This is a genomic window from Actinacidiphila acidipaludis (assembly GCF_019890725.1).
GTDB lineage: Bacteria > Actinomycetota > Actinomycetes > Streptomycetales > Streptomycetaceae > Actinacidiphila > Actinacidiphila acidipaludis.
Genome location: NZ_JAINZZ010000029.1, coordinates 1 through 56383 on the forward strand (window position 1 = coordinate 1; position 56383 = coordinate 56383).

Genomic DNA, 56383 nt, shown 5'->3' on the forward strand with positions numbered 1-56383 from the left:
GGTGAACGCGAGAGCGCGCCGGGCATCGAATACTGGATTGACTATTCCAGAAACCGCGCTACCTTTGAGGGCATGGCACGCACCAGGGAGTTCGACATCGACCAGGCGGTGGATCGCGCCATGGACCTGTTCTGGCGCCGTGGCTACGCGGACACCTCCCTGCCCGACCTGCTGAAAGAGCTGTCGATAGGCAGTGGCAGCTTCTACGCCGCCTTCGGGTCGAAGGAGCAGCTCTACGTCCGCTCCCTCGACCGGTACGTCTCCCTGCAGCGGCGCGACCTGGAGAACGCCCTCGACGCGGAGGACGAGATCCGCCCCGCGGTGCGGAGACTGCTCGCTTCGCTGATCGAGGCGGACCTCGCCGATCCGGCGCGTGGCTGTCTGGTGGTCAACACCGCCACCCAGTGCGGCGACCGGGCTCTGGTGGAGGATCGCGTCGCCGCGGCGATCCGGCAGGTGGAGTCCCTCCTCGCGGGTGCGCTGGAGCGCGCGCGGGCGCGCGGGGAACTGTCCGAGGACAAGGACCCGCGGGGGCTGGCCAGGTTCCTCACCACCTTCGTCCAGGGTGTCCGGGTCGTCGGCCAGGCGCGCGTGGGGCGGGATTTCGTGGACGACGCACTGTCCACGGCGATGCGCGTCCTGGACTGAACTCCTGCGGGCCTCGTGGCGTCGCCTCGCATGAAGTCCGTTTTGTCGTACCGTAATTATGTATTGATCAATCCAGAAAGTAGGCCGTCATGGAGCTGCACCTCAAGGACAAGGTCGCCGTCGTCACCGGGGCGAGCAAGGGCATCGGTCTGGCCGTGGTCGAGAGGCTGGCCGCAGAGGGCGTGAAGGTGGTGGCCGGCAGCCGCACGTCGACGCCCGAACTGGACGCCCTGGCAGCCGCCCACGACGTCACGATCGTGTCCGTGGACCTGTCCACGGCCCAGGGTGCCGAGGACCTCGTCCGGCGGGCCGTCGAGCGTCACCGGCACCTGGACATCCTCGTCAACAACGTCGGCGCCGCCGAGCCCCGCGACAGCTTTCTCCATGTCAGCGACGCCGAGTGGCAGCGGATCTTCGACCTGACCTTCTTCAGTGCCGTACGGGCGAGTCGCGCGGCGCTGCCGCACATGGTCGCCGCCGGCGGAGCGGCCATCGTCAACATCAGCTCGATCAACGCCCGGCTGCCGTTCCCCATGGTGGTCGACTACTCGGCGGCCAAGGCCGCGCTGACGAACCTGAACAAGTCCCTGTCGGAGGAGTTCGCGCCCCAGGGCGTCCGGGTCAACGCGATCGCTCCCGGACCGGTCCGCACCCCCTTCTGGACCGCGCCGGGCGGCTTCGCCGACGCCACCGCCGCGGCCGCCGGCACCACCGCGCAGGAAGCGCTCGACGTTGTCGTGCCGCAGAACATGGGCATCAGCTCGGGCCGGGTCAGCGAGCCGCACGAGATCGCCGACCTCGCCGTGTTCCTCGCCTCGCCCGTCGCCGCCAACATCACGGGAACGGAGACCCTCGTCGACGGCGGCCAGACCAAGACGCTCTGACACCTCGAGGACGGCGTCCCGCCTCGGCCCTGCGGCGCGAGGCGGGGCGCCGTCCTTCGGTGGGGACGGGCACCGCGGCCGGTCCCTCGCCCGGCCGTGCACCCAAATACTTGGCTAGCCACATAATGAGTGCTACGTTTATGTGGTCGGCCACATAATGCGGTCGCCGGTTGAAACCCACCGAAGGAGACAGCAGTCATGAAGGCCATCGTTTTCGACGCGTTCGGCGGCACCGAGGTCCTGCACGAGGCGGAGACCGAGATCCCCGAGCCCGGCCCCGGTCAGGTCCGCGTCCGGGTGCGGGCGATCGGGGTCAACCCCGTGGACGGGAAGATCCGCTCCGGGATCATGGAGGCGATCTTCCCGACGACCCTGCCCGCCGTTCCCGGCGGGGAGATCGCCGGGGTCGTCGACGCCCTCGGTGACGGTGTCGATGCGCTGAAGGTGGGTGACGAGGTGCTCGGCTGGTCCGACACCGGTGCCTACGCCGAGTACGCCCTGGCCCCCGCGGCCGTCCTCGCCCCCAAGCCCGCGGGCCTGGACTGGACGCACGCGGCCGCACTGCCGGTGGCCGGTGACGGTGCCGACCGGGTCCTGGACCTGCTGGACGTCAGGGCCGGCGAGACCCTGCTGATCCACGGCGCGTCCGGCGCGCTCGGCACCATCGCGGTCCAGCTCGCGGTCGCTCGCGGCGCCCACGTCATCGGCACCGCCGGTCGCGCCAACCAGGACTACGTCGCCTCGCTCGGCGCGACGCCGCTGATCTACGGGGAGGGCCTGGTCGAGCGGGTCCGGGCGGTCGCCCCCGACGGTGTGGACGCGGTGTTCGACGCCGCGGGCAAGGGGGCGCTGGAGGACTCCATCACCCTGCGGGGCGGCACCGAACGGATCGTCACCACCGCCGACTTCAGGGCTCGCGAACTCGGCGTCGTGTTCGCCGAGGGCCCGCAGCGCCGTTCGGCGGCCCGGCTGGCCGAACTCGCCCAACAGGCGGCGGACGGCACGCTGGTGACCACGGTCGGCGCGACCTATCCGCTCGCGGAGGCCGCGAAGGCCCAGCAGGCCAGCGACGCCGGTCACAACCGCGGAAAGCTCGTCCTCACCGTCGGCTGATGTCCCCGCGCAAGGGCGGGGCCCCGCCTGGTGCGGGGCCGGCCCTGCCCTGCTCACCAGCAGCCGACTCGCACGGACCCGCCTCCGCACGCACCGGTCGCTCCCCCCGGACCGGCCCTTCCCGCTTCCGTACCGAATCACGCACCTACATAAGGACGTTGCCATGCCCACCGACGATCTGACCCCTCTGTGGCAGCCCATCCAGGCGGGGGACATCCGCCTGCCGCACCGGCTCGTCATGGCCCCCATGACGCGCAACCGCAGCACCACCGAAGGCGTTCCGACGGAACTCAACGCCGAGTACTACGCCCAGCGCGCCTCGAACGCCCTGATCATCACCGAGGGCACCCAGCCGTCGGCGGACGGCCAGGGCTACCTGCTGACCCCCGGTATCCACACCGCGGAGCAGGTCGCCGGGTGGCGCAAGGTCACCGACGCCGTGCACGCCGCGGGCGGACGGGTCGTCGTGCAGCTGATGCACGTCGGGCGCATCGCCCACCCCGGCAACACCCCGCACGGACGGCAGCCGGTCGCGCCGTCCGCGGTGCGGCCCGCGGGCGTGATGTTCACCGCGTCCGGGCCGCAGGAGATGCCGCGGCCCCGGGCACTGTCCGCCCTGGAGATCACCGCGACGGTTGCGGACTTCCGGCGCGCGGCCGCCGGCGCGGTCGCGGCGGGCGCGGACGGCGTGGAGATCCACGGCGCCAACGGTTATCTCGTCCACCAGTTCCTGTCCTCCAACGCCAACCGGCGCACCGACGGCTACGGCGGACCGGTCGAGAACCGCATCCGCTTCGCCGTCGAGGTCGCGGCGGCCGTCGCCGACGAGATCGGCCCGGGGCGCACCGGCCTGCGCCTGTCGCCCGGCAACCCTTACAACGACATCCGCGAGGACGACACACACCAGCTGTACCCGGCGTTGCTGCGCGCCCTCGCACCGCTGGACCTCGCCTATCTCCACCTGGTCCACACCGGCGACGAGGCACTGCTGGACACGCTGCGGTCGCTGTGGCCCACGGCGCTCGTGCTCAACCGCGCGGGCGCCGGCCTGCCGGCGCGCGCCAAGGACGTCTCCGACGGCCGGGCCGACATCGTCTCCGTGGGCGCGCTCGCACTGGCCAACCCCGACCTGGTCGAACGGGTACGCTCTGGGGCGCCGCTGAACGCGCCCGACCCGGCCACCTTCTACGGCGGCGGTGAAACCGGGTACACCGACTACCCGACCCGCGGCCGTGCCTGAGGAGATGCGATGACCGACCCTGCCTCCAGGCCCCCCGGCACGGCGCGCGACGGACGCCTCAGCTACGCCGTCTTCCAGCTCGCCCGCGCCCACCGCGGTCACGCGGCGGCCATGCTCCGCGCCATGAACCTGCACCCCGGGCAGGAACTGCTCCTCATGCAGCTCTACGACCGCGACGGCCAGACCCAGTCCGAACTCCTCGACAGCGTCGGCCTCGACCACTCCACCGTCTCCAAGTCCCTGCGCCGCATGCAGGAGGCCGGACTCCTCACTCGCGAACCGGCCGACCACGACCGGCGGGTCATGGTCGTCCGCCTCACCGACGCCGGACGCGCCCTGCGTGAGCCGATCGCCGCCATGTGGCGCACCCTGGAGGACATCTCCGTCCACGACCTGACGGCCGAGCAGATCGAGACGTTCACGGCGACCGCCCACGCGATCGAGCAGTCGATCAAGAAGCACGGCCGTCCGACGCCACCGGCGGCCGACTGAGGGCGCCGTCGTCGTGGGCGGCGAGCGGGGGAGGAGGGTGACGCCGGCGTTCAGGGCGCGCCGACCGAGTACAGCATCAAGTACGTTCCGTAGCAGGCGGAGAGCGTGCCGATGCCGGCCAGGACCGCGAACCGTGTCAGGTGGTCGCGGGCCCGGGACAACGCCTTGGCGACCGGGATCAGCAGAGGGAAGGCCGGGAGCAGGAAGCGTCCCCGGGACGACCAGTGCGCCGTGTCGCCCAGCGCGACGACGGTGACGATCAGGCTGTAGACCACCAGGGCCAGTGGCTGTCGCTGGCCGATCGTCACCACCAGCAGCGCGATGGCCGCGACGAGCAGCACGGCGGTGACCGGGAAGAAGAGGTTGACCGGCGTGCCGTGGGTGAACAGCTTGCGAAACCCCTCGGCGGTCCGGAGCCCGAAGTCGAAGCGCGAGTTCCACATGCGCTGGATGCGGAAGTACGCCCGCCAGTCGTGCATCCTCCAGCCCGTCCACGCGATGAAGCCCAGCCAGCCCAGGGGAGCGGCGATGAACGCGGCGACCGGCCTCCACAGCCGCGCCGGTGCGGGCTCGGCCGTCGGCCCGGCGGGGGAGGGCGCGCCGGGTACCGCTGCCGAGGGTCGGCCACGGCAGCGCCGTACGACCTCGCGGCAGGCCTCCGCCATGACCGCGGCCGCCACCGCGGCCCCGACCGGGCGGGTCAGCCCGGCCGCCACCGACAGCGCCGCGGCCGGCAACCAGTGGCGTTTCAGGACCGCCAGCAGCGCCCAGGCGGCCAGTGCCGTGAACGCGGACTCGCTGTACCCGGCGGTCTCCACCACGGCCACCGGCGCGATGCCCCACAGCACCGTCGTCAGCACGGCCACCCGACGGCCGTAACACAGCGCCGTCACCGCGTGGATGCCCCAGGCCGCGACCAGGGCGCAGGCGCAGGCCACCAGCAGCGCGGCCCCGCCCCAGCCCACCCCGGGCAGCACGGTGTGAGCGCCCCGGAGCAGGAGGGGATACACCGGGAAGAACGCCAGGTTGCTGCGTGGGGAGGGGTGCCCGACCCCCATGTGCGGGTGGAAGGAGTGGTCGTAGCCGTGCCGGGCGATCCCGATGTACCAGACGGCGTCCCAGCGCACGGCGAGGCGGTGGACGGTGTGGCCGGGGGACCCGGGGCTGAGCAGCAGCAGTCCCATCAGGCTGACGGTCCGCGCGGCGATGAACAGCAGGATGCCGGGCATCGCGGACCGCAGGGACGCGCGCACGTCGTCCAGGACGGATCCGGCTGCCAGGTCCGTGCCCGGCGACCCCCGTACGGAGACCCGCTCGCGGACAGCCGCGACGCGGCTTGCCCGCCGTCCGGCGCTGCCTTGTCCCGTATCGCCTCGTCCCGTACCGCCGGCTCCCGCGCCGCCTCGTCTCGCGCCGGACGGTTCGGGGACCACGCGGAAGACCCACGTCCGGTAGGACCAGAAGCGGAACAGCGTCGCGAGGGCGATCCCGGAGAACTTGAAGACGTTGCTCTGCAGCGGGGAGTCCCAGCCGAAGCCGTATGTCGCGAGGGCGAGCACGCCGTTCTCGATCAGCAGCCCGATGGCGCTGAACACCAGGAAGAGCCCCATCTCGCGCGGGCAGCAGCTCTTGTCCCGGTCCTTGTAGGCGAAGTAGCGGAAGCCCACGTAGTTGAAGACGATCGACACGACGGTGGCGATGACGCTCGCCGGCACGACGGCGATCGACGTGGCGTGCCGGACGAGATTGAAGGTCAGCAGGTTCACCGCCACGCCGGCGCCGCCCACGACCGCGAACTTCGTCACTTCCCGCGCGAGGGGGCTCGAAGCCGCTGTGCTCAGCTCGGCACGCCTGTCTCGTACAGACATGGAGACGTTCCCGTGGCTAGCCGGCCGGCGTCAGGACGCCGCGGTTCGCGGGGATGCCGCGGATCCGGTTTCGGGTCAGCGTCATGTCCTCTCCTCCTTTTCCACTGCGGGAAGAGCATGCGCGGTCGCGCAGGATGTGTGTCGGGGAGATGAGGGGGGCCGGCCGGACGGCACCGGAGGGGGCAGTGCCGCGCTACTGCCGGTGCGGCTCAGGCCATCAGTTCGAGGGTGGCAGTGCCCGGCCGTTCGCGCATGTCCTGGCACCGCAACCGCGCCGTCCATGCCTGGCAAGGCTGGGAAACCGGCTGGTCACCGTGGGGGCGAGGACGCGGCAGCACACGGTTCAGCCGGCCCCGGCGTGGACGACGGTGGCAACGAAGAACGTCAGCACGAAGAGGGCGATCACCGCGATCACGGTGAGAGGCGGCCGCTGGAGCTCCGATTCACCGTCGACGGGGAGTATCGGCTCCTGACCCGGCAGGGTGCCGGGGGCCAGCGGGGCCCGCCGGCCGTGGCAGGCGGGGCAGGGCCGGGCGGGGAAGGAGACCCGGACGTTGCGGCTGCTCAGGCCGGAGGTGGGGAAGGCCGCGCGGACGGCGGGTGAGGTGGGGGTCAGGCCGTGGAGGTAGACGGCGTTGGTCTGCGGGTCGAGGCTCACCGACCCCTCGTCGTCGGGATGCGCCAGCGCGCGGACGATCTGGGCCGTCGCCAGAACGACCAGCTGGATGTCCACCCGGGCGCCGCGCGCGGCCTGGGCGTCCGACGCCGACTCACGGAACGCCGCCGCGCACTCGTAGCAGGGCGTGCGCCCGCCCGGCAGCACCCACAGGATCTCGCCGACCTCGGCGTCGCGGATGCGCCGGTCGACCCAGACCGCCGGATACACCGCGGGGACGCCGGCGGCGAGCGCCACACGGTTGACGTGGCGCTGGCAGGCGATGGAGTCCGTCGCGGCCACCACCACGTCGAACGCCGCGACCAGCGCCCGCTGCTCGCCCTCGGGGATCGCCAGGAAGTCACGGTCCAGACCGGTGATGGCGCAGGGCGGGAAGTCGCGGCCGATACTCTCCGCGAGTGCCGTGGCCTTCGGCCGCCCGACGGCCCGGGCGCCGAGCGGATGGCGGACCAGGTTCTCCACCGCGAGGGTGTCGGGGTCGACCAGGCACAGGGGGCTGAACCCGATCCGGGCCAGTTCCTCGGCCAGGAAGCCGCCCACGGCACCGGCGCCGACGATGAGGGCCGAACCGCTGCGCCGAGGGTGCCGCGCCCAGACGCGGTTCTCGGTCCATCGGCCGTCGGCCCGTTGCCCGGTCAATCAAAGATCCAGCGCGCCACGCGCACCGATGCCGGCTGGTCCTCCTGATCCGGATCGTCGTGCCCGTCCGGCTTCAGCTCCCCGGTGTCGGCGTCGAGGTACCACGGGCGTTCGACGTCCCGTGTCTCCTCCTGGGACAGTTCCGCCCTCTGCACGGTCTGCGGTGCAGCACCCATCGGGACACCTCTTTTCCGGGCTCCGCGCCTGCGGCGCGCAAGCCCCCAAAGGTCGCCGCGTACGGCCCGCTCACACCGGGACAGCCACTGCGTGACCGCCCCGCGGCCGGACCGTTCTCCTCTTCCACGTTACGCATCGGTAGCCGCCTCGCATCCGGGGAGCGGATCGGCGTATCACGCGGCGCCGCACCCCCGCCGGGCGGGCTATCCGAGCACGGACAGCGCCGTCTTCAACTCGCCGAACACCTCTCGCGTGTACGCGTCGAGAGTCCGCGGATCCGCCGCCGACGTCCACCGGTCGAACGCGCCGTAGAACGCACGCACCCCCAGTTCGGCCGCGAGATCGGCGACGAGTTCCGAGACGCCGCGCGTGCGAAGCGCCTGCGCCATCGACTCGGAGAGCGCCGCCCGCTTGAAGGCGGAGCGCTCCTGCAGCTCCGCGCTGTTCGCGATGACCGCCCGAAGCCGCCGCCCGATCTCCCGCCGGTCCTCCGTGAACGACGACGCGAGACCGTCCAGCGCCAGGCCGACCATCTCCAGAGTCGTGGCCGATTCGGGCGCCTCGGCGATCGCCTCGGCCATGATCCGGCTGTGGATCTCCTGCCCGGCGAACAGTACTTCGCGCTTGTCGGTGAAGTGCCGGAAAAACGTGGTCTTGGTCAGGCCGCCGGCCCGCTCGGCGATCTCGTTGACCGTCGTCGCCTCGTATCCCTGCTCCGCGAACAGCTCGACCGCGGCGCGGATCAGCCGTTCGCGTGTGTTCGGTTCCCATCGCGCCATGGGGGCAATCCTAGGTGACGTGACTTGGTAACGTCACCCATGCTACGGTGACGTTACCAAGTCACATCACTTCCCGGGGAGATCCTCATGCGTGTCTTCGTCACCGGCGCCAGCGGTCACATCGGCTCCGCTGTTGTTCCTGAGCTCATCCACGCGGGTCACGATGTGGTCGGCCTCGCTCGTTCCGACGAGGCGGCGGCGACCGTCAGGGCGATGGGCGCCGAGGTCAGCCGCGGGAACCTGACCGATCTCGACGGTCTGCGTGAGGCTGCCCGCAATGCCGATGCGGTCGTCCACCTCGGCTTCCAGCACGAGGGCATCGCGTCCGGCCGATTCGCCGAGGTCGCCGCGCAGGACGAAGAAGTCGTCCACGCGATCTGCGGCGAACTCGTCGACACCGGCAAGGCTTTCCTCGGCATCGGCCTGGGCCGCGTCGAGGACCTCGTGAACCACCGGAATCCCCGCGCCAAGGTCGCGCTCGCCCTCCACGGATACACCGAGCGCGGCGTGCGCACCGTCCTGGTCGCGGTCCCGAACGTCACGCACGGCGAGCGCGACCGCAACGGATTCATCCCGCAGTACCTCCGGATCGCCCGCCGGTCCGGCGTCGCCGGCTACCTCGGTGACGGCGCCAACACCTGGGCCGCGGGCCACACCCTCGACGTGGCCCGCGTCTGGGCGCTCGCGGTGGAGAAGGCCCCGGCCGGCTCGCAGGTCACCGGCGCCACCGAGGCCGGCGTCCCGGTCCGTACCATCGCCGAGTCCGTCGCCCGCCACCTGGGCATCGAGGCGGTCAGCATGTCGGCGCAGCGGGCGGCGGAGCACTTCAGGGCCTTCCCCTTCATCGGCATCGACGTCAAGATGTCGAACCAGGCGACGCGCGAACTGCTCGGCTGGGAGCCGACCCACCCCACCCTGCTCGCGGACCTCGACGCAGGCTTCTACTTCAATCGCTGAGCCGCCAGAAGGCCAGGACCGCGCTGAAAATCCCGGAAATGCACCGGACTCACGCCGGACTGTCCCGATCGATATTCATCAGTGGACATTCGAGCAGCGTTCGCCCCGGCCACGACTTCGCGTAGGAGTTCGGATCAGCATGGCACAGCGGGCCCGGTCCGAACCCCCCGGTGGAGCCGGAAAAATTCCGGATTAATTCAACTCGGTCGAGGCGGACGGAAATCGACTCGACGCCCTTGAATTCATGGTGAGTTGCGATACCGTCAGCCTCCGCTGATCGATGACCGGACGAACCGGAAGGGCGGGCGGGGCACATGTGGGAAAAGGGAACGGAATCCGGCGACGGACCGCAGAGCGGACTGATGTCGCGGCGCCGGTTGCTCGGGCTGTCCACCGGCACCGCGCTCGCCGTCGCCGGACTCGGGGTCGGCCGCGCGATCGGCACACGCGGTGAGGGCGGGGCCGCCGGTGCGGGCCACTCCCTCGACGCCGCGCCGGCCGCCGCCTCGGTGGTCCAGGTGACCGCACCTCCCGCCTCGGGCGTCCTGGCCGCCAACGTCAACGAGTCCCTGGACGCGATCGACTACGCCGAGCTGGCGGCCGTGTCCGCCACCTGGATCCGGGGCTTCTACCTGATGTCCGACGCCGACCAGGGGGACCCGGCCACGCAGACCGGGATGGCGAAGCTGCTGCAGGCCGCCGCCGACGGCTACGGCACCGTGCTGTCGACGAAGTTCCAGTACCACGACACGGCGATCCCGGTTCCCGGCACGACGGCCATGGACACGGCTCTGGCCCGGTTCGACAAGGTGCTCGGCGCGGTGCTCGGCACGGTCGACATCCTCACCGTCGGGAACGAGCCGTTCTACGAGACGCGACCGGTGGACCGCACCACCTCCCTCATCAACGACTTCTACGAGGCGATCGCCCAGCACGCCGTCCAGTACCGGAAGGATCACTTCGGGACCGACTGCAAGACCGCCCTGTACATGGGTGCGCTCAACGGCCTGGAGGACCCCGCGAACCAGAACGCGCAGACGAAGCGCTGGATGACCTTCGCGGCCGGTAACGCCGACATCGCCGGCGTGGACATCCATCCGCACGTGGCGGGCATCGACGCGGCGCAGGCGTACACCGACTTCGTGCTGCCCTACCTCCGCCCGGACCAGAAGTTCCTCGCCACCGAGTTCTCCCTGATCCAGCTCTGGAAGCAGCACATGGCCGACCCGGTGGACCCGTCGTTCACGGCGGCCTACGGCACCCCGGCGGGCACTCCGGTGTGGCAGGTCATCCACAACGCCGCCAACAACCCCTTCACGGAGCAGAAGTGGAACGATTTCCTGCTCTCCAACACGTGGTTCGCCAACCACAAGACGTTCATCACCAACGAGATCGCGGATCTGCGGGCCACGGGCAAGCTCGCCGTGGCCGGCTACGGCATCACCCAGGGCGCGCCGATCCCCGACTTCGGCCCGGACAGCTCCCCTTGGGTGCTCAACAGCATCTTCTGCCCCTACGTCTGCCAGATCGGGACCGGAGGCCTCCCGGGCCGCGACCGCACCTGGGCCGCCTCGTTCCGGACGGCGCAGTAGAGCGACGCCGGGCCGACCTGAATTCGGCGGGCAGAGCAGGGCAACTCCGGCGTTCCCTCAGATGTCTTGTGACTGACAGCCGTTGCGGGCTCGTCCGCCCGCAGGAGGGGGAAGGTCATGGGAGAACCGAGAGGTAACAGACCGGCGCGGCGCGGGGCCGTCGTGGGACTGGCGCTGGCGTGCGCGGCCCTGGGGATGACCGCGGCGGGCGTGGGCGCGGCACCGTCCGCGCAGGCCGCGACACCGGCGCTCACCCTGGACGTGACGCCCACGCTCTACGTGGAGGCCGGGGCCGGCAACAACGGCGCGTTCAACTCGACGCTGACCATCGGGATCGGCACGACGGGCGACCTGACCAGCGGGCCCCGGCACCTCGTCGTCGACGCGTCGGCCCTGGCGGGCCGGGTGGTCATGACGGACCTGGACACCCAGGACGGCTGTACGGCGCAGGAACTGGTGGTCACCTGCGACCTCGCGCCGAACGTCAAACGGCTCAGCCCCTTCCACCTGCTGGCGGCCGACGGGGCCCAGGCGCAGTCCGAAGCCGACATCTCGGTGACCGCGTCCAGCGCCGGCGCGGCGGACGCGACCGCCCACGTGCGGACGGTCATCGGGACGCCCTCGCTCCTGACCGCCGTCCTGCCCGAACGCACCGCCGTACCGCCCGGCACCGCCCTGCCGTTCTCACCCGTCATCGCCAACACCGGTGACGCCAGCCCCCGGCAGGGCTTCACCCTCCACTTCCACACCTCCGACACCACCACGACCCCGGCCGACGCCCAGGCGTTCGCCGTGGCCGGCGAACGGCCGTCCAACTGCCACTACCCGCCCGCGCCGCGCAACGACTTCTGGTGTTCCTTCCCCGACGAGATCGCCCCCGGCCAGGTGTGGACCATCGGCCGGCCGCTGAGCTACCGGACCCGAGCGCCGCTGATGGACGGCTTCATCACCTACGACATCAGACCGGCCGGCAGCATCCCGCCGTCTCAGGACTTCGACCCCGCCGCCTACGTGACCGGCGACGGCCCCGCGCTGACACTCCACCGAGTCGCCGACCAGAAAACCGGGCTGACCTCGGGCTGGTTCCACGTCGTGGCGGAGCAGCACGCCGACTACCAGGCGATCGGGGGGACCCTGCACGGCAAAAAGGGCGACGTCGTCCGGCTGAACCTGGGCGTGCGCAACGCAGGCCCGGGAAGCCTCACCCAGAGCGGCGCCGACGGGGCGTTCGTCGTCACTCTGCCCGCAGGCGTCAGCCTGCTGAAGACCGAGCGGGTCGCCCCCCTGCCGCCGGGCACCTCACCCGGCCCCGGCCCGCTGTGCGAACTGCGGACACCAGGCGTCTACCGCTGCGCGATGCGCGAACCGCTGGTCCTGCACGGGCAGTTCGTGCTGCGGTTCTCCCTGCGGATCGACCGGCTGGTGCCTGCCGCCACCCAGGGCGCGGCCGGTTCCGTGCGGGTCGTGCCCTCCACCGAGGCCCCCACGCACGACACGAACCTGGCCAACGACGTCGCCTCCCTCACCGTCGCCCGGCCCGGCTCGGCGACGACCGGCGGCGGCGGTTCGTCCGGCGGTTCCGCTTCGGGCGGTACCACCTCGGGCAGCGGGGGCGGCTCTGGCGCCAGCGGCGGCGGGTCATCGTCCACGGGCGGTCTCACCCCGGACGGTTCCCTGGCCGCGACCGGCGCGGGCGCCACACTGCCGGTGGCCGGTGCGGCCGTGATCCTGCTGCTGACCGGCACCGGCACGCTGCTGGCCCGGCGCCGCAGGACCACCCACTGACCGTACGGGCTCAGGGCGTGCCCCCGGCCGGCGTGCCCAGCAGGGCCAGCTCCTCGCCGGTCAGGCGCAGACTCCCCGCGGCGATGTTCTCCGCCAGGTGCGCGGGGTTACTGGTGCCGGGAATGGCCAGCACATGCGGGCCGCGGTGGAGGGTCCAGGCGAGCCGTACCTGGGCCGGCGTCGCATCGTGGGCGCGGGCGACGGACCGTACGCGCGCATCCTGCTCACGGCCTGCGGCGGCCTCACGCCGCAGGCCGGAGACGGAGAAGAACGGGACGAAGGCGATGCCCCGCTCACCGCACAGGTCCACCAGTCCGGTCTCGTCGGACCGGCGCCAGTCCAGGCCGTAGGAGTTCTGCACGCAGACCACGGGCGCGATCGTCTGCGCCTCGGTCACGTGCCGGGGCAGCACGGCGGAGAGCCCGAGATGCCGGATCAAGCCGGCCTCACGCAGCTCGGCGAGCGCGCCGAAGTGCTCGGCGATCGAGACGGTGCGGGGACCGGCGGCGCGCAGGTTCACCACGTCCAGGCAGTCCCGGCCGAGCTGGCGCAGGTTCTCCTCGACCTGGCCGCGCAGCCGGTCGGGACGGTCCCTGGGCAGCCACTCGCCGGAGGGATCGCGTGCCGGGCCGACCTTGGTCACCACGACCACGTCGCCGCGCCAGGACGCGAGGGCGCGATTGATCAGCTCGTTCGCCGAGCGCAGGGGCGAGAAGTAGAAAGCGGCCGTGTCGATGTGGTTGACGCCGAGCTCGAACGCGCGGTGCAGCAGCCCGACGGCGGCATCGCGGTCGATCGGCGTGCCGTCGGAGTTCCCCGCCATGCCGTTGCCCGTCAGCCGCATCGCGCCGTACCCGATGCGGTTCACCTCCAGATCCCCGAGCCTCCAGGTCCCTGCTGCTGCCGCTGCGCTCACCGTGCTCCTTCACCCGTCGTGCCGTCCGGTCCCGGAGTATGAAGCGGTTCCGGCCTGTTCTGACAGGCCCAGGAGCTGGGCGAAACGTCACGTCCCGCAGCGGAACCAATCCTCCGCGCCGCGCCGTTGAACATGACGAGCCGCCGCCCGTCACCGCGGGTTCCCGCCCCCGGGGTGCCCCCGATCCGCCGTTGCCGTCGTCCACCCGGTGGCCGCTTGCTCGCGCCGTTCCTCGCGCCCCCGTCGGGGCTCGTCCTGCCCCTTGCGGTGCCTTCCCGGCTTTCCGCCGGTGGTGGGTTGCTCGCGCAGTTCCCCGCGCCCCTGTTTCACGTGCCGTTTGTCCGCACGTTGGGGGCAGTCCGGAAGCGTCTCCTCGGACTTGTGCGTGACCGTTTTTACGAAGGGGCTGGGCGGGTGTGTGCACAAGTCCTTGCGGGGAGCGCTTCCTCCCCACCCCCTTGGTGGTCCATGGAGCCGCCTGGGCAGGACCGGGGTACCCCGGTAACACCCCATGCGGCCACTTTCACTGCCAGGGGGTGGGGAGGAAGCGCTCCCCGCAGGAATGTGCATCCGCCCGACCAGCCAATTCGTAAGTAGCCGCCATGCACAGTCCGAGGAGACGCTTCCGGACTGCCCCCGATACGTGAACGAACGGCAAGCGATAACAGGGGCGCGAGGAACTGCGCGACAAGCCACGACGGCGCAGCAGTCGGCAACGCACCGAAAGGGGCACCCCGGAAACGGAGGCGGCCCGGGGGGCACCCCGGAAGTCGAGGACCGGGCAGCCCAGCGGCAGGCGGCACCGCACGGACGGCGGACAGCTTCACGGTCCCGCAGCCGAGTCAGGAGACATTCCGCCGCAATAGGTATCTAATATGTCTGAGGTGGGTCGGAACGGGCAGCCCATTCGGTACCTCCCGTGCCCGTCGCCCCCGGGTCCTGCCGGATCGCGGTCCTGGCGCACCGACGTCGGCCGGCGACAGGGACGCGGGGGATGTATGGCGGAGGAGGGCATGGTCTTCAGAGGGGCGGCCGCGGCCGCCGTCTACGTGCCGGACGAGCAGTCCGGGCGGCTGCGTCTGAGCGAGGCGGTGGAGGAGGAGCCGGGGGACGGCGCCGCTTTCCCGGTGAGCTACCCGACGTCGGGCCGTTCCGCGGTGGCCGAGGCCTTCCGCACCGGCGAGCTCGTGTGGTCCGCCGTCGCGGAAGCCGACGACCTCGCGGTGATCGGGTCCAGGACGGCCAGGGAGGCCCTCCCGGCGGACGGCGCCCCGCGGACCGCGGGCGAGTGGCTGGGGGCCGCCCCGCTGGCGGCCGGCGAGACGCTCATGGGATGCCTGGCCGTCAGAGCTCCCGGCGGGAACGGATCCGGCGCCGAGCAGCGCAGCTTCCTCGAGCTGTACGCCGACCAGGTGTCCATGCGGATGGAGACAGAAGGCACCCGGGGCGGTACGGGCACGGTCGCCGACCCCGGCGTGCGGGAGCCGGGAACCCGGCCGGAGAGCCCCTGGGTGGACCTCGGGCGCATGGGTTCGTTCACTCTGGCGCCGGTCACCGGCCGGATCGAGGCGGACCGGCAGGCGCTGGACCTCCTGGGCCTGCCGGAGGACCGTTTCGACGGGCGTGTGGAGACGGTGCTGGCGCAGACCGTCCTGGAGGATCTTCCCGCACTGATGTCCGTCCTGGAGCCGCATGCGGGCCGGCCCTGTGGCGAGGACCTCGACTTCCGGGTGCGCCGCCCTGACGGCGGGCTGCGCAGGGTTCGGCTGCGTTTCCGCGTGCTGACGGACGACGGGGGGCGGCCGCGCCGGCTGCTGGGCGTGATCGCGGAGGCGTCGCACCTGCGGCCGACGGGGGCCGGGGTGCCCCGGGCCCAGCGCCTCTCGGTCGCCCTCGCCGCGGCGGCCACGGTCAGCGACGTGAGCCATGCCGTGGTCACCGCCCTGCGGGACCCGCTGGGGGCCGACACCGTGGTGCTCGCCGAGCTGCACGCGGGCCGGCTGGTGGTGACCGGCATGGAGCCGCACGGGCCCGCGGTGTGGGGCACCTGGCGCTCGCAGTGGCACTCGGAATGGCCGGACACCTCGCCGGGCGACCTGCCCACGCTGGAGGGCGTGCTGAGCGAGGGCCGCACCCGCCTGTGGGCCTCCAGCAGCGGCCTGGAGCCGGGTCTCGCCGAGGCCGGCCCGGGAGGACTCGCGGTCCTGCCGCTCCCGGCGGACGGACGCATGGCGGGCGTGTGCCTGCTGGGCTGGGACGAGCCGCACGAGTTCGGCGCCGGGGAGCGCGCGCTCCTGACCTCGGCCGCGGGGCTGGTCGGGCACGCGCTGGCCCGCGCCCGTTCCCACGACGCCGAGAACGAGTTCACCTCGATACTGCAGCGCAGCCTGCTGCCCCGCGCCCTGCCGGTCCTGCCCGGCGGCACGGCGGTCGCCCGGTACCTGCCCGCGACGACGGGGCTCGCCGTGGGCGGTGACTGGTACGACGTGATCCCGGTGTCCGACCGGTCCGTTGCGCTGGTCATCGGCGACGTGCAGGGCCACAGTGCCGAGGCGGCGACGATCATGGGTCAGATCCGTACCGGGATCCGCGCCTACGCCGTCGAGGGGCACCCGCCCGACGTGGTGATGTCCCACGCCAACCGCCTGCTCATCGGCCTGGACACCGAGGCGTTCGCGACCTGCTGCTACGTCGCGCTCGACGTCGAGGACGGCGAGGCCTGGGTGGTCCGGGCCGGCCACCCGCAGCCGGTGCTGCGAGCACCGGACGGCGCGACGCGCGAGGTCGAGGCCGAGGGCGGACCGCCGCTCGGCGTGATCGCGAGCGCCGACTTCCCGATGACCGCCCTCGGTATGGCCCCCGGGAGCGTCCTGGCCCTGTTCACGGACGGTCTGGTCGAGTCCTCGAAGCTCCATCTGGAGGACGGTGTACAGCGGGTCCGCAGGGTGCTGGCCTCGGCCGATCCGGGTGAGGCGGACCGCACGGCCGACGCACTGATCGGGACGACCGAGCGGCGCGAGGACGACGTGGCCCTCCTGCTGCTGCGCTACGACGGGCTGCCGGTCCGGCCGCGGCGGGCGAGCTGGTCGGTGTGGCGGCTGCCGGACGCCGTGATGCACGCCCGGCGTTTCACCGCGCGGGTGCTGCGCTCCTGGCACGAGACACGGGAGACGGACGCGATCCTGCTGGTCGTCTCCGAACTCGTCACCAACGCCATGACGCACACCAGCGGCGAGGTGCACCTGAACCTCACCCTGGCCGGGGAACGCATGCGTGTCGCGGTGAGCGACTCCTCGCCCCGCGCACCCGTCAAGCCCACGGGCATCGACTGGGAGGCCACCGGAGGCCGCGGCATCCTCCTCGTGGAGGCCGTCTGCGCCGCGTGGGGATCGGTGCCGCTCAGCGGTGGCAAGCAGGTGTGGGGCGAGATCGATCTGCCGCCTCAGCACGCCGAGGCCGACGCCGAGGCCGGGGCAGGCCGGGAGGCGTCATGGCGATGAGGCGCGGTTGGAGCCGCGGACGGACGCGCGGGCTGGTCGCCGCCCTGACGGCGGGCCTGGTCCTGGTGCTGGCCCCGCACGGCACGGCCCAAGTGGCCCACCGGGGGACCGCCGCCGAGGGGGGCTTCACCGTCGGCGTGCTGCTGCCCGACACGCACACCCCGCGCTGGACCAAGTTCGACAAGCCGCTGATCGAGAAACGCGTCAAGCAGCTCTGCGGAACCTGCACCGTGCGGTACGCCAACGCCTCGGCCGACGTCGCCACCCAGCAGTCGCAGGTGAACTCGATGATCGCCAACGGTGTGCGGGTGCTGATCCTGTCCCCGGTCGAGAGCAAGGCGCTGGCCACCTCGGTCAGGCGGGCGCACGCGAGCCACGTACCGGTGGTCTCCTACGACCGTCTCGCCGACGGCCCGCTGTCGGCCTACTCGGGCTACGACTCCGAGATGATCGGACGGCTGCAGGCCCAGGGACTGCTGGCCGCCCTCGGAAAGGGCGCGGGCCGGCCCCGGATCGTCATGATGAACGGCGAACCCACCGACCCGAACGCCAAGGCCCTGCGGAAGGGCGCCCTGTCGGTGTTCCAGGGCAAGGCGGACGTCGTCGCCGAGTACAACACCACCGGATGGATCCCGCAGAACGCGTTCACCAACACCCTCGCGGCGGTCGCCAAGCTGGGCCCGCACGGTTTCGACGGCGTCTACTCGGCCAACGACGGACTGGCGACGGGCGTCGTCACCGCCCTGAAGGCCGAGAACGTCACGCCGCAGCCTCCCGTCACCGGTGAGGACGCCGACCTCGCCGCGGTACGGCGCGTCGTGACCGGCGAGCAGGCCGTCACGGTCTACAAGTCCTTCGCGGCCGAGGCCGACGCGGCCGCCGAGATGGCGGTGGCCCTGGCCCGCGGCATGCCGATCGACGCGATCGCCAAGCAGCGGATCAGCAACGACACCACCAAGGACATACCGGCGTACCTGGGCACTCCGGTCGCGGTGAACCGGGGCAACGTCAAGCAGACGATCGTCGACGCGGGTGTCTACACGGTCCAGCAGATATGCACACCGAAGGTCCAGTCCGCCTGCCGTGACGCCGGACTCACCGGCTGAACCCGGCGGGTGCGCCGCGCCGCGTGCGGACGATGGCACCAGGCGGCGACGCGAGGCGAGTCGGTGACCGGCGGGAGGTGATTGATGTGTCGAGCACACCGGTGCTCGCTCTGCACGGAATCTGCAAGCGGTTCGGTGCCGTCCAGGCGCTCACCGACATCGAGCTGGAGATCCACGCGGGTGAGGTCGTCGCGCTCGTCGGCGACAACGGCGCCGGCAAGTCCACGCTCCTCAAGGCGATCACCGGAGTCGGGCCGGCCGACGCGGGGGTCATCGAGTGGTGTGGCCGGCCGGTACGGATCCAGCGCCCCCGCGACGCCCAGGAGCTGGGCATCGCCGGCGTGTACCAGGACCTCGCGCTGTGCGAGAACCTCGACGTGGTCGGAAACCTCTTCCTGGGCCACGAGATCACGCGGGCGGGCGTGCTGGACGAGGTCGCCATGGAACGCCAGGCCCTGGAACTGGAACCGCTGGCGATCCTGACCAAGCACCGGCCGAACGTGCGGGTCCCCGTCGCCACCCTCTCCGCGGGGCAGCGTCAGTCGGTGGCCATCGGCCGCGCCATCCTCAGCCGCCCCCGGCTGCTCGTCCTCGACGAGCCCACCGCCGCCCTGGGGATCGAGCAGACCGCGCAGTTCCTCGACCTGATCGACCGCCTGCGGGACCAGGGCACCGCGATCATGCTCATCAGCCACAACCTCGGTGACGTCAAGGCCGTCGCCGACCAGGCCGCGGTGCTGCGGCACGGCCGCAACAACGGCTTCTTCGACGTGCCCTCCACGACGCACGAGCAGATCGTGTCCTCCATCACCGGTGCCACCGACAACGCCGTGACGCAGCGCGCGACCAAGCCCTGGGAGGACATGCTGTGAACGGCGCGGACGCCCCCGGTGACGCCGGAGGCGCCAAGGCGGCCGGCCGCACGGCCGGAGAGCGCCGGGCCACCGTCCGACCGGGCGGTGGCCCCGGCGAACCCGGCCGGCAGGGGCTGAAGGGCTACCTCCGCTCGCTCGGCGACCGGCTGCGCAGCGGCAGACTCGGCGCGTTCCCCGTCGTCGTCTCCCTGCTGGTGACGTGGATCGTCTTCCAGAGCCTGAACCACAACTTCCTGTCCCCCCGCAACCTGTCGGACATCTGCGTGGACATCGTCGGCCCCGGCCTGGTCGCCGTGGGCATCGTCTTCGTCCTGCTGCTGGGGGAGGTGGACCTGTCGGTCGGTTCCGTCAGCGGACTCACGGCGTCGATCTTCGCGGTGATGTACGTCAACAGCGGCGAGCCCGAATGGCTCGCCATCGTCTCGGCCCTGCTCTCGGGGGCCGCCATCGGGACCATCCAGGGGTTCTTCTTCGCCCGCGTCGGCGTCCCGGCGTTCGTCGTCACCCTGGCGGGGCTGCTGGTGTGGAACGGCCTGATGCTCTACGTGCTGGGAGCCAGCGGGACCATCGACCTGGGCGACCGCGGGCTGGTCGCGGAACTCAGCACCCGCTACTTCCACAGCGCGGCGCTCGCCTACGGCCTGGCGGCGCTGGGCACCGGCGCGTTCTTCGTGATGACATACCGGGACAACCGCGCGCGAAGCCGTGCCGGGATGTCCGCCCTGCCGGTGTGGGAGATCGCCGAGCGCACCCTGGGCGTCGCCGCTCCCTCGTTCGCGGCCGCCTGGGTCCTGGAGGACTTCCGGGGCGTGCCGCTCGCCCTCCTGGTCTTCCTGGTGTTCGTCGTCGGCCTCGACTTCGTCCTGCGGCGCACCACCTACGGAAGACGGATCTTCGCGATCGGGGGAGAGGCCGAGGCCGCCCGCCGTTCGGGTATCAACGTGGTCTGGACACGCGTATCCGCCTTCGCGATGTCCGGCACCCTGGCCGCGGTCGGCGGCCTGTTCCTGACGTCACGGGTGGCGTCGGTGGGACAGACATCCGGCTCCACCACCCTGCTGATCAACGCGATCGCCGCCGCCGTCATCGGCGGGGTCAGCCTCTTCGGCGGACGCGGCACGACCTGGTCCGCGCTGCTGGGCATCCTGGTCATCCAGTCCATCGCGTCCGGGATGGTCCTGATCGGCCTGGAGACGGCCGTGCAGTACATGGTCACCGGCGGCGTCCTGCTCGGCGCCGTCATCCTGGACTCCCTCTCGCGCCGGTCCCAGAAGCTCCACGGCCGCGCCTGAGGCCCGGCGCCCACGGCACCGGGCGGCCCGCCCCGCACATCCCGGCCGCGAATGCGCATAAAATGCTCCATACGAGGTAATTCGTGGCGGAGCCGGATGACTCCACCCGGGGGGAATCCGAACCGCGGAGGTGACCCATGGGCGAATGGACGGCCTGGACGACGCAGGGCATCCTCAGCGGATCCGGGGGCGTCGACACCGTGGAGATCGGCCCCGTCCACGGTGACATCACCCTCCACACCACCTGGGTCGACGGCCAGGCGGAACTGGCGGTTCAGTACAGCGGTGCGACCGATTGGTTCACGATCGTCGGCAGCCCCGTACCGGCGGCGACCGAGCACGACGCCCGTGACCTCCACCAGCGCATGGTGGAAGCCGCCAAGGCCGGCCGGGGCGCGACCGCTCCCCGTGCGGGACAAGCGGCGTGACGCTGTCCGCGGACGCCGGCGGCATCACCGCAGGCGTCCGCGGAGCCGATCCACGGTGCTCAGAGCACGGCGTTGGCGGCCGCGCCCGGAAAGTCCGTGCTGAGGGCCAGTTCCCTGCCCGCCTCGAACTCGGCCCGGAGCTGGTCCGGCTTGACGCCGATGCGGCGCTGCGCGTCGCTGCCCAGGACCACCCAGTGACGCGGCTCGGGCGCCTTCACCGCGTCGTGGATGGCCTCGGCGAAGCCCTCCCGTGAAGCACCGCGCGGGTGAGGCCGACCGGAGGAGGTGGAGCGTGCGTCGTGCCTACGCCGGGAAGTCCGCGGCGGCGCTGGCCTCCGCCCACTTCCTCGTCTCGGCGGCGCGGGCGTCTCCGGCTTCGAGGGCCATGGTCACGGCCTGGGCGCCGAGCGGCAGCCGGCGCGGTGGCTCGGCGTGCCCGGCCACGTCGATGAGGACCCGGGCGGCGCGGACCGGGTCACCGGGCTGCGTCCCGTTGTTCCGCGCCCGGTACTCGTTCATGGCGCCGACGGTCTGCTCGTAGTCGGCACCCACGGCGTGGAGTTCCATGGACGAGCCCTGCCAGTCCGTCCGGAACGCGCCCGGCTCGACGATGACGACCCGCACCCCGAACGGCGCGACCTCGTTGGCCAGCACCTCCGAGAAGCCCTCCACCGCGAACTTCGCGCTCTGGTAGGCGCCCATGCCCGGCGTGCCGCCCACCCTGCCGCCCAGCGAGGAGAACTGCAGGAACGTGCCGGAGCGCTGAGCGCGCAGCACCGGAAGAGCCGCGCGGGTGACGTTGACGACCCCGAAGAAGTTCGCCTCGAACTGACCCCGGAAGTCGTCCTCCGTCATCTCCTCGATGGGCGCGCTGTTGGCGTACCCGGCGTTGTTCACGACGACGTCCAGACGGCCGAAGGAGTCCACGGCGGCCCGCACCGCGTTCCTGGCCGCGGCGGTGTCGGTGACGTCCAGGGCGACCGAACGCACCTGCCCGCCGTAGCGGGAGACCAGGTCGTCGAGCTGCTCCGGACGGCGCGCGGTCGCCACCAGCCGGTCACCGTTCTCCAGAACCGCTTCCGCCAGGGCGCGCCCGAAACCGCGGGACGCGCCGGTTATCAACCATTTGGTGGTCATTTTCATCCTTGTGCGAAGTAGGGATCGGAATGAGCTGACATCACTGATCCTGTCGCGGCGTCCCGCGGACGACGTCCGTCGTTTGACTGCCGGATCCGGCGGCGGCGGGGTGGCGGTGGCGCCGCGTGTACGTAAGTCATCGCGGTTCTGTCGCCCACCCGGCCCGCTGAGGGCGGACGCGGCCTGTCCGGCGGCGGTCACGCAGGGGGAACACGGCGGTCCGGGTCTGGGCGCGTTCCTCCGGCGGAAGGCGCCACGACGGCCCTGCGGGGGAGTGCCGGACGCGGTCGGGCGGAGGTCCCGGCGTCATGCGACGGACACGGATGCCCGGCCCTCGGCACTGGCGGAAACCCGTGCTCACCAGGCCGAACGCCCCCGCCGGCCGGGCGTGACGGCCACGTTCTCCAGGGTACGGAACCCCTGACGAGCACGCCACGCGATGGGTGCGGGCCCGCTCAAGGCACCGCGCGGGTTCCGCCTCCTCACCGGTGACGTGCGTCGGCCACATCCGGATGTCGCCGGCGCCGCTCATCGGCGTCAAGCCGCCCTGCAGCAGCTCACGGCCCATGTGCCAGACGCACCGGGGCCCCGCTCGGTGAAGAACTCCACTGTGATCAGGGCCGGTTCCGCCGGGTCGGAGGTGAACTCCGCCTGTGGGGGGGTGCCGGGTGAACTCGACGAGCATCTGGGCGAGTTGTATGACCTGGGGAGCACGAGTCCGGGGCGCGAAGGTGCAGGGCACGGACGCCCCCGGCGGGGGACGGGGGCGTCCGGCGTCCGCGCGGGTGTCGGACCGGGCCGCGGGTCCGGGTCCGGGTCCGAGCGGGCACACCCCGGCGCCCGTCCGGTGGCCTCATGCGATCTCGATCGACTCGCCCGGGACCAGGCGGCGATGGGGTGCCGCGGCGCCGGGGCCGATCCCGTTCAGCAGGCCCGCGATCATCGTGCTGCCGACATCGTTGAGGGCGCCGTCGTGGACGGCGTACGTCTGCTTCGGGGAGACCTCGCGCACGTAGTCGATGAGCTGACCGGTCGTGGACCAGGGGCCGTGCACGGGCAGCAGCAGGGTGTCGACGGTGGTGTCCGGGACGGTGAGGGCGTCGCCGGGGTGGAACAGGGTGTCGTCGATGAGGAAGCCGATGTTCGCGACCCGCGGGAAGTCGGCGTGGACGGGCGCGTGCCACGTCCCGTGGACCTTCACGTCGAAGCCGGCCGCGGTGAAGGCCTCGCCCTCGCCGACGGCGGTGACGCGCGACCCGAGGCCGTCCAGTTGCCCGGCCACAGAGGTGTTGGTCCAGATCCTCAGGCCGGGGTTGTTCCGCGCGGCCGCGCGGAGGGCATCCTCGGAGAAGTGGTCGAAGTGCTCGTGGGTGACCAGAACGGCGTCGGCGCCGTCCAGCGCGTGCGGTTCCGTCAGCCCGCCCGGATCGACGACAAGGCGGCGGCCGTCCCTCTCGATGCGAACACAGGCATGGCCGAACTTCGTGAGCTGCATGGTGTCGTCCCTGATCGTTTCGTCATGTGAGCACTGAAGGTGAGGTGGTGAGATGTACAACAAGGTTGTACATCTAGATTACATACTTCGGATAGGGTGAAGCCATGAACGACGACGCCCTGGCCGAAGACCTCCGGCAGGTGATCGGGGAACTGGTCCGTGCGGTGCGAGTGGTGGACACGATGCCCTCCGGGGAGGCCGCCGTCCTCGGCCACCTGGACCGCGGCGGCCCGCAGACGACGGCCGATCTCGCCCACCTGCGCGGCGTGACCCACCAGGCGGCGGCCAGATCCGTGAAGGAACTCCTCCGGTCCGGCCTGGTCCGCGCGGAACCGCATGCCAGCGACGGCCGCAAACTCGTGCTGCACATCACCGACGCCGGCCGCGCCCGCCTGACGCGGGAACGCGCTCAGCGCGCCGGCTGGCTCAACAGCGCCATCCGGGACGAGCTCAGCGCCGACGAGCAGGACCAACTCCGCGAGTGCGTACCCCTGCTGGGACGCCTGACCGACCGCCTCACCGGGCGCTGACGCGACGCACGCCGGGCGCACCGTTCTCCGGGCGCCCGGGAGAGCCGGTTGCGCGCCCCTGCCGGTGCCCGCGAACCCCCGGACGAGGCCGCTATGTTGGCAGCATGGGAGCTGTGGGGCGGCCGGGACGAGACGACGGCATACCGGCCGACCTGACCGCCCTGGTCGGCCGGCGCGGCGAGGTCACCCGGATCCGGCGCATGCTCGCCACGGCACGCCTGGTGACGCTCACCGGAGTGGGCGGCGTCGGCAAGACGCGGCTGGGCTTCCAGGTGGCGGCCGCGGTGACCCGGGGGTCCTCCGACGACGTGCACCTGGTGGAGCTGGCCGCTCTGCGCGACGAGGAGTTCCTGGCCCAGGAGGTGGCCACCGCGCTCGGCCTCGTCGACCGGTCCGGGCGGCCGACGCTGCAGGTGGTCGTGGATCACCTCCAAGGCCGGCGGTCGCTGCTGCTGCTCGACAACTGCGAGCATCTGGTGGGTGGTTGCGCCCGTCTCGTCGACACGCTGCTGCGGGCCCTGCCGGGTCTGCGCGTGCTGGCGACGAGCCGGCAGGCGCTCCGGCTGACGGGTGAACAGATCTTCCAGGTACCGCCGTTGTGTGTTCCGCCATCTCCTGGTCCGGCGGCCGGCAAGGCGCCGGGCCGCTATCCGGCCGTCACCCTCTTCGAACAGCGCGCGGCCGCCGTGCGGCCCGGCTTCCGCGTCACCGCCGAGAACGCCGACGCGGTGGTGCGGCTGGTCGGCCGGCTCGACGGTGTGCCGCTGGCCATCGAGTTGGCCGCCGCCCGCATGCGCACCCTGTCCCCCCAGGAACTCCTCGATCGTCTCGCCGGCCGGTTCGACCTGCTGACCCTCGGAAGCCGCGCCGCCCCGCCCCGGCAGCGCACGCTTCGCGGGGTGATCGACTGGAGCCACGCGCTGTGCACGGAGCAGGAACGTGCCGTGTGGGCACGCTCGTCGGTGTTCGCGGGCGGCTTCGACCTGGCAGGACTCGAAGCCGTCTGCGTCACGCCGGACCTGCCCGCACAGGCCGTCACCGAGGCGGTGGACGGGCTGGTGGACAAGTCCCTTCTTCTGCGTCAGGAAGTAGAGGGCCGTTCGCGGTTCGCCATGCTGGGGACCGTCCGTGAGTACGGCCAGGAACAGTTGGCCGCGAGCGGGGAACTCGCGGTGTACCGCGCACGGCACCGCGACCACTGGCTCGCCATGTCCGCGCGCGCTCAGGCCGCGTCGTTCGGACCCGCCCAGGTCGGCTGGTTCGCTCGGTTACGAGCCGACCACGCCGACGTCCGCACGGCGCTGGGCTTCTGTCGGGAGACCCCCGGCGAAGCCGCGGCCGGCCTGGCGCTCGCCATGGCCCCCCGGCACTACTGGATCACCCGGGGCTCCCTGAGCGAGGGCCGGCAATGGCTGTCCCGCCTGCTGGACGCCGAAGCGCGCGACGGCACCGCGAGCCCGCTGCGCGCCCGGGCGCTGTCCGCCCTGGCCTATCTGACCATCCTGCACGGCGCTCCGGAAGAGGCGCTGCCCCTGATCGCGGAGGCCCGCGCGGCCGCCGAACGCCTGGGGGACGCGGCCACGCTCGCCTGGACCGAGCACCATCTCGGCGTGGTGGCCTCTTTCGCCGGGGACCTGGACCGCTCCTCGGTCCACTTCGAGACCGCGCTGGAGGGCCACCGCGCCCTCGATGATCTGGGTGCGGCCTGCGAATGCCTGTTCAAACTCGCCCTGGTGGCCGTTCTCAGCGGCGATCACCCGCGCGCCGAAGCGCTCTGCCGGGAGTGCGAGACCGCCACCACCGAGCACGGTGAGTCGTGGGTGCGCGGGCTCAGCCTGTTCACGCGCGGTCTGCTCCGCTGGAAGCAGGGCGACGGGAAGGCCGCGGACGCGCTCGCCAGGGAAGCCGTCCGGCTGCTGCGGCCGTTCGGCGACTGGTGGGACATCGCCATGTGCGTGGAGATCTCCGCCTGGAGCGCCGCGGCCGGCGGAGCTCACGACCGCGCCGCCCGGCTCCTGGGCGTTCTCGACGCGTTGTGGACGACGGTCGGCGGCAGGCTTTCCACGGCGCCCTTCATGGCCGGCGATCGGCGCGTGTGCGAGACGGCGGTCCGCGACGCCATCGGCGATGCCGCGTTCGAGCACGCGGTGCGCCAGGGAGCGGACCTGCCGGTCTCCCAGGCGCTGGACTACGTCCTGCGGGACACGGCGGACCACGTCCCGCGGGACACGGCCGGGCGGTCCGGGACCGCGGGCCTCACCCGGCGAGAACGTCAGGTCGCCGATCTGGTGGCCCGCGGTATGACCAACAAGGAGATCGCCGACCATCTGGTTCTCGCCCGCCGCACCGCTGAGAATCACGTGGAGCGCGCTCTGGCCAAGCTCGGTCTGACCTCCCGCACGCAGTTGGCGGTCTGGGTCCACGAGCGCGGCGTGTCCGTGCCCGGTCACGGCTGAACCGGCGGCGCGTCACTTTCCCGCGGCGATGACGTCCGCCAGGAGCTGGAAGCCGTGGTCCCGGTCGCTCGTCAGCGTCGCCTTCGGGGCGGTGCTGCGGTTGACCCCGTCGATAGTGATGGTGATCGACAGCTCACCCACGCTGCCGTAGACCGACAGGCGGCCGCCTTCGAGCGCGGCGTCAGGAGGTGCCGCGGTGTAGGTGGCGCACGACACGCCGGGGCCCGGCCCCTTCACGACCTGGTATCCGCGGTTCTGCAGCGGATCGCACGACAGCTTCGCGTAGTTGCCGGGGCCGCCTTGCCTGCTCCTGTCGTACGCCTCCAGCCTCAGGTACGGCTCACTCGTGGCGGTGGAGGCGCCCGAGCCGGCGGCCTTGATGTTCACCGTGCACCAACCCGTGGCGTGCCGGGCCGTGTCGAAGTGGCCGTCGACGCTCGCGTAGGGCAGCGGGTTCAGGGCGGTGGCGACCGTCTCCGGTCTCAGATAGCGCCCGCACCCGTCGAGAACCGCCTTCCGCATCGCCGCCGACGGCCCCGAGCCGCCGCCACCGCACCCGGCCGCCGCCCCCACGACGACGAGTCCGGCCAGTCCCAGCACGGCAGACCTGCGTCGGCGCACACGCACTCCCCTCAACGACCTGCGGTCCTCGCATTCTCACGGGTGGTGAGCGCGTGGCACACGGGACAACTACTCAATTCCGTGACGAGGTGCCGGCGGATGCCGTTGCGCAAGCCGCTGTTCGTGCCCTGGCACGACGTGGTCGCGGTCCACTGGTCGAGTCCGCGGCACCACCACCGTCGCTCGCGACCGATCCTGAGCCGCGTCGATCCGGTCGGCGGCCCGTGAACTCACGTCGTAACGCGGCGACCGCACGGACCGCCCCCGGCTCGCTGCCGGCTCGGCTCATCGGCGGCGCCGCCGCCGGCCGGCTCGCGCTCGACCGCACCGACCGCGCTGCAGGGGCCGTGGACAGCACCCACCGTCCGGTGGACAATCGCACTCGTGATGCAGCATCAGGTGCAGGTGCCGGCCTCGCGGGCGTCCGACGCGGATCGGGAAGAGGTGCTTGAGTTGCTGCGCACGGCGGCAGCCGAGGGACGGCTGTCCCACGAGACATTCCTCCTGCGCATGGAGCGCGTGCTCACCGCGCGCGACCATGCCGAGCTGCGCGCCCTGGTCGTGGATCTGCCAGTGGCCGAAGCCGTTCCGGTGACCGCTGCTGGTTCGCTGAACGGCCTGCGGCGGCTGATGCTCCGGGTGATCGCCGCGTCCAGCGACGTCGCCTCCCGCGTCCGGCGACGCCACCGGATCCGCCGGCTGCCCGTCCTCGCGCTGCCGACGGCAGGCTCGCCCTCGGTGGTCATCGGACGGAGCCACGGCAGCCATCTGCGACTGTCGCACCATTCGGTGTCCCGCTCGCACGCCGTCCTCGTCTCCGCCGTCGACGGATGGGTGCTGCGTGACCTGAGCTCACTCAACGGCACGCTCGTGAACGGCTGCCGGCTGGCCGGCCAGGCACCGGTCCGCCCCGGCGACTGGGTCACTTTCGGCAGCATGCACTTCCGGCTCGCCGCACCCAGAGCGGTGACCCGGAGCAGCGACCACGATCGCCGCGTATCGGGCGTGTCCGCCCCGCCGACCAGGGTCGCGCCCGCGGCACGCGGTGAGAGCGTCTGAACGCGCGGCCGCGGCAGGGCCGTCCGGTTGGAGCGGGGCGCCGGGAAGCTCCCGCAGCGTCTGACGGAGTGACCGCTCCCGCCCGCACGGGCCCTCACTCCCCGATCCAGCGGGCGGCCGCCTCGTACGTCGTGGCCGGGGAGCTGTTGAACGCGATGGCCGCGTCCGGCGCGAGCCGCCGCACCAGGTTGATCACCTGCTCCAGGAGTTCGACCTGATCGTCGGAGTGCCGCAGGCCGCCGCCGACGGTTACGCACTCCCACGGATGGGCGCGCAGCGCGCTCCCGACCAACGCCTCGACGTCGTCGCTTCCGTCGAGGCCGATGAGGCAGGTCTCGACCCCCACGCCGTGCTCGGCGAACGTCGCCAGCCCCGCCTCGATCGCCTCGGCCACCGGCTCGGGATCCCACGGCCCGGGCAGCCGGTACGGATCGAGCCCGATGACGAGGACGCGGGGTGGAGCGGTGGGGTCCATGTCTGGACGATACGCGCCGTACGGCCCGCGGCTCCGGTGCCGATGCCCGCGGGTGGGGCGCCGTCAGGAGCACCCCGCCCGCGGCCGACGCACGGTCGGTCAAGGGTCGTTCGACGTCCGCCTGATGCTCAGCTGTCGGCTCCGTTTCGGGCGGCCTGCGCCATGTCGTAGGTGTGCACGTAGTCGAACGAGGCGGTGGCTCCCGCGGTGTTCATGGACACGAGGCCGATGCGCAGGGCGCCCTGGTCGGTCAGCGACCACGTGCCGCCCCACTCCCAGCGGGCGCCGTCGGTGCTCGACGCCATGCGCACGTCGTACTCGTTGTGCGCGGTGTCGTGCCGCACATACAGCCGCAGCCAGGTGGTCGCCGCGGGGGCCGCGCCGAACATCGGGCCGTTGGCCACCGCGAGGGGCGGGGTGGCCGTCGGGCGTTCCGCCTCCTTGTCGAACTCCGTCTGCTGCAGCACCTGGCCGGCCTTGCCGTTCTCCGGCAGGACCGAGTGCACCAGCTTCAGGTACCGGTCGTCGTTCTGGTAGAGCACCAGGCCGGCCTGCTGTGCGGGCCGGGTGCCGTCGAAGGTGAGCTTCGTCTCGACGAGGTAGTCCGAGCTGGGAGCGTCCCGGAGCAGCACCGAGGCGGTGTTGGTGCCCGTGTACAGCTCGGCTGCCTGGGTGGGCCAGAGGAGCTGGCCGTTCTGCTGCCGCGGTCCGGTCGCGGGCTGCCGCACCCACGACCACGCCGAGTCGCCCGTTCCCGGCGTGCCGGTCCCGTCGAAGTCGTCGGAGTACGCCGTGAGCAGCGGTCCCGGCACCGGGTCGGGAACGCGGGCGGTGACCGGCCGGGCGGCCGGGGCGGCGCTCACGTTGTCGGCGTCGCCGGTGCCGTGAAGCGCGGTCACGGCGACGGAGCCGCCGGGGGTGGCGTTCCTGGGCGCCGTCACCGTCGTCACCGCGAGCGGATCGATGAGGTTGTCCTCCGAGACCGACGCCGTGACGTCGTCACCGACCCAGTCGAGCGTCAGCACCTTCCATGTGGTCGCGTCGAAGGTGGCCGGCAGCGGCGAGGAGGAGCGGACGGTCGTGCCGCCGTGCGTGACCTCCACGCGGAGTTCGCCGGCCTGGGAGTCGATCCACGCGACGGCGCCGTTGCGCCCGGTGACGCCGGCCCGCAGTCCGACGGTGCCGCCCGCCGACGTCCTGACGTCCGCCTGGGCGCGTACGTCGCCGTCGGTGTGGACCTTGCTGGTGAGCACGGCTCCGTCGCCGAGCCGTGCGAAGTGCCCGGAGTCCGTCTCGTCGCCGAGGGTGACCGGTCCGCGGGACTCCCAAGCGCTCAGCCCCGCGGTGAAGTCGTCGTCGACCGGTCCGGTCGTCACCGGAGCCGTCGCGCCGGAGACGCTGCCGCCCGCACCCGCGTTGACCACCGGCCAGCCGTCGATCCAGTCCAGCCGGTCGATCATCATCGGACGCCTGGAGAGGTTCAGCCGGCCCGCGCGCGTCTGCACCGGCGGGAAGTCGGGGTCGGCGTTGGAGATCGCGTGGTAGACGATCCAGTCCTGGCCCGACAGGTCGGTCTGGACCGCGTTGTGCCCGACGCCGGTGAATCCGTTGCCGTTCGGGGCGAGAACGAAGCCGCCCTTGCTCGACTGGTTCATCAGGTCGGTCCCTGTGTCGTCCACGAACGGGCCGAACGGGCTGTGGCTGCGGCCCACCTTGACGGTGTAGCCGCTGAACGCCCCGTCGCAGCATCCGGCGTCGGAGTACATGAGGTAGTAGAAGTCGCCGTGCCTGACGACGTATCCGCCCTCCATGCGCCTGCCCTGAGCGACCTGGGTGACCGGTCCGGTGAGCGCGGTCGCGTCGGCGTTCATCCTCGAGACGCAGATGACGTCGTAGCTGCCCCAGTAGAGGTAGTGCGTGTCGTCGGTGTCGGTGAACAGCGCCTGGTCGATGTTGCCCGTCGGGCACCCGGCCATCGCGGCTCTGGGGACGAGAAGCCCGTGGTGGGTCCACGGGCCCGTCGGCGTCGGCGCGGTCGCCAGCGCGACGCCGCCGGTGGAGAGCGCGTACGTCAGGTAGTACCGACCGTCGACATACCGGATGTCCGGGGCCCACGCGCGCGCGTTGCCCGGCCAGAACGCGGGGACCGCGTCCGGCGCGACGACGTCGCCGACGTACGTCCAGGTGACCATGTTCTCGGAGCGGAGGATGGGAAGGAGGTGCTCGCCGTCCTCACCCGAACTGTTGAAGATCGGGTTGGTGGTTCCGTAGGCGTACCACGCTCCGTCCTTGCCCCGGATCATCGACGGATCCGGGAAGGTGTCCACCACTCCGGCGGTCACCGGATTGCTGTAGGTCGCGGGCGTCGACGTGGCGTTGTTCCCGGTCGCCGCGTCGGCCGGTGCGACGCCCGAGACCCCGCCGACCAGCAACACGCCGACCGACAGCGCCGTCGCGGCAAACCGTGCCAGCTTGCCTCGCAATTCCATGAGTATTCCTTCCCCATCGGAGAAACCTGGCAGGGAGCGCGGCGAGCGGAGGAACGAGCGACGCGGCCCTGCGGAGTCATCCAAGGGAGACGGAATTTTTCCGTCAAGACACCGACAAAACAGGATGGGTGACAGGGCGTCGCCGACCGGCAGTTGCCGGCGGACGCCCCCTCAACCCGTTGTCGCGAGTCACCCGGGTCAGGAGAGGCCGACGGCGTTCCGGGCGCCGATGGCCCGCATCAGCATCGGGAAGGCCTGGTGCAGATCCTGCTGCCAGTACGGCCACGCGTGGGTGCCGGGCCCGTAGAAGTCGGTGGTGACGGGCACATGTGCCTGCCGCAGCGCGTCGACGAAGTTGACGGATTCGGCGTGCACTTCGGCTTCGACGGCGTCGGCGGGGCGCGACGGGTCGTCGTACCGGCCGGGCCGGCCGTCACCGGCGGCCACGAACAGTTTGACCCCGTGCAGGCGGTCGACGTGATCGGTCGGGTCGTTGGCGACCCAGATGGGCCGCTGGGCGACGGGTTCGCCCCACAGGGCGTTCGGGTACAGGGACGCCAGGACGCCGCCGGGATTGCTGAGCGGGTCCAGGACGCCGCTGAAGGACGCGGCCGCCCGGAACAGACCCGTCTCGGCGTATTTCATGGCGCCGTACCCGCCCATGGACAGTCCCGCGACGGCCCTTCTCGGGCTCGCGCGGAAACCGCGTTCGAGGATCTGGCGCAGTTCGGTGAGGTGGAAGGTCTCCCATTGCGGCGAGCCGCCGGCGCCCTCGTTCCACCAGTCGGAGTAGAAGCCGTCGGCGCCCGCCTCGGGCATGACGACGAGGACGTCCGTCGTGCCGGTCAGCTGTTCCACGTCGGTGGAACGGGTCCAGGAGACGTAGCTGTCACAGCACCCGTGCAGGAGGTAGAGGACCGGCCACGGCTCGTTCGGACGGCTGTTCCAGTCCGGCGGCACGAGAAGCCGCACGTGCTCGTCGGCAGCCATCGCCGGCGAGTGGACGGTGAGGTCCAGTGTCCGCGTGTCCAGCCACTGCTGGGCCGCGACATACGCTCCGTCGTCCGCGGTGACGGCCCCCGGCGCCGCCGTCCCGAAACCGGTGCCGGCATCGGCCGGGGCCGCGGTCACCATCCACGTCAGCGCCAATCCGGCCAGGGCCAGCACGGCCGACATTCTCCGTCTCATCGCGTTCCCCTTCACGGTTGTCTTGTGCGGGCCCGCGCCGCCACAGGAGGGGGCCGGGGCCCGAACCGGGTCGACTTCAGAAGGTTGTGACAACGTTGTCTGTACGCTGTCAAAACAGCCTCGCTTCGCCACCGCCGGGTGTCAAGGGGCAGGGCGCCTCCGTCATGGCGTCACTCCCACGGCATCACTCCGTCGCTGCCCGGGCCCGGTCGCCGAAGGTGCGGAGGCGCTCGATGAGGGCCGGGGGCGACTGGACGCGCAGGGGCAGGTCCAGCATCAGCAGGCGGACGGCCATCCAGTCGATGCGGTCCGCGTCCACGCGCCAGCGTGACGTGCCGTCCGGGAGCGAGTCGACCTCGCCCGGCGCCTGGCCGAGCTTCGACCGCACGACGTCGGCGGGCGCGTCGAAGTCCACCACGGCCGGCGCGGTGGGCCACAGGTTGCGCAGTTTGGATGCGACGAACTCCGCCGCGTCGGCGGCGGGAAGCGCGCGTGGCGCGACCCGCGCGCCGGTCGCGGTGACGCCGGTGAGCCGGTCGACGCGGAAGATGCGCCAGTCCTCGCGCGTCAGGTCCCAGGCGACCAGGTACCAGCGCCGGCCACTGGCGACCAGGCGCTGCGGTTCGGCGTGGCGGCTCGAGTCGGCGCCGTCGCCGGCGCGGTAGGCGAAGCGGACGCACTCGTGGTTGGCGATCGCGCCGGCGAGGACGGTCAGCGCGGAGGGGTCGACCCGCGGCCCGCCGCCGGTCATCGTCACCACCGCGGAGCCCAACGCGCCCACGCGGTACCGCAGTCGGGACGGCAGCACCTGCTCCAGCTTGGTCAGCGCCCGCAGGGACGCCTCCTCGATGCCGTCCACCGCGCTGCCCGCCGCCGCGCGCAGGCCGACCGCGATGGCGACCGCCTCCTCGTCGTCCAGCAGCAGCGGCGGCAGGGCCTTGCCGGCGACCAGGCGGTAGCCGCCGACCGACCCCATCGTGGCCTCGACCGGGTAGCCGAGCTCGCGCAGCCGGTCCACGTCCCGGCGGATGGTGCGGGTGCTCACCTCCAGCCGTTCGGCGAGCTCGGTGCCCGACCACTCCCTGGGGGTCTGCAGGAGCGAGAGCAGATTCAGCAGTCGTGCCGGGGTGTCCATCATGTCGTCCAGAGTCCGCGCCCAGTAGGACAAGAGCTGTCCTACATCCCTCATAGCGTAGGTCCTGTCAACGCAAGAGGCAGGCAGGAGCCCAGGAATGAGTACCGAGCGCAGGCGCTGGATCGCCCTCGCCGTCGTGATGACGGCCAGCTTCATGGACCTGGTCGATGCGACCATCGTCAACATCGCCGTCCCGAGCATCCAGCGCGACACCGGCGCCGGCTTCAGCGCGGTCCAGTGGATCACCGCCGGTTACGCCCTGGCGTTCGCGGTCGGCCTGATCACCGGCGGGCGGCTCGGCGACATCTACGGGCGCAAGCGGGTGTTCCTGATCGGCACGGCCGGCTTCACGGGCGCGTCGCTGCTGTGCGGGGTGGCGGCCGATCCGCAGATGCTGGTGGCGACCCGGCTGCTGCAGGGCGCGGCCGCGGCGCTGATGGTGCCTCAGGTGCTGTCGATCATCCACGCGACCTTCTCCGGCGAGGAACGCGGCAAGGTCTTCGGGCTGTTCGGCGCGATCATCGGCCTGGCGGCCGTCACGGGCCCGCTGCTGGGCGCGCTGCTCACCCAGTGGGACATCCTGGGCCTGCAGTGGCGTCCGATCTTCCTGATCAACCTGCCCGTAGGGATCGCCGGCCTGCTCCTCGGCCGCCGGTTCATCGACGAGTCGAAGGCCCCGCAGGCGCTCCGGCTCGACCTGATCGGCGTCGCGCTGGCCACCGCCGGTCTGCTGCTGCTGATGTACCCGCTGGTCCAGGGCCGGGAGAACGGCTGGCCGCTGTGGGGCTACGCGATGATGGCCGGCGGGCTCGCGGTGCTCGCGGGCTTCGTCCGCTACGAGCGGGCCAAGAAGGCCAAGGACGGTTCGCCACTGGTCGAGTTGGCGCTCTTCCGGGCCCGCAGCTTCGCCGCCGGGATCGGGGTCCAGCTGGTCTTCGGCGTCGCGTGCGGCATCTTCTTCCTGGTCTGGACGCTCTACATGCAGATCGGCCTCGGCTGGTCCCCGCTGCACGCCGGGCTGACCGGACTCCCGTTCACCGTCGCGTGCTCGGCCTCGGCGGGCCTGTCGGTCCAGTTGCTGGTGCCGCGGTTCGGCCGCAAGGTGCTCCAGGCCGGGGCGCTGACCACGGCCGCCGGCGCGCTGCTCTACATCGCGGAGTCCGCGCACTACGGCCACGCGGTCCACTCGTGGCAGATGGCGCTGCCGCTGCTGGTGATGGGCGCCGGGATGGGCATGGTCTTCTCGCCCCTGACGGACGCGGTCCTGTCCGACGTGCCGCAGGAGCACGCGGGGTCGGCCTCCGGCCTGATCAACACCACCAACCAGCTCGGCAACGCGTTCGGCCTGGCCCTGGTCTCCGTCGCCTTCACCGGCCGGACCCCGGTCGTCGCCTTCGAGCACGCGATGCTCTGGATGGTGGGCGCGCTCGCCGTCGTGGTCACCCTGATGACGGCCCTCCCCAGGCGGGCCGCGCGTCCCGCGGAGACGGCAGGCGCCGCGGCCGAGTCCGGGAAGGAGCTCGCGCTGCTGGGATGACCCCCCTCGCACCGAACCAGCCTGCCGTGGCCGGGGAACGTTCCCCGGCCACGGCAGGCCGGTTCGCCGGTCAGCCCTTGGCGTGCGGGTGCTGCCCCTGCGTCGCCAGGCTCGCGGCCGCGGAGAGCACGGTGTTGCAGAACGGCACGGTGCCGGTGTTGGCGACGTAGCGGGCGCTCAGCCAGCGCTCGTGGCTGGTGCCGCGCATCAGGTACCAGATCGTGTTGCCGTCGATGTCCTGGGCGCGGACCTTGCAGGTGAGACCGACCTGCGCGTGGTTCGCGAGGAAGCCGACGACGGAGGAGTCGGTGCTCGGGAACTGCCGCACGTTCAGGCCGGCGGGGGAGACGACCGTGCCGTACGGGAGGGCGGGCTGGGCGGGCAGCGCCTGGGCGGGAGCCGCGGCGAACAGGGCACCCCCCAGGCTCAGGGCTCCGGCCACGGCGCCGGCGGTGCGCCGCAGACCGCGTCGGGCGGGGACAGTACGCAGGGACATAAGCCTCTCCAGATCTCGACAGCCACCGGTCGCAAGGCGCGGCTGGTACGCAAGCCGAACATTACGGCTGATTATGGGAATTACCGGCGGGAAACGCCCAAGACGGAGTCGGGGGCCCGTCTCCGTCCGCGAGATGGGTGTATGCGGCTCACCCGAGGGAGACCGGCGGGACGGCCTCCTGCGCCGGACACGGCCGAGGGCGGACACTGGCCCGAGTGGTGACAACAAACCGTCGGCGGAGTGCGGAATGCGGAGGCAGCGCATGGGGGTCGTTTCTCGCCTGGACGCCTACCAGCGCAGCCATCGGTGGCTGGGACAGCCGCTCGCCGTGGTGTACAAGTTCTTCGACGACCAGGGCCCCTACCTCGCGGCGCTGCTGGCCTACTACGGGTTCCTGTCCCTCTTCCCGCTGCTCCTGCTGCTGGTGACCGCGCTGAGCGGCCTGCTGCACGGCGACCCGGAACTGCAGGAACGCGTCCTGCACTCCGCGCTGAACCAGTTCCCGGTCATCGGGGACCAGATCGGCAGGAACGTGCACTCCTTCCACAGCAGCGGGGCGGCCCTGGCCGTGGGTGTCGCGGGCAGCGTGTACGGCGTGTCGGGGGTGTTCCAGGCCGCCCAGAACGCCCTGAACAACATCTCCGCCGTCCCGCGGTGCGACCGGCTGAACCCGCTGCACTCACGCCTGCTCGGGCTGGGCTTCCTCATCGTCCCGCTGGTGGGCCTCATCGTCACCACCGCGCTGTCGACGGCGGCGTCGGTCAACGTGGTCTTCGGCGTGCAGATCGGCGCGGAACTGGCCGTCGCCCTGAACCTCGCGGCCGTGGTGATCGACGCACTGCTCGTCATCGCCGCTTACCACGTGCTCACCCACCGCATCCAGCCCTTACGGGAGTTGGTCGTGGGTGCGGTCGGGGCGGCCTGCGTGTGGCAGGGCGTGCAGCTCGGCGGCGCCTACTACGTCAACCACGTGCTGCGCGGTGCCACCGCCACGTACGGCCTGTTCGGCATCGTGCTCGGCCTGTTCGCGTGGATCTACCTCGGCGCCCTGGTCTTCGTGCTGGGCGCCGAGGTCAACTCGGTACGGGCCGAGCACCTGTGGCCGCGCAGTCTGATGACGCCGTTCACCGACCGGGTCCGCCTCACGCCCGGCGACCGCGAGGCCTACAGCCGCTACGCGGTCACGCAGCGGATGAAGGGTTTCCAGGACGTCGACGTGACCTTCGACGAACCGCCCGGCGAGATCGGCCCCTGACGACCCGCACGTCATCCATGGAAACCCCGGGCGGGGGTAGCCGGTCCCCGAGGGCAGGCGGACCGCGGCCTGGTGAGAGCGACGGAAGAGCAGACGCATGGAGCTTCGGGAGTGGCTGCTGACGCCCGGCGAGCGCGGAAATCCGGCGACCCGGCTGGACGCGCGCCGTGGCGACGGGCTGGCCTGGTCCACGGAGAACGAGGTGTGTCCGCTGGTGCACGGGGCGGAGTACTTCGGCGAGCTGCTCGCCGCGATCCGGGCGCAGCGGGCCGGTGACCTGCTGCTCTTCACCGACTGGCGAGGAGACCCCGACGAACGGCTCGGCGGTCCCGGCACCGAGATCGGCACGGTGCTGTGCGACGCCGCCCGCCGCGGTGTGATCGTCAAAGGGCTCGTGTGGCGTTCCCACTGGGACCGGCTGTCCTTCAGTGAGCGGGAGAACGCCCACCTGGGCGAGGAGATCGAGGACGCCGGAGGGGAGTGCCTGCTGGACATGCGGGTGCGGGCGGGCGGCTCCCACCACCAGAAGTTCGTCGTCCTGCGCCACCCGGACCGGCCGGAACGGGACGTCGCCTTCGTCGGCGGCATCGACCTGTGCCACAGCCGGCACGACGACGCACGGCACGGCGGCGATCCCAACCCGCAGCCCTTCGCCGCCGCCTACGGCCCCACCCCGCCCTGGCACGACCTGCAGATCGCCGTGCGCGGGCCGGCCGTCGGCGATCTGGAGGCGACCTTCCGCGAACGGTGGCAGGACCCCTCCCCGCTCAGCCGCAGTCTGCCGGGACGGCTGCGCCAGGCCGCCCGCCGCCAGGACACCCGTGCCGACCCGCTGCCCGCCCAGCTGCCGGACCCCGGCCCGCGCGGCCGGTCGGCCGTGCAGGTGCTGCGCACCTACCCGCGGCTGCGCCACGGCTACCCCTTCGCACCGCGAGGCGAGCGCAGCATCGCCCGCGCCTACGGCAAAGCCCTGAGCCGGGCGCGGTCGTTGATCTACCTGGAGGATCAGTACCTGTGGAACGAGGAGGTCTGCGCCGGCTTCGCGCAGGCCCTGGAAGAGCGCCGGGACCTGAGGATGATCGCGGTCGTCCCGCCCGTCCCGGACCAGGACGGCAGACTCTCCCGGCCGCTCAACGAGATCGGCCGGATCCGCGCGGTGGAACTGCTCGCGCGTGCGGGCGGCGACCGGTTCGCGCTCTACTCGCTGGAGAATCCCGCCGGGACACCGGTCTACGTGCACGCGAAGGTGTGCGTCGTCGACGACGTGTGGGCCGCGGTCGGCTCCGACAACATCAACCTGCGCTCCTGGACCCACGACTCCGAACTGGCCTGCGCGGTCGTCGACGACCGGCGGGACCCGCGCGAGCCCGTCGATCCCGGCGGTCTGGGCGACGGCGCCCGCACCTTCGCCCGTGACCTGCGGCTGCGCCTGGCCCGTGAGCACCTGGACCGGCCCGGCGACGCGTCCGACCACGACCTGTGCGCGCCGCGGACGGCGTTCGGCGCCTTCGCCGCATCCGCCGCGGCCCTGGACGCCTGGCACCGCGGCGGCCGCCGCGGCCCCCGCCCGCCGGGCAGGCTGCGGACCTGCGCGATTCCCCGGATGTCCCGCGTCGAGGCCGCCCTGATGGGCGTCGGGGCGCGTGTCCTCGCCGATCCCGACGGCCGGCCCCGCGGCATGCGGCACGCCGGCTCCTTCTGAACGCGGCCGCCGTGCTCTTCACTCTTTCTTGGGTTGTCTGTACACCGTCAATCCACGGAAGATGGTCGGTGCCGCCAGGTGGAGTGCGAGCGGCGCCCCGTGCCACAAGCGCGCTCCGTCGCTCGCCGCGTGCCGGCGGTCCATGCCGAGAACACGAGCGGAAAGAGGGGACAAAGTGCGGAAAAAACGCCTGACGTCGGTCCTGGCCACCCTGGGCCTCCTGGCCGGCCTGTCCACACTGGCCACCACGGCCGCCACCGCGGACCAGTCCCACGAGGCGGCCCCGGCCGCCGCATCCGTGCCGCGGCCCGACCACGTGGTGGTCGTGATGTTCGAGAACACCTCGGCCGGTTCCATCGTCGGGAACTCCAGCGCTCCGTACTTCAACCAACTGGCCGCCACCGGGGCGAACTTCACCAACTCCTTCGCCATCGAGCACCCCAGTCAGCCCAACTACCTGGACCTGTTCTCGGGTTCGAACCAGGGTGTCACCGACGACTCGTGCCCGCACACGTTCAGCACCACCAACGAGGCGTCCCAGCTGATCGCCAAGGGGCTGACGTTCACCGGGTACTCGGAGACGCTGCCGTCCGCCGGATCGACCGTGTGCACCTCGGGCGGCACCAATGGCTACGCGCGTAAACACAGCCCGTGGGTGAACTTCACGAACGTCCCCGCCGCCGACAGCCAGCCGTTCAGCGCGTTCCCGACCGACTACAGCCAACTGCCCACCGTCTCCTGGGTGATCCCCAACCTGTGCGACGACATCCACAACTGCTCGATCTCCACGGGCGACACCTGGCTGAAGAACCATCTCGACGGCTACGTCCAGTGGGCCAAGACGCACAACAGCGTCCTGATCACCACCTTCGACGAGGACGACAGCACCGGACCCAACCAGATCGCCACGTTCTTCGACGGCCAGCCGGTCAAGACCGGAAACTACGGCGAGCGCATCGACCACTTCTCCGTCCTGCGCACCATCGAGGACATGTACGGCCTGCCCTACGCGGGTTCCGCCGCCGGAGCCACCTCCATCACGGACGCCTGGAACACCACCACGGGCGGCGGCAGCGTCAGCGTGACCCCTCCGGGCAACCAGAACGGCACCGTCGGCACACCGGTGTCCCTCCAGCTCAAGGCGGCGGACACCGCGGGCGGCACGCTCTCGTGGGGGGTCTCCGGCCTTCCCGCGGGCCTGTCGGTCAACCCCGCCACCGGCCTGATCTCCGGCACACCGACGGCCACGGGGACCTTCACGGTGACCGCCACCGCGACCGACAGCACCGGTCCGAGCGGCAGCGCCACCTTCACCTGGACGGTCACCCCCTCCGGCGGCGGATGCACCGCGGCCCAACTGCTCGGCAATCCCGGATTCGAGACCGGCAGCGCCGCTCCCTGGACCGCCAGCAGCGGTGTGGTCAGCAACAACTCGGGCGAGCCGGCGCACAGCGGCAGCTACGACGCGTGGATGGACGGCTACGGCTCCGCGCACACCGACACCCTGGCCCAGACGGTGACCGTTCCGGCCGGCTGCACCACGGCCACCCTCAGCTTCTTCCTGCATGTCGACACCGCCGAGACCACGACCGGCACGGCCTACGACAAGCTGACGGTTCAGGCCGGCTCCACGACCCTGGCCACCTACTCCAACCTCAACGCGGCCACCGGATACCTGCAGAAGTCGCTCAGCCTGACCCCGTACATCGGGCAGACGGTCACGGTGAAGTTCACCGGAACCGAGGACTCCACCCTGCAGACGTCGTTCGTCGTCGACGACACGGCCGTCAACGTGTCCTGACGACGCCGTGACCGCGGGGCGGCCCTCCCGGCGAGGCCGTCCCGCGTCCTCGGCCTGTCCGTGAACCCCGGCCGACGTGGCCGCGAGGACTCCTCGTGGTACCGCGGTACTACAGGGGCACCACATTTCAGCCCTGGGTACCACAGGGCGCGGGATCGCGGCTCCTAGGTTGAGCGGGATGCCGACCGGAACGTCCGTCGGTTCGAGGCCAGGAGAAGCAAGCCGATGATCGTGGCGCAGCAACTGTCCAAACGGTACGGCGAGAAGACGGCCGTGGACCGGCTGGACTTCACCGTGAAGCCGGGCATGGTGACGGGCTTCCTGGGTCCGAACGGGGCCGGCAAGTCGACCACCATGCGCATGATCGTCGGACTCGACGCGCCGACCGGCGGCTCGGTCACCGTCAACGGCCGCCGCTACGCCGAGCACGGCGCTCCGCTGCAGGAGGTCGGCGCGCTGCTGGAGGCGAAGTCGATCCACCCCGGCCGCTCCGCCTTCAACCACCTCAACACCCTCGCGCTCACCCACGGGATCCCGCGCCGCCGGGTGGACGAGGTGATCGAGCTGACCGGCCTGCAGGCCGTGGCGCGCAAGCGGGCGGGGGCCTTCTCACTGGGCATGGGCCAGCGGCTGGGCATCGCCGCCGCGCTGCTCGGCGATCCGGCCACCGTGATGCTGGACGAGCCGGTCAACGGCCTGGACCCGGAGGGCGTGCTGTGGATGCGCAACCTGCTCACCGGACTGGCCGCCGAGGGCCGTACGGTCTTCGTCTCCTCGCACCTGATGAGCGAGATGGCGCTGACCGCCGAGCACCTGATCATCGTCGGGCGCGGCCGGCTGCTGGCCGACACCACCGTCAAGGAACTGATCCGGCAGTCCGGCGGTGACACCGTGAAGGTCGCCAGCTCCGACCCCGCCCGGCTGCGCGAGGTGCTGGCCGGCCCGGGCGTCGACGTCACCGGCCGCTCCGGTTCCGAGGAGCTCCTGGTCACCGGGCTGACGGCGCGCGCGATCGGCCTGAAGGCCGCCGAGCACAACATCGCCCTGTTCGAGCTGGTCACCAAGGGGGTGTCCCTGGAGGAGGCGTTCATGGAGCTGACCCGGGACGCCGTCGAGTACCACGGCAACACCACCACCCCGGGCTTCGAAAGCGCCGAAAGCACCGAGAACGCCGAGACCGTTGGGAGCGCGGCATGAGCACCGCCACCGCCACCACCCCGCAGAGCGCCCCGGCACGCGCCGAGCGCCCCGCCTACAAGGTCACCGCCGCCCGCGTGCTGCGCTCGGAGTGGGCCAAGTTCTGGTCGCTGCGCTCCAGCTGGATCACGCTGACACTCGCACTGGTCTTCGTCCTGTTCTTCGGCCTGATCCGGGCCTGGCGCTACAAGGTCAACATCACGGGCGGGCACCCGATGCACGGCCCCGAGATGATGTCGGCCAACGCCGTCAGCCTCTCGCTGTTCGGGCTCAACTTCGGCCAGCTGGCCGTCGGCGTGCTCGGTGTGCTGGTCGCCGCCGGCGAGTACTCCACCGGGATGATCCGCTCCACGCTGGCCGCCGTGCCGCGGCGACTGCCGGTGCTGTGGTCCAAGGCCGTCGTGTTCGGCGCGGTCGCCCTCGGCGTCGGCGTGGTGGGGGCGTTCGTCGCCTTCGGCTTCGGCAGCCACATCGTCTCCGGCACCCGCGCCGCCGTCACCTTCTCCGGCGCAGGGGTGCTGCGCAGCCTGGTGATGGCGGGCGTCTACCTGGCCCTGATCGGGGTGTGCGGGGTGGCCCTGGGGGCGCTGCTGCGGTCGGTCGCCGGCGGCATCGCGGTCCTGTTCGGCACTCTGCTGCTGGTGCCCGGACTGACCGAGCTGCTGCCGACGAGCTGGCAGAACAACGTCAGCCAGTACCTGCCCAGCCACGCCGGCGACTCTATGTACGCACTGCACCAGGACGCGCACACTCTGTCACCGGGAATGGGTCTGCTGGTCCTCGCGCTCTGGACGGCGCTCGCGTTGGCCGGCGCCGCCTACCGGCTCAAGCGCGCGGACGCCTGACCTCGGGCCGAGCAGGCGGCGACCCGCCACGGCGACGGCGGCTGGCACGGACGACGCCCTGCGATGATGGACGGATGACACCCATGACCAGCGCGGCCACCGCCCTCGACGGCGGAACGGGGGACCCGATCTGGGACCATCCCCTGGTCGCCCGCCTGGTCCGGGCGTGCCGCCGGACGCAGCGCACCGACCGGGCCCGGCCCTGGCTGCTGGACACCGCCGTGGTGCTCGGCGTGCTGCTGCTCTTCGGCCTGCCGGACCTGCTGCACGGCGAGAACCGTGCCGGGATCGTGCACGCCGGCAGGCTGCCGGTGACCGCCGTGCTGGCACTGCAACTGGGACTGGCGCTGCCACTGCTGTGGCGGCGCCGGCACCCCACCGCGGCCTTCGCCGCCGTCGCGGCCGTCTTCATCACGCAGTGGTCGCTGGACGTGTGGCTGCACGCCGGCATCGCCCTCTTCCTGGCCCTGTACAGCATGGCCCGGCACGACCGGTTGCGCCGGCTGCCCTGGGCGGGCGCGGTGACGCTGGCCGCGCTGGTGCTCGTCGTCGTCCGGGTGTCGGTGGTGCTCTCACCCCTGGTCGCGCTCTTCTTCCTGTGCTGCGCGGCCACCGCGGCGGCGGCCATGGGCCTGGCGTTGCGGATCGGCACCGCCTACCTGGGCGCCCTGCGCGAACGCGCGACCCGGCTGGAGATCGAACGCGATCAGCGCGCCCGGCTGGCCGCCGCCGCCGAGCGTGCCCGGGTCGCCCGCGAGATGCACGACATCATCGGCCACAACCTCGCCGTCATCGTCGGCCTGGCCGACGGCGGCTCCTACAGCGCCGAGCGCGCGCCGCAGCGCAGCAAGGAGGCGCTGGAGCTGATCGCCGGCACCGGGCGCCAGGCCCTCGACGAGCTGCGCCGGCTGCTGGGCGTGCTGCGCGAGGAGCGCGCGGAAGGACCCGAGCTCAGCCCGCAGCCCGGGATCGCCGACCTGGACGCGCTCTGCGCACGGGTGCGCGCGGCCGGCCCGGAGGTCACCTACCGGACGGTGGGCGACGTGGAGGCGCTCGACCGGGGCCTGCAGCTGACCGTCTACCGGATCGCTCAGGAGGCGCTGACCAACACCCTCAAGCACGCGGGTCCGCGGACCAGGGCGAAGGTCACGCTGCGCGTGGACGAGCGGGAGATCACCATCAGCGTCGAGGACAACGGCCGCCCCGACGGGACCGAGCCGGGACACCCGGGGCGCACGGACGCGGAGGGCCACGTGGGCAGCGGCGGAGACGGCCAGGGACTCGCGGGGATGCGCGAGCGGGCCGCCCTCTACGGGGGCCGGCTGAAGGCGGGCAAGCGCCCCGGCGGCGGCTGGACCGTGGCGGCCGTCCTCGACCCCGCACCGTCCGTCCGGCGGGAGGCGCCCGCCGCCGAGGTGCCGTCATGACCACCGTCGTCATCGTCGACGACCAGCCGCTGCAGCGCTTCGGCTTCCGGATGCTGCTGGAGAGCGCGCCCGGCACCGAGGTGGTCGGCGAGGCGGACAACGGCGTCCTGGCCGTCCGGAAGGTCGCCGAACTGCGCCCTGACGTCGTCCTGATGGACGTCCGGATGCCCGGCATGGACGGCATCGAGGCCACCCGCCGGATCGTCGCCTCCGGCGGCCGCTCCCGCGTCCTGGTGCTCACCACCTTCGACCTCGACGAGTACGCGCACGCCGCGCTGCGCGCCGGAGCCAGCGGCTTCCTGCTCAAGGACGCCCTCCCCGAGGAACTCCTCGCCGGAATCCGGGCGGTGGCCTCCGGCGACGCCGTGATCGCCCCCGGGCTCACCCGCCGCCTGCTCGACGCCTACGCCCACCACCTGCCCGGCCAGGCGACCGCCCGGCAGCCCGCCACCGATCCGCGGCTGCGCTCGCTGACCGAACGCGAGCACGAGATCCTGCTGGCCATCGGCCAGGGCTGGAGCAACGGCGAGATCGCGGAACACCTGGTGCTCTCGGAGAGCACGGTCAAGACCCACGTCGGCCGGGTGCTGGCGAAGATCGGTGCCCGGGACCGGATCCAGGCCGTGATCCTCGCCTACGACCTCGGCCTGGCCCGTCCCCGGCCCGGCCACCACGCCGGCCACTGACCCCTCTTGTCCGGGCGCGGCGGTCCGGTCGTCACGGCCGGGGGCCGTCGTCCTCAGCCGGTCCCGGTGCCGGCAGGGGTGCCGAGCCGGGCAGGGGCGCCGCCGTCGTCGTCACGGCCTGGTCGTTGAGGTGCCGCGCCCACGCCCGGACGGTGGGTTCCGCGGTCAGGACATGGAAGTCGGCCTTCCGGCCGCCGCGCCGCCAGCGGCCGGTCAGCCTCATCATCCGCAAGGAGTCCAGGCCGAGGTCGACGAGGTTCGTGTCGTCGCCGATCAGCGAAGGTGCGACCCGCAGGACCGCCGCGACGGCGCCGCGCACCTCGTCGGTGGTCACGGCGGGCGGCTCTCGATCCCAGTCGTTCATCACCAGGTCCTGCCTTCCGTGTCGCGGGCGGTGCGGGTGATCTCGAGGACGGCGCAGCCCGCCTCCAGGCCTTCGGTGGCGCCGACGAGCAGCACATGGTCTCCGTGCCGCACCTGGCCCGAGCGCCACAGGTGGGCCAGGCCCAGGACCTGGTCGCCGACGGTCGCGTGGCCGAGGGTCCTCAGGTGGTCCCAGGTACTGAGCTCGACCGGCAGACCGAGCGGATCGAGGATCAGTGTGTGCAGGGAGTTCTCGCTGAAACCGGTGGGAGCGACCCGCGTGACGGCCTCCCGCGCGACGCCGGCCTCGGCCAGCGTTCGTTCGGCAAGGCCCGCGACGAGCTCTGCGAACCGGTTGACCGAGTCGAGCAGGTCGCGGGGACCGGCACCGGGGCGCTCGGCCCACTCCTGGCGCCGGGACGCGGCCCGCCAGGGATGATCGGGGTACCGAGCGGGCGGCAGCAGCGAGTCGTTGCCGCGGTGGATGCCCTCCAGTTCGGGTGCCGAACGTGAGCCGACGGCCTTCAGCGCCGCGAAGCCGCCCCGCGTGGAGGCCACGAGAGCGACGCCGCTGTCGGCGAACACCGCGAGCTCGGAGTCGTTCCACCGGTCGAACATCGGGGTGGAGAAGTTGTCCGCACCGGTGATCAGGACCGCCTGGCGGCCGGGGGAGCCGGGCTCCAGCAGGCCGGCGGCCAGCTGAAGGGAGGTCAGGACCGCCAGACAGCCGTGCGCGATCCCGAACGCCGGGATCGGCCGGTCGAGTGCGCGGTGGAGGACGTAGTGGGGTGCGGACCAGTGTCCGGGCCCCTGGTAGTAGGCGCCGTTGTGCACGACGGCCGCGAAGTCGCCGGGGTCGTGGCCGGCCTGGTCCAGGGCCTGCCGGGCCGCGCGCACCGCCATGTCCGGTGCGGACAGGGCGGGTTCGACGGCGACAGACAGCAGGCCGGACTCCCGCGCCGCGCCCGGCTCGAACAGGCCCTGCCGGACGGCCTCTTCGACGGGGGTGGGCGACGGCGTGTACGTGCCGATGCCGGCGAGGTGGATGCCCTCGACTTTCACGAACGTCCTCCTTGGGGCGCGGCGTGCGGGGGAGGTCAGGCCATGGCCCGTCACAGCGGGAACGGTTCGAGCTGTCCGGCGATCACCTGCGCGCGCAACGCGGCCCGGTCGGTCTTTCCGTTGGCGTTGAGCGGAAGGCGGTCCACGAGGTGGAAGGTCAGCGGGATCATGTAGGGCGGCAGGCGCTCGCGCAGGTGATCCTCCACCGCCGGCACGTCCGCGTCCGGGCCGCAGAGGACCGCCGCCAGCACGGTCGTCCCCTCCACTTCGCCGGGTACGGCCAGGACGACAGCCTGGTCGACGCCCTTGTACCGGCGCAGATGCGCCTCCACTTCCCCCAACTCGACGCGGTGGCCGAGGATTTTGACCTGCGCGTCGACCCGGCCGGCGTACAGGAGGGTGCCGTCGGCCGTCCGCCGGCCGAGGTCGCCGGTGCGGTACCACCGGCCGTCGTCGCGCAGGTGGAAGGCGGCCTGTGTCTGTTGCGGGGACCGCCAGTACCCGGCGAAGACCTGGGGCCCCCGCAGGCAGATCTCGCCCGTCCGGCCGCCGGCCACGGGGGTGCCGTCGGCCGCCAGCAGCGCCGCGTCCATCCCGGGGTGGGGCCGCCCGATCGGCACGATGCCGTTCGTGCCCAGGGCGGGGGAGTGCCGTGGGTGCCAGCGGTGCGCCGTGCAGGCGATGGTGGCCTCCGTCGGCCCGTAGAGGTTCTCCACCACCGACCGTGGTGCCGCCGCCTGCCAGGCCGCGGCCGCCGAAACCGGAAGCGCCTCTCCGCAGAACAGGCTCCAGCGCAGCGACGGCAGGATGCCCGGCGTCAGCGCCCCGCCGCCGTGCTGGAGCACGGCGACCGAGGGCACCGAGAACCACACGGTGATCCGGCGGTCGCGGATGAAGCTCAGCGGCGCGTGCAGGTCCGCCGCGTCCAGCGGCACCAGCACCCCGCCGCTGCCCCAGGCCATGAACAGGTCGAAGACCGCCAGGTCGAAGGTGTGGTCGAAGGTGTTGCTGAATCGGTCGTCGGGGGAGAAGCCGTACCGTTCGGTGCTCACCCGCAGGAACGCACTCACGTTGGCGTGCGTGATCGGCACCCCCTTGGGACGGCCGGTCGATCCGGAGGTGAACAACAGATAGGCGGTGTCACCGGGTTCGGGCAGCAGCGGTTCCGGGAGAGGAGCCGCTTCCACGACGGGTTCGGTCCCGCCCGCGCCGGGCCCGGTGGGCAACCCCCGCGTCCTCCCGTCGGGTTGCGCGACCAGCACCGGCGGGGCGCCCGGCAGGTCGTCCAGCAGCAGGTGCGCGTGCGGCAGCGAGGGCTCGTCGGTCAGCAGCGCGTCGAGATCGGCGCGCGTCACGATGTCCCGGTTGCGCCGGACCGGATAGCTGCTGTTGAGGGGTACGGCCGCAGCGCCCGCGTACAGGGCCGCGAGGAAACCGGCGTAGGTCACGATGCCGCGGTGCCCGAGAACGCCCACGCGTCGCGGGCGGGCGTCCGCCGTCAGCAGCGCGCCCGCCCAGCGGCGCGCGAGATGGTCCAACTCGGCGTAGGACCACACGCGTTCGCCGAGCGACAGGGCGGCGCGGTGCGGATGGCGCCGCACCGAACGGCGGAAGCCGGAGTGCAGAAAGGACAGGGACGCGGGGCCGCGGTCGTGCATGGTGGTCTCACGTCCCCGTTTCGTGGTCGGCACGCGGACAGCGGCGTGCGGCCGGGCGCATGGTCACTCCGGAGCGCCGTCGTCGGTCCCGGGGAGCCGTCCGGCGTCGACGGTCCCGTCGGGACGGCTGGGGATCTCGTCGACGATGACGAGGCGGGCCGGGACCAGGTCGGCGGGCAGGTGCGCCGTGAGGAAGGCGCGCAGGTCGAGCGCGAGGTCGTCGGACAGCGCCTGGTGCAGCGGCGCGTTGGTGAGCGCGCTCCGCCGGGTCCGCGGCGCCCACGGCGGCGTGGCTCCGGGGCGGCTGACGGCCACGTCGTAGCGGCCGGGCGTGCCGGAGCGCGGCGGCGTGACCGCGACGGTGAGACCGCGCCGGCGGCCGATCGCCCACCAGAGGCCGGGGTCCAGTCCGTCCAGCGCGCCGGGATCGAGCAGGTCGCCGAGCCTGGCGTCGGCCGGGCTCTCGGTCAGGGCACGCCACGTGGCGACGTCGCGGGCCGTCCGGGAGTCGGGGACGTCGAGGATGACGGCCTCGCGCAGCTCACCGCGCTCGATCCGGGACTCCACGGCCGCGACGCTCCAGCGGGCGGGGTCCCACGGCACGGCGAGATGCCCCGGGCGGGGTTCCGGGCGGGGGTGGGGTGCCGCTCCGGGGCCGGGCCGCGCTCCCACCCGCAGCGTCACGTCGTAGCGGAACTTGGTCAGCTCGTTGGCCACCGTGCCGCGTTTGAGCTGGAGGCCGACCTCGCACACCCCGGGCAACTCGGCGGCCAGAGCGGCGAAGAAGGCCGGATCGACCAGCAGTTCGCCCTCGTCGGCGACGGCCGCGGTCACCCGTCGCCGCACCTCGCCTGCCGGTGTCCCGCTGTCGGCGTGCCAGACCTCCACGGAGCTGTGGAGGACCTGGAGCAGCCGCAGATCGCGCACGTCGCCGATGAGGACGGCGCCGCCGGGCCGCACGACGCGGACGGCCTCCCGGAGCATCCGCCGCAGATAGGAGGCGGAGGGGAAGTACTGGACGACGGAGTTGAGCAGGACCAGGTCCAGGCTGTCGTCGGCGAACCCGCTGAAGTCGGTCCCCTCGCGCTCCAGCAGCGTGACCCCCGCGTACGCGTGCGGGGACGCGTCCAGCCGGCGCCGGAGGGCATGCAGCACCCGGGCCGACAGGTCCGTCGCCCAGTACCGCTCGGCGCCCGGCGCGAGACGCAGCAGCAGCATGCCGGTGCCGCAGCCCACTTCCAGAACCCTGCGGTGCGGCAGGGCCGCCACCTGGTCCACGACGCCGTCGATCGCCTCGCCGACCTCGTGGCGCGTCATGACCGTGCCGGTGTAACTGCTGTTCCAGCCGGCCCGGTCCAGGGCCGGGTCGCCGGGCGCGAGCGCCGCGTCGTCGGCAGTACCGGCGGGGGACGGGCGGTAGACGTGCTCGAAGACGTCCCTCCACCCGTCGACGTGCTCGCCGGCCAGTCCGGTGGTCTGTTCGGCCAGGTAGCCGGGCTCGGCGACGACATAGGCGGTCAGTGCGGTCCGGCCGTCGGGCAGGACCTGGGGGAGGACGGCGGCCTCCCGGACCGCCGGGTGCCGGATCAGGCGCCGGCTGACGGCGGCCGGCCCCGCCTGAGCCGGTGCGGCAGCGCCGTTCGGGGTGAATCCCGGCCCGCGCCTGGTCACAGGGGTGCCTCCTCGCCGGGCCGGCGCTTGCGGGGACGGTCGTGTGCACCGGTCGTCCCGAGCGTGTCAGGCCGTGGCTGAGGACCGCTCGGACGAGGCTTGTCTCCCGGCGGTGTCCCGCCTCACCCGCAGGACGGGAGCGGCGGGTCCGTCGCCGTTCGGCCCCGGGGGGCTACAGGGGTGGGCACGCGGTCACCTGCGGGGATCAAACGCCGATCCAGTAGCGCCGCTTGACCCCGAGAGCGGTGCCGCGCACATCCTCGAGGACGCCGCCGTGATTCTCGATGATGCGCGCCGAGGCGACGTTGCCCTCGTCGCAGGTCAGCAGGACGCGGTCCAGGCCGAGCGCCGGCGCCTTGAGCAGCACCTCGCCCAGCGCCCACGAGGCCAGTCCGCGTCTCCTGGCGGAAGGCCGCACGCTGTAGCCGATGTGGCCTCCGCCCTCCAGCAGGACGGCGTTCAGGTAGTGCCGCAGGTCGATGGCCCCGAGGTAGGTCTCGTCCTCGACGATCCACCAGTGGGTGGCGTGGACGAACCCTTCCCCGACCGGCAGCGACCGGTCGGCGTGCCGGCGCAGCCGCCCGACCCACGAGCCGAACCCCTCCGGGCTGCCGAGGTCGTCGTCACCGACCAGGCGCAGGCCGGTCCCGTCCTGGTGCGCACCGGGCGGCCACTCGTCACGCGCGGCGAGCCACGAGGAGTGCAGCCGTTCCGTGGGTGTGATCAGTGCGGCCATGCGGGGATCCTAAGGCCCCCCGCCCGGACCCGCCTCGCGCCGAAGAAAAAGGCCCAGGTCGACGACCCGGGCCTTTCGCGTTGTGTGGACTTTGTACAGCGCGCCACATGGACACCACCGCGCCTTCGCACCCCGCCCAGCGGGGGACAGGCTCCCGCGGAAAGCCGGGTTATCCGGCGTGGTCGCGGCGCAACTCGGCGTCCAGCACGACTCGGTGGTGAACGAGCTTCCACTGGCCCCCGGTGCGGCGGAGCGTCGAATGGTACTCGCCGCTCTCCTCGATCACCGTGCGCGTGGGCGCCGAGTCGTCACCAGGTAGGACCACGAACTCCTCGAAGAGCGCCTCCACCGTCGCCTCGTTCCCGTCGATGTCGACCACGAAGCCGTGGATGAGCGCCCGGCCCCGGGCGCCGGGCGGGAACGTTTTGCCGGTCACGGCGTCGGCGATCTCCTGACGTCCCGTCAGTATGAGGAATGCCTCCGGCGTGCCGGAGCCGTCCCGCGAGATGTCGACCCTGCCGTCGTCGTCGAACAGCGCGGCCAGCCCTGCGCCATCCCGGCGGTTGACCGCCTGGGCGTAGCGTGCCAGGACCTGCTGTATTCGGCGCTCCTCGCTCATGCGAATTCTCCTTTGTCGTTTTTGTCGTTTCTGGGGTGCGGAACGCGGGCCGGAACCCCCCTTTGTGAGGGGCGTTCCGGCACGCGACGGGGTCAGGTGAAGTTGGCCCCGCCGTCGACGAGGAATGACTGACCGTTGATGTAGGCGCCGTCGTCGGAGAACAGGAAGGCCACGGTTCCGGCGAGATCCTCGGGTACGCCCAGGCGCGGCGCTCGTACCGTGGCGAGGATCTCCTCACGGAACGTCTCGTCGGTCGAGGCGAGGGCGGCGCCGGTGAGGATCACGCCGGGGGAGATCAGGTTGGCGCGGACACCGTGCTTGCCGCCGACCGTCGCGGTGTGCCGGGTGAGCCCCACCAGACCGCTTTTGGCGGCCTGGTAGGCGACGCGAACGTTCTCGCCCATCCACACCGCGCTGGACTCGGTGTTGACGATGGAACCGGTGCCCTGCTCCATCATGATCGGCAGCGCGTGACGGATGCCGTACATGTAGCCGGTCAGGGTCACGTCGATGGTGTGCTGCCACACGTCCAGCGGGACGGAGGTGACATCGACGTCCCGGCCGAGGGTCCGCGGCGAGAGGTCGGCGGCCACGTTGTATAGCCCGTGCAGGCCGTCGAAACGCTCCACCGTGAAAGTGATCAGGTCCTTGTACGACCGCTCGTCGGTGATGTCGAATCCCCTGGCCACTGCGCTTCCGCCCGCGGCGGTGATCCTTTCGGCGACGGCCTGGGCGCTGGATTCGTTGAGGTCGGCGGCCACGACTTTCATGCCTTCTTCGGCCAGCCGGATCGCGGTGGCTCCGCCGATGTTCCCCACGGCCGCTCCCGCGACGATGGCGACCTTGTCCTTCAGTCCTCGCATGGTTCTGCCACTTCTCTTCTCTTCGGTGCTTTCGGTCGGTCCCCCCCGGGGGCGCCCTGATGTGCGGCGCAGCGGTGCGCCGGTCTCCGGACAGTCACGGCTCGGGGGATCTCAGTGCCACAGGAACGGGTAGTCGGTGTATCCCGTGGTGCCGCCGTAGAAGGTGGCCGGGTCAGGCTCGTTGTAGGGCCCTGCCTGCGCGATGCGCAGCGGCAGGTCGGGGTTGGCCAGGAAGGCCGTGGCGAAGGCGACGACGTCGGCGAGGCCGGAGTCCAAGGCCTCGCGGGCTTCCACGTGCGGTGGCCGGGGAGCCTCACCGGCGTGGGGGTTGAGCACCAGCGCGCCGGGCCAGAGCGCGCGCAGGTCCTGCGTCAGGCGCCTCCGGCCGGGCCACTCCCGCATGTCGAGGAAGGCCAGATCCAGAGGCGCCAGCGCCGAGAAGAGCTCCCGGTACAACGCTTCGGTGTCGACCTCTTCGATGCCCAGGATCGGTGCGGCAGGTGAGATGCGCAGTGCCGTGCGGTCCGGCCCGATCGCTTCGGCGACCGCCTCGACGGTCTCCACGGCGAAGCGGATCCTGTTCTCGATCGACCCGCCCCAGCGGTCGGTGCGCAGGTTGGCCTTCGCGCAGAAGAACTGCTGGATCAGGAAGCCGTTGGCACCGTGCAGTTCGACCCCGTCGAAGCCGGCGTCGACGGCCAGGCGGGCCGCACGGACGAAGTCGTCGATGGTGCTCCGGATGTCGTCCTCGGTCATGGCACGGGGCACCGGCATGTCCCTCATCCCGCTCGGGGTGAAGATCTGTTCCGGGGTGCGCACCGCGGAGGGGGCGATCGGCGTGAGGTCGTTGTCCGGGCTGAAGACCCGGCCGCCGTGCATCAGCTGGGCGTAGATGACCGCGCCGGCTTCGTGGGCCGCGGCCGTGACCTGCCGCCAGGACGCCGCCTGCTCGTCGTCGGTCAGCAGCGGCGTACCGAGGAACGACTGCGCCTGCCGGCTGGGGTAGATCGCCTCGGTGACGATCAGGCCGGCGGAGGCCCGCTGGCGGTAGTACTCGGCCATCTGCGGGGTGGCGGTGCCGTCGGGCGTCACACGATTGCGGGTCATCGGGGCGAGGGCGAAACGGTTGGCGAGCTTCGCTCTCCCCAGAACGATCGGGCTGAAGGCGTCGGGCATGGTTCTCGACTCTCTGTCTGGCGGGCGGGCGTCGGGGCGGCCCGGTCCGGCTGTGCCGGGCGAGGTGCCGATCCGAAGGCATTTAGTTGCTACGTCAAGCAAATATTGCTTCTCGATACTTCCTTCGTCAAGGAAGTAATATGGAGACGTGAGCGACACCACAGAAGACCGTCCCCAGCCGCTGACCGCAGACGAAGAAGCCGTCGTCCGGGCCCTGGCCCGGGTCATGTATGCCCTGCCGCGCGCCATCGACCAGGACATGCGGCGGGAACAGCACATGCAGCTGATCGACTACACCGCGCTCATGCATCTCTCCGAGGCCCCGAACGGGCGGTTGCGCATGAGCGTGCTCGCGTCCGCCTGCGAGCTGTCGCTGAGCGGGATGTCCCGCCTCGCCGCCCACCTGGAGGGCCAAGGCCTGCTCCGCCGCACGAGGAGTGAGGAGGACGCCAGGGTCACCTTCGCCGTGCTCACCGAGGCGGGCTTCGCCCGGGTGGAGCAGGCCTGGCCGACCAACCTCGCGAGCATTCGCAGCAACTTCATCGACCATCTGGAGGGCCTCGACCTGGCCAAGCTGGCGCAGGCCTTCCATCAGACAGCGACCGACCGCACCTCGACGGCGAAGGGGGACGCCGAAGGTGAGATGGCGCCCTAAGAGGCTCATGAAGATGTCGGAGTTCTGGTCCCGCCGGGTGAGTGGCGGGGCCAGGCCCGTTTCGTGGTGATGGGGGAATGGGCTGGGGAGACGGTCGGGCCGGATGTGTGGGAGACCTGCCGGGGGTCAGGCTGTCCGCGAGGTTGTGGCGGCCACCGGTGTGCTGAAGGGCCAGCACCCCCGGGCGCTGGATTCCACTACCCGACCACCGGCCGGACAGCCCCCAACAGCAAGATCTTCATCGGTCTTCCAGGGTTCCCCCACGTGATCGGGCGGTGTGCGCCGGATCGGGAGCCCGGCTGGTGCGTGGGGGACGCGGGCCGGGCATCGGGATCGGGACTACTGCGGATCGGGCGTGAGGTCCTGGGTGCCGAGGACGGAGAGCAGTTCGAGCTTCTCGACCGCGTCGGTGCCCGGGACGGGGCTGAACCACAGCAGGCGCTGGCGCCCGTCCTCGCTCAGCAGGTTCAGGCAGTTGACGTGGATCAGGCCGAGGGAAGGGTGGACGATGCGCTTGGTGTCCATGCGGCGCACCGCCACGTCGTGCCGGTCCCAGAGCTCGGCGAACTCGGGGCTCCGCCGCAGCAGATCGGTCACCATCGCGTTCGCCTCCTGGTCCCGCGAGCCGCGCCGCGCCACGGCCGCCCGCAGGTCGGCGACGAAGTTCTCCGCGTGCCGGCGGTGGTCCTCGGGCGGATAGATGGCACGGGAGTCCGGGTCGGTGAACCACCGGTGCACGAAGCTCGCGCGGACCCCGCTCGCCGACGGTGGCGGTCCGAGCAGGGCGACGGCCGGCGGGTTCTGCACCAGCGTGACGTGGAGGTCCGTGATCACGCAGGCCGGCGTGCCGGCGAGCCGGTCGAGCAGATCGAGCATGCCGGGATGCACGTGTGCGGCACTGTTGCCCGACGGCGGAAGCGGGCGCTCGGCCAGGTGGTAGAGGTGGTTGCGCTCGTCCAGGGACAGGCGCAGCGCGCGGGCGAGGCTGGCGAGCATCTGCTCGGAGGGCTGTGCGCCGCGTCCTCGTTCGAGCTCGGTGTAGTAGTCGACCGACGCGCCGGCCAGCTGGGCCACCTCGTCACGGCGCAGCCCGGGCACACGCCGCCGCGGTCCGGCCGGCAGCCCGACCTGCTGCGGCCGGATCCGGTCGCGCCGCGACTTCAGGAACGCTCCGAGTTCTGCGAGATCCACTCCTCCAGTCTCCACCCGCGCCCGGGGCCGAGCCAGGGGGTGACGTCCCCCGGGTAACCAGCCACTGGTTCGTCCCTCGCGACCGTTGGACGGTAGGTGTGTCGCCCCGACCGGACAGGTGGCCGGGTGGCCGAGTGGCCGGCGCGTCGAGAGAACCGCGGAGGAAGAGACATGAGCGAGGACACCAAGGTGCTCCAGGAGGCGGGCCGCGGGAAGGTCGTGGTCGTCACCGGCGCCTCCTCGGGCTTCGGCGACCTGGCCGCGCGGGCCCTGGCCCGTGCCGGGCACACCGTCTACGCCGGCATGCGCGCCATCGACGGCCGCAACGCCCCCCGCGCCGCGGAGCTCGCCGAGCTGTCGGCGGCCGAGGGGGTGGACGTCCGCGGAATCGCGATGGACGTCCAGGACCAGGCCTCCGTCGACGCCGCCGTCGCACGGATCGTCGAGGAGCAGGGCCGACTCGACGTCGTGGTGCACAACGCCGGTCACATGGTCCTCGGACCGGCCGAGGCGTTCACGCCCGAGCAGCTCGCCGAGCTCTACGACATCAACGTGCTCAGCACCCAGCGGGTGAACCGCGCGGCCCTGCCGGTCCTGCGCGAGCAGGGCTCGGGCCTGCTGGTGTGGGTCGCCAGCTCCAGCACCCGGGGCGGCCATCCGCCGTTCCTGGCACCGTACTTCGCGGCCAAGGCCGCGATGGACGCGATGGCCGAGAGCTATGCCGCCGAGGTCATCCGGTACGGCATCGACACGGTGATCGTCGTGCCCGGCGCCTACCCCAGCGGCACCAACCACTTCGCGCACGCCGGCGCCCCCGCCGACTCCGAGCGCGACGCCGCGTACGAGACCGCGTACGGGGAACTGCGTGAGCAGTTGCCCGAGCGGCTCGCCGCGATCTTCCCCGCCGGGCGCACGGTGGACGAGGTCGCCCAGGAGATCACGCGCGTCGTCGGCCTGCCCGCGGGACAGCGGCCGTTCCGCGTCCACATCGACCCTTCGCGCGACGGCAGCGACGTGGTGTCCACGGTCAGCGACCGGGTCCGGGCAGAGTTCTACCACCGCATCGGGATCGAGGACCTGCTGCCGGAGCAGGCCAGCCGCTGACCGCTGACCGCTGACCGCTGACCGCTGAGCAACGACTCCGGCCTCGATACCACCGCTCAAGACCACCGGGGCAAGACCACCGGCTCAAGACCACCCACCTCAGAAGCAGAAGAGAGACGCACAAGCATGAACATCTCCGGGAACACCGTCTTCATCCCCGGCGCGACCAGCGGCATCGGTCTCGCCCTCGCCCTCGCGCTCAAGGACCGCGGCAACACCGTGATCATCGGCGGGCGGCGTACCGACCTGCTGGAGAAGCTGGGCGCCGAGCACCCCGACCTCGGCACCGTGCGCATCGACACCGCGGACCCGGAGAGCATCCGGGCCGCCGCGCACGACGTGCTCGGCCGCTACCCGCAGCTGAACGTTCTGGTCGCGATGGCGGGGATCATGCAGGTCGAGGACTGGCACCGGCCCGAGTCCTTCCTGGCCTCGGCCGAGTCGGTCGTCACCACCAATCTGCTCGGCCCGATCCGGCTGATCGGGGCGTTCGTCGAGCACCTGCAGACGCGCCCCGACGCCACGATCGTCACGGTCTCGTCGGGGCTGGGCTTCACCCCGCTGGCGGTGACGCCGAGCTACAACGCGTCGAAGGCCGCGATCCACATGCTCAGCGAGTCGCTCCGGCTGCAACTGGCGGACACCTCGGTGAAGATCGTCGAGCTCGTGCCGCCGTCGGTGCGCACCGCGTTGATGCCCGGGCAGGAGTCCAGCGACTTCGCGATGCCACTGGAGGACTTCATCGCCGAGACCGTCGAGCTCCTCGCGTCCCAGCCGGACGCCAAGG

52 protein-coding genes (1 of these 52 cut by a window edge) are annotated in these 56383 nt (G+C 71.9%); 28 read left to right on the top strand and 24 right to left on the bottom strand.

The window, feature by feature from the left end; all coding sequences use genetic code 11:
- Positions 1-72 precede the first annotated feature (72 nt).
- The 5 genes from K7862_RS21765 (at position 73) to K7862_RS21785 (ending at position 4377) form a co-directional block, all read left to right on the top strand.
- Positions 73-648, top strand: a complete 576-nt coding sequence (locus tag K7862_RS21765) for a TetR/AcrR family transcriptional regulator (protein ID WP_222965075.1) — start codon at positions 73-75, stop codon at positions 646-648.
- An 89-nt stretch (positions 649-737) separates the two neighbouring features.
- Positions 738-1532: an SDR family NAD(P)-dependent oxidoreductase gene (locus tag K7862_RS21770; RefSeq protein WP_222965077.1), complete on the top strand. Its 795-nt coding sequence runs from the start codon at positions 738-740 to the stop codon at positions 1530-1532.
- A gap of 198 nt (positions 1533-1730) precedes the next feature.
- Complete coding sequence (locus K7862_RS21775; protein ID WP_222965079.1) at positions 1731-2645, top strand: NADP-dependent oxidoreductase; 915 nt, start codon at positions 1731-1733, stop codon at positions 2643-2645.
- Positions 2646-2808: 163 nt separating this feature from the next.
- Positions 2809-3885: an alkene reductase gene (locus tag K7862_RS21780; RefSeq protein WP_222965081.1), complete on the top strand. Its 1077-nt coding sequence runs from the start codon at positions 2809-2811 to the stop codon at positions 3883-3885.
- Between the two features lie 9 nt (positions 3886-3894).
- On the top strand, positions 3895-4377 hold the full coding sequence (locus K7862_RS21785; RefSeq protein ID WP_222965083.1) for a MarR family winged helix-turn-helix transcriptional regulator: 483 nt from the start codon (positions 3895-3897) through the stop codon (positions 4375-4377).
- 50 nt (positions 4378-4427) lie between these two features.
- Here the strand turns inward: K7862_RS21785 and K7862_RS21790 are convergent, their stop codons facing one another.
- The 4 genes from K7862_RS21790 to K7862_RS21805 all read right to left on the bottom strand — a co-directional run bounded on the left by K7862_RS21790 (position 4428) and on the right by K7862_RS21805 (position 8516).
- The gene (locus tag K7862_RS21790; protein WP_222965085.1) at positions 4428-6245 is read right to left on the bottom strand and encodes a GtrA family protein; all 1818 of its coding nucleotides are present in this window, start codon (positions 6243-6245) and stop codon (positions 4428-4430) included.
- 343 nt (positions 6246-6588) lie between these two features.
- Positions 6589-7560 carry a ThiF family adenylyltransferase gene (locus K7862_RS21795; protein ID WP_222965087.1) on the bottom strand — a complete coding sequence of 324 codons (972 nt, stop codon included), beginning with the start codon at positions 7558-7560 and terminating at the stop codon, positions 6589-6591.
- Positions 7557-7736, bottom strand: coding sequence for a hypothetical protein (locus K7862_RS21800; RefSeq protein WP_222965089.1), 180 nt, complete (start codon positions 7734-7736; stop codon positions 7557-7559). The genes K7862_RS21795 and K7862_RS21800 overlap by 4 nt, the downstream gene beginning before the upstream one ends.
- 204 nt (positions 7737-7940) lie before the next feature.
- Positions 7941-8516, bottom strand: coding sequence for a TetR/AcrR family transcriptional regulator (locus K7862_RS21805; protein ID WP_222965091.1), 576 nt, complete (start codon positions 8514-8516; stop codon positions 7941-7943).
- An 87-nt stretch (positions 8517-8603) separates the two neighbouring features.
- Here K7862_RS21805 and K7862_RS21810 point away from each other — a divergent pair, with 87 nt between their 5' ends.
- The 3 genes from K7862_RS21810 (at position 8604) to K7862_RS21820 (ending at position 12850) form a co-directional block, all read left to right on the top strand.
- A complete protein-coding gene (locus tag K7862_RS21810; protein WP_222965093.1) occupies positions 8604-9473 on the top strand; it encodes an NAD-dependent epimerase/dehydratase family protein in 870 nt (289 codons plus the stop codon).
- Positions 9474-9787: 314 nt separating this feature from the next.
- The gene (locus tag K7862_RS21815; RefSeq protein WP_222965095.1) at positions 9788-11065 is read left to right on the top strand and encodes a hypothetical protein; all 1278 of its coding nucleotides are present in this window, start codon (positions 9788-9790) and stop codon (positions 11063-11065) included.
- A gap of 162 nt (positions 11066-11227) precedes the next feature.
- Positions 11228-12850: a hypothetical protein gene (locus tag K7862_RS21820; RefSeq protein ID WP_222965097.1), complete on the top strand. Its 1623-nt coding sequence runs from the start codon at positions 11228-11230 to the stop codon at positions 12848-12850.
- A gap of 10 nt (positions 12851-12860) precedes the next feature.
- On the opposite strand, the gene K7862_RS21825 is transcribed toward K7862_RS21820, so the two are convergent.
- A complete protein-coding gene (locus K7862_RS21825; protein ID WP_222965099.1) occupies positions 12861-13766 on the bottom strand; it encodes an oxidoreductase in 906 nt (301 codons plus the stop codon).
- A 1013-nt stretch (positions 13767-14779) separates the two neighbouring features.
- On the opposite strand from K7862_RS21825, the gene K7862_RS21830 reads away from it, so the two are divergent.
- The 5 genes from K7862_RS21830 to K7862_RS21850 all read left to right on the top strand — a co-directional run bounded on the left by K7862_RS21830 (position 14780) and on the right by K7862_RS21850 (position 20967).
- Complete coding sequence (locus K7862_RS21830; protein WP_308012109.1) at positions 14780-17266, top strand: SpoIIE family protein phosphatase; 2487 nt, start codon at positions 14780-14782, stop codon at positions 17264-17266.
- Positions 17257-18372, top strand: a complete 1116-nt coding sequence (locus K7862_RS21835) for a sugar ABC transporter substrate-binding protein (RefSeq protein ID WP_222965103.1) — start codon at positions 17257-17259, stop codon at positions 18370-18372. Before K7862_RS21830 ends, K7862_RS21835 begins: the two co-directional genes overlap by 10 nt.
- 77 nt (positions 18373-18449) lie before the next feature.
- On the top strand, positions 18450-19244 hold the full coding sequence (locus K7862_RS21840) for an ATP-binding cassette domain-containing protein (RefSeq protein ID WP_308012110.1): 795 nt from the start codon (positions 18450-18452) through the stop codon (positions 19242-19244).
- Positions 19241-20539, top strand: coding sequence for a sugar ABC transporter permease (locus K7862_RS21845; RefSeq protein ID WP_372461623.1), 1299 nt, complete (start codon positions 19241-19243; stop codon positions 20537-20539). Before K7862_RS21840 ends, K7862_RS21845 begins: the two co-directional genes overlap by 4 nt.
- Positions 20540-20676: 137 nt before the next feature.
- Positions 20677-20967 carry a hypothetical protein gene (locus K7862_RS21850; protein WP_222965107.1) on the top strand — a complete coding sequence of 97 codons (291 nt, stop codon included), beginning with the start codon at positions 20677-20679 and terminating at the stop codon, positions 20965-20967.
- A gap of 59 nt (positions 20968-21026) precedes the next feature.
- On the opposite strand, the gene K7862_RS21855 is transcribed toward K7862_RS21850, so the two are convergent.
- The 4 genes from K7862_RS21855 to K7862_RS21870 form a co-directional block, all read right to left on the bottom strand.
- A complete protein-coding gene (locus K7862_RS21855) occupies positions 21027-21185 on the bottom strand; it encodes a hypothetical protein (protein ID WP_262413582.1) in 159 nt (52 codons plus the stop codon).
- A gap of 85 nt (positions 21186-21270) precedes the next feature.
- Positions 21271-22104, bottom strand: coding sequence for an oxidoreductase (locus K7862_RS21860; RefSeq protein ID WP_222965109.1), 834 nt, complete (start codon positions 22102-22104; stop codon positions 21271-21273).
- A 136-nt stretch (positions 22105-22240) separates the two neighbouring features.
- Entirely contained in the window at positions 22241-22789 is a 549-nt protein-coding gene (locus K7862_RS38500) for an SsgA family sporulation/cell division regulator (protein WP_372461624.1), read from the bottom strand.
- A 168-nt stretch (positions 22790-22957) separates the two neighbouring features.
- Positions 22958-23599: an MBL fold metallo-hydrolase gene (locus K7862_RS21870; protein ID WP_222965111.1), complete on the bottom strand. Its 642-nt coding sequence runs from the start codon at positions 23597-23599 to the stop codon at positions 22958-22960.
- A gap of 104 nt (positions 23600-23703) precedes the next feature.
- Between K7862_RS21870 and K7862_RS21875 the strand changes: the two genes are divergently transcribed.
- Both K7862_RS21875 and K7862_RS21880 read left to right on the top strand, forming a co-directional pair.
- Positions 23704-24129: a MarR family winged helix-turn-helix transcriptional regulator gene (locus K7862_RS21875; RefSeq protein ID WP_222965113.1), complete on the top strand. Its 426-nt coding sequence runs from the start codon at positions 23704-23706 to the stop codon at positions 24127-24129.
- Between the two features lie 104 nt (positions 24130-24233).
- Positions 24234-26585, top strand: coding sequence for an ATP-binding protein (locus K7862_RS21880; protein ID WP_222965115.1), 2352 nt, complete (start codon positions 24234-24236; stop codon positions 26583-26585).
- 12 nt (positions 26586-26597) lie between these two features.
- On the opposite strand, the gene K7862_RS21885 is transcribed toward K7862_RS21880, so the two are convergent.
- Positions 26598-27206 carry a hypothetical protein gene (locus K7862_RS21885; RefSeq protein ID WP_222965117.1) on the bottom strand — a complete coding sequence of 203 codons (609 nt, stop codon included), beginning with the start codon at positions 27204-27206 and terminating at the stop codon, positions 26598-26600.
- Positions 27207-27305: 99 nt separating this feature from the next.
- Between K7862_RS21885 and K7862_RS37735 the strand changes: the two genes are divergently transcribed.
- On the top strand, positions 27306-27434 hold the full coding sequence (locus K7862_RS37735) for a hypothetical protein (protein WP_262413583.1): 129 nt from the start codon (positions 27306-27308) through the stop codon (positions 27432-27434).
- A gap of 159 nt (positions 27435-27593) precedes the next feature.
- The gene (locus K7862_RS21890; RefSeq protein WP_222965216.1) at positions 27594-28265 is read left to right on the top strand and encodes a DUF1707 and FHA domain-containing protein; all 672 of its coding nucleotides are present in this window, start codon (positions 27594-27596) and stop codon (positions 28263-28265) included.
- Between the two features lie 94 nt (positions 28266-28359).
- On the opposite strand, the gene K7862_RS21895 is transcribed toward K7862_RS21890, so the two are convergent.
- The 4 genes from K7862_RS21895 to K7862_RS21910 form a co-directional block, all read right to left on the bottom strand.
- Positions 28360-28740, bottom strand: coding sequence for a hypothetical protein (locus K7862_RS21895; RefSeq protein ID WP_222965119.1), 381 nt, complete (start codon positions 28738-28740; stop codon positions 28360-28362).
- A 128-nt stretch (positions 28741-28868) separates the two neighbouring features.
- Complete coding sequence (locus K7862_RS21900; RefSeq protein WP_222965121.1) at positions 28869-31229, bottom strand: family 43 glycosylhydrolase; 2361 nt, start codon at positions 31227-31229, stop codon at positions 28869-28871.
- Between the two features lie 198 nt (positions 31230-31427).
- Positions 31428-32417, bottom strand: coding sequence for an alpha/beta hydrolase (locus tag K7862_RS21905; RefSeq protein WP_222965123.1), 990 nt, complete (start codon positions 32415-32417; stop codon positions 31428-31430).
- A 184-nt stretch (positions 32418-32601) separates the two neighbouring features.
- Positions 32602-33555 carry a helix-turn-helix transcriptional regulator gene (locus tag K7862_RS21910; protein WP_222965218.1) on the bottom strand — a complete coding sequence of 318 codons (954 nt, stop codon included), beginning with the start codon at positions 33553-33555 and terminating at the stop codon, positions 32602-32604.
- Between the two features lie 94 nt (positions 33556-33649).
- Here K7862_RS21910 and K7862_RS21915 point away from each other — a divergent pair, with 94 nt between their 5' ends.
- Positions 33650-35089, top strand: coding sequence for an MFS transporter (locus K7862_RS21915; RefSeq protein ID WP_222965125.1), 1440 nt, complete (start codon positions 33650-33652; stop codon positions 35087-35089).
- A gap of 70 nt (positions 35090-35159) precedes the next feature.
- On the opposite strand, the gene K7862_RS21920 is transcribed toward K7862_RS21915, so the two are convergent.
- The gene (locus K7862_RS21920; RefSeq protein WP_262413584.1) at positions 35160-35585 is read right to left on the bottom strand and encodes an SH3 domain-containing protein; all 426 of its coding nucleotides are present in this window, start codon (positions 35583-35585) and stop codon (positions 35160-35162) included.
- 262 nt (positions 35586-35847) lie between these two features.
- On the opposite strand from K7862_RS21920, the gene K7862_RS21925 reads away from it, so the two are divergent.
- The 7 genes from K7862_RS21925 to K7862_RS21955 all read left to right on the top strand — a co-directional run bounded on the left by K7862_RS21925 (position 35848) and on the right by K7862_RS21955 (position 44498).
- Positions 35848-36840 (top strand): YihY/virulence factor BrkB family protein, encoded by a 993-nt coding sequence (locus tag K7862_RS21925; protein ID WP_222965127.1) that lies wholly within the window; start codon positions 35848-35850, stop codon positions 36838-36840.
- A gap of 97 nt (positions 36841-36937) precedes the next feature.
- Positions 36938-38542: a phospholipase D family protein gene (locus K7862_RS21930; protein WP_222965129.1), complete on the top strand. Its 1605-nt coding sequence runs from the start codon at positions 36938-36940 to the stop codon at positions 38540-38542.
- 175 nt (positions 38543-38717) lie between these two features.
- Positions 38718-40343, top strand: a complete 1626-nt coding sequence (locus K7862_RS21935) for an alkaline phosphatase family protein (protein ID WP_372461625.1) — start codon at positions 38718-38720, stop codon at positions 40341-40343.
- A gap of 225 nt (positions 40344-40568) precedes the next feature.
- Positions 40569-41540, top strand: a complete 972-nt coding sequence (locus tag K7862_RS21940; protein WP_222965133.1) for an ATP-binding cassette domain-containing protein — start codon at positions 40569-40571, stop codon at positions 41538-41540.
- Complete coding sequence (locus tag K7862_RS21945; protein ID WP_222965135.1) at positions 41537-42385, top strand: ABC transporter permease; 849 nt, start codon at positions 41537-41539, stop codon at positions 42383-42385. Before K7862_RS21940 ends, K7862_RS21945 begins: the two co-directional genes overlap by 4 nt.
- A gap of 83 nt (positions 42386-42468) precedes the next feature.
- Positions 42469-43812, top strand: a complete 1344-nt coding sequence (locus K7862_RS21950) for a sensor histidine kinase (protein ID WP_262413590.1) — start codon at positions 42469-42471, stop codon at positions 43810-43812.
- On the top strand, positions 43809-44498 hold the full coding sequence (locus K7862_RS21955; RefSeq protein ID WP_222965139.1) for a response regulator: 690 nt from the start codon (positions 43809-43811) through the stop codon (positions 44496-44498). Before K7862_RS21950 ends, K7862_RS21955 begins: the two co-directional genes overlap by 4 nt.
- 31 nt (positions 44499-44529) lie before the next feature.
- On the opposite strand, the gene K7862_RS21960 is transcribed toward K7862_RS21955, so the two are convergent.
- From K7862_RS21960 to K7862_RS21995, 8 genes are all read right to left on the bottom strand, one after another.
- Positions 44530-44862, bottom strand: coding sequence for a phosphopantetheine-binding protein (locus K7862_RS21960; RefSeq protein ID WP_222965141.1), 333 nt, complete (start codon positions 44860-44862; stop codon positions 44530-44532).
- On the bottom strand, positions 44862-45923 hold the full coding sequence (locus K7862_RS21965; protein WP_222965143.1) for a ketoacyl-ACP synthase III family protein: 1062 nt from the start codon (positions 45921-45923) through the stop codon (positions 44862-44864). The genes K7862_RS21960 and K7862_RS21965 overlap by 1 nt, the downstream gene beginning before the upstream one ends.
- A 50-nt stretch (positions 45924-45973) precedes the next feature.
- Positions 45974-47614, bottom strand: coding sequence for an amino acid adenylation domain-containing protein (locus K7862_RS21970; RefSeq protein WP_222965145.1), 1641 nt, complete (start codon positions 47612-47614; stop codon positions 45974-45976).
- A gap of 30 nt (positions 47615-47644) precedes the next feature.
- Positions 47645-49252 (bottom strand): class I SAM-dependent methyltransferase, encoded by a 1608-nt coding sequence (locus K7862_RS21975; protein ID WP_222965147.1) that lies wholly within the window; start codon positions 49250-49252, stop codon positions 47645-47647.
- 205 nt (positions 49253-49457) lie between these two features.
- Positions 49458-49988: a GNAT family N-acetyltransferase gene (locus K7862_RS21980; RefSeq protein WP_222965150.1), complete on the bottom strand. Its 531-nt coding sequence runs from the start codon at positions 49986-49988 to the stop codon at positions 49458-49460.
- 169 nt (positions 49989-50157) lie between these two features.
- The gene (locus K7862_RS21985) at positions 50158-50607 is read right to left on the bottom strand and encodes a nuclear transport factor 2 family protein (protein WP_222965152.1); all 450 of its coding nucleotides are present in this window, start codon (positions 50605-50607) and stop codon (positions 50158-50160) included.
- A 92-nt stretch (positions 50608-50699) separates the two neighbouring features.
- Positions 50700-51470 (bottom strand): SDR family NAD(P)-dependent oxidoreductase, encoded by a 771-nt coding sequence (locus K7862_RS21990; RefSeq protein ID WP_222965154.1) that lies wholly within the window; start codon positions 51468-51470, stop codon positions 50700-50702.
- 111 nt (positions 51471-51581) lie between these two features.
- Positions 51582-52646, bottom strand: a complete 1065-nt coding sequence (locus tag K7862_RS21995) for an alkene reductase (protein WP_222965156.1) — start codon at positions 52644-52646, stop codon at positions 51582-51584.
- A 148-nt stretch (positions 52647-52794) separates the two neighbouring features.
- Here K7862_RS21995 and K7862_RS22000 point away from each other — a divergent pair, with 148 nt between their 5' ends.
- Entirely contained in the window at positions 52795-53301 is a 507-nt protein-coding gene (locus tag K7862_RS22000) for a MarR family winged helix-turn-helix transcriptional regulator (protein WP_308012111.1), read from the top strand.
- Positions 53302-53640: 339 nt separating this feature from the next.
- Here K7862_RS22000 and K7862_RS22005 read toward each other — a convergent pair whose 3' ends face one another.
- Entirely contained in the window at positions 53641-54492 is an 852-nt protein-coding gene (locus tag K7862_RS22005; protein ID WP_222965158.1) for a helix-turn-helix transcriptional regulator, read from the bottom strand.
- A 171-nt stretch (positions 54493-54663) separates the two neighbouring features.
- Between K7862_RS22005 and K7862_RS22010 the strand changes: the two genes are divergently transcribed.
- Positions 54664-55596, top strand: coding sequence for an SDR family NAD(P)-dependent oxidoreductase (locus K7862_RS22010; protein WP_222965160.1), 933 nt, complete (start codon positions 54664-54666; stop codon positions 55594-55596).
- Positions 55597-55722: 126 nt separating this feature from the next.
- Positions 55723-56383, top strand: partial view of an SDR family oxidoreductase gene (locus tag K7862_RS22015; protein ID WP_222965162.1) — the 5' portion only. It continues 104 nt past the right edge of the window; only the first 661 of its 765 coding nucleotides appear in the window; its start codon is at positions 55723-55725; the stop codon falls past the right edge of the window.

What these genes read in the sequence shown, in the direction of transcription:
- K7862_RS21945 (WP_222965135.1), top strand. Translation starts at nt 41,537, where the DNA reads ATGAGCACCGCCACCGCCACCACCCCGCAGAGCGCCCCGGCACGCGCC.
- K7862_RS21920 (WP_262413584.1), bottom strand. Translation starts at nt 35,585, where the DNA reads ATGTCCCTGCGTACTGTCCCCGCCCGACGCGGTCTGCGGCGCACCGCC.
- K7862_RS21835 (WP_222965103.1), top strand. Translation starts at nt 17,257, where the DNA reads ATGGCGATGAGGCGCGGTTGGAGCCGCGGACGGACGCGCGGGCTGGTC.
- K7862_RS21890 (WP_222965216.1), top strand. Translation starts at nt 27,594, where the DNA reads ATGCAGCATCAGGTGCAGGTGCCGGCCTCGCGGGCGTCCGACGCGGAT.
- K7862_RS21830 (WP_308012109.1), top strand. Translation starts at nt 14,780, where the DNA reads ATGGTCTTCAGAGGGGCGGCCGCGGCCGCCGTCTACGTGCCGGACGAG.
- K7862_RS21995 (WP_222965156.1), bottom strand. Translation starts at nt 52,646, where the DNA reads ATGCCCGACGCCTTCAGCCCGATCGTTCTGGGGAGAGCGAAGCTCGCC.
- K7862_RS21810 (WP_222965093.1), top strand. Translation starts at nt 8,604, where the DNA reads ATGCGTGTCTTCGTCACCGGCGCCAGCGGTCACATCGGCTCCGCTGTT.
- K7862_RS21900 (WP_222965121.1), bottom strand. Translation starts at nt 31,229, where the DNA reads ATGGAATTGCGAGGCAAGCTGGCACGGTTTGCCGCGACGGCGCTGTCG.
- K7862_RS21790 (WP_222965085.1), bottom strand. Translation starts at nt 6,245, where the DNA reads ATGTCTGTACGAGACAGGCGTGCCGAGCTGAGCACAGCGGCTTCGAGC.
- K7862_RS21785 (WP_222965083.1), top strand. Translation starts at nt 3,895, where the DNA reads ATGACCGACCCTGCCTCCAGGCCCCCCGGCACGGCGCGCGACGGACGC.
- K7862_RS21990 (WP_222965154.1), bottom strand. Translation starts at nt 51,470, where the DNA reads ATGCGAGGACTGAAGGACAAGGTCGCCATCGTCGCGGGAGCGGCCGTG.
- K7862_RS21775 (WP_222965079.1), top strand. Translation starts at nt 1,731, where the DNA reads ATGAAGGCCATCGTTTTCGACGCGTTCGGCGGCACCGAGGTCCTGCAC.
- K7862_RS37735 (WP_262413583.1), top strand. Translation starts at nt 27,306, where the DNA reads ATGCCGTTGCGCAAGCCGCTGTTCGTGCCCTGGCACGACGTGGTCGCG.
- K7862_RS21980 (WP_222965150.1), bottom strand. Translation starts at nt 49,988, where the DNA reads ATGGCCGCACTGATCACACCCACGGAACGGCTGCACTCCTCGTGGCTC.
- K7862_RS21950 (WP_262413590.1), top strand. Translation starts at nt 42,469, where the DNA reads ATGACCAGCGCGGCCACCGCCCTCGACGGCGGAACGGGGGACCCGATC.
- K7862_RS21940 (WP_222965133.1), top strand. Translation starts at nt 40,569, where the DNA reads ATGATCGTGGCGCAGCAACTGTCCAAACGGTACGGCGAGAAGACGGCC.
- K7862_RS21850 (WP_222965107.1), top strand. Translation starts at nt 20,677, where the DNA reads ATGGGCGAATGGACGGCCTGGACGACGCAGGGCATCCTCAGCGGATCC.
- K7862_RS21880 (WP_222965115.1), top strand. Translation starts at nt 24,234, where the DNA reads ATGGGAGCTGTGGGGCGGCCGGGACGAGACGACGGCATACCGGCCGAC.
- K7862_RS21925 (WP_222965127.1), top strand. Translation starts at nt 35,848, where the DNA reads ATGGGGGTCGTTTCTCGCCTGGACGCCTACCAGCGCAGCCATCGGTGG.
- K7862_RS21895 (WP_222965119.1), bottom strand. Translation starts at nt 28,740, where the DNA reads ATGGACCCCACCGCTCCACCCCGCGTCCTCGTCATCGGGCTCGATCCG.
- K7862_RS21870 (WP_222965111.1), bottom strand. Translation starts at nt 23,599, where the DNA reads ATGCAGCTCACGAAGTTCGGCCATGCCTGTGTTCGCATCGAGAGGGAC.
- K7862_RS21770 (WP_222965077.1), top strand. Translation starts at nt 738, where the DNA reads ATGGAGCTGCACCTCAAGGACAAGGTCGCCGTCGTCACCGGGGCGAGC.
- K7862_RS21800 (WP_222965089.1), bottom strand. Translation starts at nt 7,736, where the DNA reads ATGGGTGCTGCACCGCAGACCGTGCAGAGGGCGGAACTGTCCCAGGAG.
- K7862_RS22010 (WP_222965160.1), top strand. Translation starts at nt 54,664, where the DNA reads ATGAGCGAGGACACCAAGGTGCTCCAGGAGGCGGGCCGCGGGAAGGTC.
- K7862_RS21910 (WP_222965218.1), bottom strand. Translation starts at nt 33,555, where the DNA reads ATGATGGACACCCCGGCACGACTGCTGAATCTGCTCTCGCTCCTGCAG.
- K7862_RS21805 (WP_222965091.1), bottom strand. Translation starts at nt 8,516, where the DNA reads ATGGCGCGATGGGAACCGAACACACGCGAACGGCTGATCCGCGCCGCG.
- K7862_RS21960 (WP_222965141.1), bottom strand. Translation starts at nt 44,862, where the DNA reads ATGAACGACTGGGATCGAGAGCCGCCCGCCGTGACCACCGACGAGGTG.
- K7862_RS21875 (WP_222965113.1), top strand. Translation starts at nt 23,704, where the DNA reads ATGAACGACGACGCCCTGGCCGAAGACCTCCGGCAGGTGATCGGGGAA.
- K7862_RS21905 (WP_222965123.1), bottom strand. Translation starts at nt 32,417, where the DNA reads ATGAGACGGAGAATGTCGGCCGTGCTGGCCCTGGCCGGATTGGCGCTG.
- K7862_RS21860 (WP_222965109.1), bottom strand. Translation starts at nt 22,104, where the DNA reads ATGACCACCAAATGGTTGATAACCGGCGCGTCCCGCGGTTTCGGGCGC.
- K7862_RS38500 (WP_372461624.1), bottom strand. Translation starts at nt 22,789, where the DNA reads ATGCTCGTCGAGTTCACCCGGCACCCCCCCACAGGCGGAGTTCACCTC.
- K7862_RS21930 (WP_222965129.1), top strand. Translation starts at nt 36,938, where the DNA reads ATGGAGCTTCGGGAGTGGCTGCTGACGCCCGGCGAGCGCGGAAATCCG.
- K7862_RS21915 (WP_222965125.1), top strand. Translation starts at nt 33,650, where the DNA reads ATGAGTACCGAGCGCAGGCGCTGGATCGCCCTCGCCGTCGTGATGACG.
- K7862_RS21985 (WP_222965152.1), bottom strand. Translation starts at nt 50,607, where the DNA reads ATGAGCGAGGAGCGCCGAATACAGCAGGTCCTGGCACGCTACGCCCAG.
- K7862_RS21955 (WP_222965139.1), top strand. Translation starts at nt 43,809, where the DNA reads ATGACCACCGTCGTCATCGTCGACGACCAGCCGCTGCAGCGCTTCGGC.
- K7862_RS21780 (WP_222965081.1), top strand. Translation starts at nt 2,809, where the DNA reads ATGCCCACCGACGATCTGACCCCTCTGTGGCAGCCCATCCAGGCGGGG.
- K7862_RS21815 (WP_222965095.1), top strand. Translation starts at nt 9,788, where the DNA reads ATGTGGGAAAAGGGAACGGAATCCGGCGACGGACCGCAGAGCGGACTG.
- K7862_RS21765 (WP_222965075.1), top strand. Translation starts at nt 73, where the DNA reads ATGGCACGCACCAGGGAGTTCGACATCGACCAGGCGGTGGATCGCGCC.